Origin of the sequence: Alteromonas sp. McT4-15, assembly GCF_020515205.1 — a bacterium.
GTDB lineage: Bacteria > Pseudomonadota > Gammaproteobacteria > Enterobacterales > Alteromonadaceae > Alteromonas.
Genome location: NZ_JAJALG010000030.1, coordinates 1 through 53,453 on the forward strand (window position 1 = coordinate 1; position 53,453 = coordinate 53,453).

Consider the following 53,453-nt stretch of genomic DNA (forward strand, 5'->3'; position numbering starts at 1 on the left):
CTAAAGTTATAACTTTAGTTCAGTAAAAGTATGGAGAAAGTCATGAATCGTAGTTATCTGAATGAACTTGGAAGGTTTGAATGCGAAGGCGTTCAATTTACTAGTGGTGATGTGGTTGAAGTATTTGACGATGGTGAATGGAAGGTAACCAGAATCGAATATAGCGACAGCCAAGGCGGTTATTATTCTGTTGATGGATATGAATTACTTGGACGGCCTTTAAGGGCTGCTTAGGCTTGTTTATTCAATAAGGAGATCTAAGTGGCACAGATAGGGTATGCAAGGGTTAGCACTCAAGAGCAAGATCTTGAAGCTCAAGTTGAAGCGTTAGAACGTCATGGTTGCGAGAAGATATTTTCTGGTAAGCAAAGCGGTAACTCTTTGGATAATGTAAAAAAACTTGACGATCTTCTGGATTACATCCGTGAAGGTGATGTTGTATGCGTTACAAAACTTGATCGTTTGGGAAGAAGCCTAAAGGGGATCATGACTGCAATTGATGGTATTCATTCAAAAGGCGCTGCTCTTACAACACTTGATGGAGTTATTAACAGTGCGGACGATTCGCCATTTGGGAAAGCTGTTCTTCATGTTATTGCTGTTTTTGCTGAGCTGAACAAAAGCCTGATCATCAAAAATACCACCGAAGGTCGTGAACGGGCTATTGCTCAAGGAAAGCATATGGGCAGGCCAAAGACTATTCCTGATTCTGACAGGGAAAAGATCCGCAAATTAGTTCTGTCAAAGCAGAAATCCAAGAACCAGCTCTCAAAGGAGTATGGCGTAAGCAGAACTACGATAAGACGCATCGTGGAGGGCGGTTAAGATGAGTAAAGAAAGAGGTCAACGTAACAGAGATCTATTCCTAGGTTGGGTAGCTGAAATGAAATCGAAAGAGTCGCCTAATTGGTTGGATTATTGGCATGGTGATACCTTAAGCCCGAAGAAAATTGCCGATGAGCTTGGATTTGATTCCTCTGCATTTAAGGAAAAAAGAAACAAAAAGCTTTTTGACTTGTTGCAAGACCTTAAACAAGAACTTGCAACCTCAGGAGTCTACCAACAGCGCAAGGCTAATTTGCCTCTCGATAAAGAGGTAATAGATGTATCCAAAGGTACTGAAGAAGACATAAAGGACAGCGCCAAAGTTCGTGATCTCAAAAGGACAAATCGCAGGCTTCAAAATGAAAATGCCAAACTAGCTGCTGAGGTTGCCAAGCTATCAGAGTTTAAAGAAGTGTTGATTGAAATGGGCTTGTGGAAATGAAGAGTAGCGCTTATCTGGTAAGGATCACCAGAATATACCAATACCGCCCAGATAACGTGCGATTGGGGGCTGTTTTTGTTAATCACAACTTAGGGGCGCATCGCATTGAGATTCTGACTACCCAAGAAAAGCTGAATATTGACCCGAAAGTTGGACAGCAATGGAAAATCCTCAAAGAGCAAAACTTCAGTATCAGACAGCAGCAAGTCAGCACGGGGGGTTATGTTGATGTGTGGCGCTTTATGGAGCCGACACTAAAATGTGTTATGCCAGATAATGGCGTTGGATTTGTAACCTTTTTAAGTACAGAGAAAGGGTTTGAAGGCATAGGTAAGGTAAGCGCTCAATTCCTTTGGGAAAAGTTTAGAAGCGAAATATTTAACGTACTAGAACGTGATAAATATGCGCCTTACGAAAAAGACCAATCAAAAACAAATTTTCAAGCAGTTAGGGAAGTTTTGCTTAGTGACAAAGCGGCACATGGGCTTTGGCATGGCTACAAAGAGTATTCAAATCTAAAACATTCAGCGCAGTTGGTTGAATGGGAAATAGAAGCCCCTATTCAGCGACAATTATTCAGATTTGCCGATCAGGATGCTATCAATTTTCTTACCCAGAACCCATATCGGTTGTTTTCATTGGGGATGCGATTTCACAAGGTAGACGATATTGCACAAAAGCATTTCGGTATAAAACAGGATGATGAAATTAGACTGGTAGCAATCGTAGAACAAGCATTGAGATTATGGAGTGAACAGGGCAATACGGTTGCAGACTGGCAAGACATTAAACCGTCAGTTTCTAAGCTGTTGAACAAAGACCTGCGCTTAGTTACAAGGGCAAGCGAGCTAGATGGCGGTATCGTTGGGTTTGTTAAACAAAACAATCAATATTTCGTTTCAGGCAATTATATATTTGAGAAGACTATAGCCAAACGTTTTGGTAACCTCAGAAAATCAAACAACCGTTGGTCGAGCGAGTTGGAAGAAGCATTCAGAACCTCGTTCCCTGCCGATTGGCCCATTGAAAAAGCACAAGAACGTGCCGTAAGGACAGCATTAGTCAGTCACGTCTTTGCGCTAACTGGAGGAGCTGGAACAGGTAAAACAACAACTACTAAGCTGATTGTAAATGCTTATCAAAAATTAGGTTATACGATATACCCCGTTGCGTTATCAGGGAAGGCAGCTCGTAGGCTTCAACAATCAATCGGTTTTGAAACGAAGACAATAGCAAAACTGTTACGAGAAACTGATCTTGATACGGATAAAGCTGTACTGCTTGTGGATGAAGCCTCTATGTTGGATGCGTATACCATGTGGCGTTTGGTTACTTTGTTTTCTGATATGGTTCGAATCTTGTTAGTTGGTGATCCTTATCAGCTTCCACCGATTAATGCGGGTTTCATTTTAAATGATGTAATTAAAAGCGGTGTAATAAACCATGTGGAACTTGATGTCGTGAAACGACAGGGAGCAGATAGTAGTGTACCTGCATATTCCAATGCCATACGGCACGGCATAATGCCAGAGTCATTAACTACTACTGACATTACGTTCCAAGAATCAACGGGCGATATTCTGCAAGACGCAGTAACTGTGTATTCTGAGTATGACAACGCCATGATAGTCGCTCCTACCAACGATACGGTAAGAAAAGCAAACATCATACTGCAAGGTGTTGTGAACCCTAATAGCAAGCTTCTTGACCTTACGGATATGCCGATTACCAAAGGAAGCTATGACTTCAGAGAAGGTGACCCGATTGTTATTACCTTAACCAGTTATAAACACGATGTTCAGAATGGTACATTGGGGATCATAAAGAGTGCAGAACCTACTGATGAGTATGCTTGCTTAATTGAACTTGAAGACCTTGATGAAAAAGGTAACAAACGTTTGTTAGAAGTCGATTGGCAATTATTTGAATATATCGATCTCGCATACTGCTTAACCTTGCATAAATTGCAGGGGTCACAAGCTCCTAATGTGATTGTTTTGCTTGAACGAGGAAGGTTGCTTGATCGTAGTTGGTTGTATACGGCTGTGACAAGAGCAGAAGATAAAGTACATATTATTGGCAAGGAAACGGATTTTCGTTATGGTGTTAACAAACAAGGCGCAGTTGATACTCGTAAAACCGCCTTGGCAGAAATGTTGAAAAATGTTTAAATTTAACCGTAATTGGTAGAAAATAGCGCAGTTTATCTACATTGTTATTTTTTAATGTTTAAAAGTAAATTAGGGTCACTTGGCGAAAGCTATTGCTAGTAAAGGATGTTGCTACTGTACTGACCCTGAATTTATGTATTTTGTCTTAGATAACCGTTCTAAACTCGAACAGTTCAACGCAGTTTAAAAAGCCCTTCTTTGAAGGGCTTTTTTCGTTTAACGACTTATGTGTGAGACGCATGTCCTGTAATCATGAGGTGATTACTCTAGAATTTGCGCTCTTTTTTTGATCGTTTTTTAGGCATGTATATTGTTGAAAATAGTTTCAATGCTTTTATTTAAAAGTGTAATGCTGGTTGTGTTGGCATTTTGTATGCCCCAACACGTCCAAGGCCATCAGATAGAAAATACTGAAAACGACAAACCTACGGCTGTTTGGTTGCGACCACCTGAAGTAGGCATGCGAGTTGACGGCGTAGAGATTAACGATGGCCCCTTATTCAAGAATATGTCTTACTTGGCGTCATATTTGCCGCAATATACGCACCGCTTTGAAACCTATCCGATAAAACGCGCATGGGCAATGATTGGCTCAAACAGTGACCCCAGTATGGTGTATTGCTTTTTTGGTGCATCTTATCGAGAAGACCGCTTAGCGTGGGGGTATTTTTCCGAACCCACATCCATTAATTTGCCCCTATTAATGGTCACGTCATCTGAACTCAATCAAGCCATAAAAAGCAAAGAAGCAAGCCAGGTGAGCGATGATGAAAAATTGTATGAAAAGGTTTCTCTGCAAAGGTTGCTAGAAAAGCGCTATAAAACGGTACTCTATAACGATGTAAAAAACGCCTATAGCAACGCTGTAAAGCAGTGGGGGAAACCCTTTAACATTGTTACATTGAATGGGTTAGGTAAAGATTTAGGGCTCCACACTATCGAACTTATAGAGACTGGACGCATAGATTTTGGTTACGTTGGTCATAAAGAACTTAATAGCCTGACACCGGAACAATATTCTTCAATGGGCGTTTATCAAATCTCTGAATTATCGAATGAAATACGCGGTACAAAACGGCTGTTTTGCGCTAAAACAGAACTGGGTAAACAGGTGACTGAGTCGCTAAATAAAGCACTTCTAGACATTAAGGAAAGCCAGATTGCAAACCGAGAACTTCGCGAAATTAACTTCGTTGCTGATGGCTATCCACAGATGCTAAAGCCAATATTTAATAAACGTTGGGAAGATGCGGAAGATACATTCGATATTGCTGACTAATCTATGTATCCGAAGGGGATACGTTTACCTTAATGACGCAGTACTGTATTAGCACGCCTTATTGCCAAAAATAAGCAATAACAATGTTGTCAGTCTTGTTAACCGCCATAAGCAGGGTAATATTACTTATTGCCTACAAATTACCCGTAAAGTTAATAATTATGAAAACGTTATCCCTTTTTTTTGGTGCGAGCCTGCTAGCGTCGACCGCCGCTACAATGCCTGCTTTTGCCGCTCAAAATCTCTACAAGCCCTTTCCTGCTGATGTTATGCCTGAGCTCAGTGCAGATGGTGCGTACAACGTTGGGGTTAAAACGATTGAAGCTACCTACCCTCAGTTAGTGCCAGACTTTGTAAAAGGACAGGCAGAACGAAGCCTTATGCTTGAGGTGTGGTACCCAACCAAAGAAGAAACTGCGCTTACACAATACAGTGACGAAACACGCAGTGGCATAACGTTTGAGGTGCAAGCTAACGCTTATCGCGATGTTGCTATTGCAAAGACAGAAACCAAATATCCAGTCATCGTTATCTCACATGGATATACAGGTTATCGCACGTTAATGCACTACCTTGGCGAACACTTAGCGTCACATGGCTATGTGGTAGCTGCCATCGACCACACTGACTCAACTAACAAAGATGTTAACTTTGCTGAAAGCCCATATTCTGGTTTTCCAAGCACACTCCTTAACCGTGCTAAAGACCAAGTATTTACCTTAAATGCAATAACGGAACACCCATTTTTTAAAGACAGTGTGGATAGTGAAAAAGCGGGGGTGATCGGCTATTCCATGGGAGGATACGGGGCAGTAAGCACTGTTGGTGGGTGTTATGCATTTAATGATACCACCGCCGCTACTTTTACTGGCACACAAGACCCGGCCGCTGTCCAATTAGTGAAGCAGGCCTTAAATACGTGTGCTGGTGGAAAAGAGAGTAGTGATGCGGTACTACCGTCGTGGAAGGCGGCCTTAGCACTGGCTCCGTGGGGTGGTCAGCATCAGTTATTTGATGTTCAGTCACTTAACGATATTAAGGTACCTGTTTTATACGTAGCAGGTGACAACGATGATATTTCGGGTTATGACGGTATCCGTTGGTTGTTTGACAATACGGGGAACTCTCACACTAAACTCCTTACCGTTAAGAACGCGCGCCATAACGTAGCTCCGCATCCAGCACCTAAAGAAGCCTATGGTAGCGAATTTGATTTAGGCAGTTACATCGAGCCCGCTTGGGAAGTGCAGAAGCTCAATGCCATTAATGAACACTTTGCATTGGCACTTATGAACTGCCACGTAAAGCAAATGCCAGATTTCTGTGAATTCTTAAACGTGTCGGGCAGCAGTGACCAAGTGCCTGTTGGTGGCGAAACACCTGCACCATGGAAAGGGTTTGACAATCGTTGGGCGCTCGGATTGAAGATGGAAAGCAAGCCGTAAATCACTCAGCAACTTTTAACTAAAAAAACGGGCTCACCAATTGAGCCCGTTTTTCTTAAACATGCTTTTTGTTACAAATAATCGATGGAAATTTGTTCAGGCTAGGTTAATTTAGCGTTATCTATCTTAATACAAACGCATTCAATGCCACTAGACATTGCATCTACCACTAACATTGCACCTATTACAAAGGGACTTGGAATGAACGTCAAAAAAGTATCTTCACGTTTGTTATGTGCGGCAGCCGTATCGATTGCACTTACCAGCGCAGGCGCGTTCGCGCTAAATAATGACAGCATAAAAAATACAGATAGCACGAGTATTGAGATGCTTGATGCACGTTTTAAGCAAGGTGATTATGAGTTCGTCATAGAAGCGCTTGAAGATGTGAAGGCGAAAACGCCCAAGCAATACAATATCCTTATTTCTGCGCTAATGAATATAGACCTAGATGACGCAGAAGAAGTGGCTGATGAATTTGTGAAAAATTACAACAGCGATTACCGTGCTTATCACACTCACGCGAATGTGATGGGAGCGCAAGCATCCAACAGTATTTTCTCTGCACTTGGCTATGCTGAAAAGGCCAAGCAGAGCTTGGAAACTGCCGTTACGTTAGCACCTGATGAAGTCGGTGTATATCAAGCTCTCATGCAGTTTCACCTAATGGCCCCCTCTATTGCTGGGGGAGACATGGATGAAGCTGAAAAGCTTGCTGATAAAATAGCCACCCTCGATGCCCTTGAAGGGCAATTCGCCAAAGCGAAGTTTTACCTTCAAGACGATCAGGTGGACAAGGCCGTCGAAATATATGCCACCCTTGCTCAGCAAAATGAGGCAAAGATCCGCGCCAACCTTGAACTAGGTACACACTATTTAACTGATGAGCGTTTTCAAAATGCCTTCGAAACCTTATCAGTCTTGTTGAACGAATCTGTAGAGACTGTGACAGATAAAGAATCTGAGCAATGGGAAGCTTACGCTGAAAACAAAAGCAATTTGCTTTATGGCAAGTACCGCATGGGACTCCTTGCAGTGCAAAGCGGTGAATATACAGATAGCGGCATAGCTGCACTTGAGCAATATATTGAAGAGTACAATTCCACAAGTATTGAAACTGCCCACTTGCCAAGTATGAATTGGGCTAACTTGCGTTTGGCCGAGCTTCGGTTAAATGCCAATGATGTTCAGCAAGCGAAAGCGACCTTGTCACAAATCAACGGTGAAGAAGACAAGCGGTTTGCCAAAATATTGAAAGGACTTAAAAAGCAAATAAAAAAGCGAGCTTAGGGCACACATCCTAAACCCGCTTTTTGTCGGGACAACAAAAATGTTTGGCTTGCTACATTACACCGCTTTGACCGTGTAAATCAGCGCGGTTTGAGGGAAAAGTACGGGGAGTTGCATACCGTATTTCATCAATATTTCACCCGAGAATACCTGTCCGTCGATTTGTTGCAGAATCGACGGCGTATATTCTTTTAGCTTCTCTGGCCACACGCGCTCGACAATGTATTGCTTGCTGGCATCAAGACCGGCAAAGTAAAAACGAGTTGGTGTAGTTCGAAGGGTTTCTTTCACGCTGTTATAGGCAAATATGCCTTCACTTTTATCTTTTGACATATACCCAAACTTCACGTTCAAGCCGTCGTCATCCAGACGATATAAGTCACCACTATGGGTAATGTGGCGATACTGCTTGTACAGTGAAATGGCGTCTGTTAGTACTTTTTGCTCGTGCTCGGTAAGCTCTCGCGGATCCATTTCAATGCCCATATGGCCAAATAAAGCGACAGCACTTCGGATTTCAATAGGCAAGTTGCGCCCTGTAATATGACAGTCGCGCGGGCCTACGTGAGCGCCCATTACTTCTGAAGGGAAAAAGTATGAGAAACCGCGCTGGATATATAAGCGGTCTAGTGCGTCGTTGGAATCTGATGTCCAGAAACGGTCAGTATGGGGCAGAATTCCTAGATCTACGCGTCCGCCACCTGAACAACAACTTTCTATTTCAATGCCTGGGTGAGCTGCTTTAACACGGTCTATAAGCGAGTATAACGCGGCCATTTGACCGTGCATTGCAGGTTTACCTTGAAGGTTGCCCGGGTGATTTACGTCGCGATTCATGTCCCATTTGATATAGCTGATTTTCGGATATGCTGTGAGCACATCGGTAATCACTTTATAGAGATACTCAACGACTTCTGGGTTAGTTAAGTCTAGGACATACTGATTTCTAAATGGAACCTGAGGGTTGTTCTCGGTATGTAATGCCCACTCGGGATGGGCGCGGTACAAGTCGCTATCTGGGTTAACCATTTCAGGTTCGAACCAAATACCAAACTCCATGCCTAAGTCGGTAACGTGATCAATAAGCCCATCTAGACCTTGCGGATAGATTGCTTCATCGACAAACCAATCACCTAAGCCTGCTTTGTCGTGTCGTCTTCCTTTAAACCACCCATCGTCTAACACGAATCGCTCTATGCCTAATGGTGCAACTTTGTCTGCCAGTGCTTTTAACGTGTCTTCGTTGTGGTCAAAGTAAATACCCTCCCAAGTGTTGTAGTGAACCGGGCGAGGTTTAGAGTCAGCACTGTGGTTGAGTATGTTGGTGCGAACAAAACGATGAAACTGTTGTGAAAGTGACGAAAAGCCAGCATCACCAAAACCGGTGTAAAGTACTGGGGTGGTATAGCTTTCTCCCGCAGCCAAAGTCACTTCACCAGGAAACAACAATTCGCCAAACTGCACATAACTTCTTCCGTCAGCCATTAATTCTGCACGCAGTTTATGATTTGCCGATGCACCTAAGTGGTAACCGTAACAATCGCCTTGCAGTTCACCCGTGCCAGGCGCAAAGGCGATCAAACCAGGAAAGGTATCATGTGATGTCTTACCACGACGGTTTTCGCGAACATAACTACCAAAAAATAGGTCGTGATCGGTAGTCTGAAACTCTGCCGACCAACGTCCTTCAAAAGTCTTAATTTTAGATACCGTGGTAGGTAGAGGAAGGCTAGCTGCGTTAAGGTAATGTAGATTTAACGTGTTATCCCCGATATTTTCTAGTCTCGTTACATACTTTACGACCGATGTGTTGTCATCAAGCCCAACGGTTGTTGTTAATCTCATACCGCGTGCTTCGTCGGTTGCAATAAATGCTACCGCGTTGTCTGTGCGATTAATTTTCTGAAGACTGAAGCCAGCTGCCCATTGATCGGTGTTGCCCGACACTTCTAAGCCGGGTTGTCCTGTCCAACCTTCGCCATGTGTTGGCACGAGTGTAATTGGCGGCTCAATCACAGGAGCGCACTTTGCTTCTTGGCGCGTGTTTAACACACTTAGCATTTCAGACGTTGTCGCGCTACTTAAGGGGGCACCATAATAAATAACTTTTGGCATTCGTCCCTGACAGTCAAAGATAAGTGTGGTTTTATCGTTCGAGAGACGAACGAATGAAGAAAGTGACGACATAAAAACCTCTTTAAACACCACTTTGAACAATGCGGTGTGAGTAGTGAAAGTAAATCGGTTAAAACTGCTTAGTAATGAGTACGGCTTCTACTATTGAGAAAGCTTAATGCCAACTTTCTCAGCAGGATTGTCGAAGCGTTGAGTTAATTGTACCAACCGATTGTATTGACGAAGGGAAAGCAACATAGCATTGATTGCCATTGCTATACCTTGCTGATGAAAGCGCACAATTGTTGCTTCATCAAGCTTAGCAAACTTTTCCTCATTGATTGACAATAGGTCGGTCGATGTGACGGTTTGGCCATCTTTAAGCGTTAACGTAACTGACAGTGGTGACAATAAATCGTGTTGCTTCAAAATGGTGATAAATGTGTGAGCCTGCTGCTGGCCTTCAATTAAATTGCTCAAGCATGCTTGATAGTGTTTAAGCGTATGCGTTGGTTCACCGTCAGATGAAAACAATGCGCATTCTTTATCGGCTTTGTCTTGTACTCTATCTGATGAATCGTCAATTAATACGGTGACTTTGTTGTTATCAATAGCAAAGTTAAATGGATACGTTTGGACACTCAGTGGAACAGCGTGGCCTTGCCATTGGTTTTTTGAACAAAAAAGATTTCCATAGGTTTCAAAGCCAACTACACCCGCCAGTGATTGCTTGTCTGTCGCTTCGTCGTTAACAACCACAATAGGCAAGCATCCGCTCAGCGACGCCAATTCATTAAACCCAATATTGACCAGATTAAAGTTTTTAGCGTGAGCAAAGCTGTTGTCTGGTTGTACCGAAATCTCGCGATGTACCTTGGTATCAAGAGGAATAAAATTATAGGTATTCATAGAAGGTCCGATTCCTTAAAAAAAGCGTTCTATTAACCCGCGATGAGAAGGGAGACGTCCTTTCAACTGATCAACTAGCGAGTGGTTTAATTGGAATTGCTTGGTCGCGAATGTTTGCTGGTTCATTGTCCGCATATAGCCGCGAAGTGAATGTGAAGAGTACTGAGTGTCAGACATTCCATAGAGGATATAGCGATAGCTTTGTGCACTAAACACATCATGAGTAGAGGGAAAGTCACTATCCAAAATGGGGCGATGACGCCACTCTTCTAGTAGGCAAGCAAGTTGTTCAGGTATGCTCTGGTCACTGCGATTGTCTTGCCAAAAAGGGGTTTGGTTATTGCTTAGCACATAATGGAGCTTCAAGAATTCAATAGTCCGCTCCCACATATACGTCAATGAGCTATTGAAGCGACGTTGAGCGAAGTGCATAACCGAAGTGTCGGTAGGCAGTTGCTCAGCCAGCATGGCAGCGCTTTGCTCTATTAACATCAATGCAGAGGCTTCAAGGGGTTCCAAAAAACCACTCGACAGGCCAATTGCCACACAGTTTTTTACCCAAAATTGTTTTCTATAACCAGTCTTAAATGAAATAGTTCTAAACGAACCTTCATCAACAGGCGCGCTAGTCAACGGACGAAGATAATTAGCAAACGTTTCGCTGGCTGCATCGGTAGACTGGTAGTCACTCGAAAATACATAACCGGTGCCTCTTCGATGTTGAAGACCAATATCCCAAATCCAGCCGGCTTCTTGTGCGGTGGACAGTGTATGACATGCTATTGGCGCGTTGGGATTGTCATAAGGTAGTTGACAAACAAGAGCGGTATCAGCGAACAACTGATGCGAGGCATCTTGTATCCCAACGCCTAGTGCTTTTTCAATCAATAGCCCTTCAAAACCTGTGCAGTCAACGAAGAAATCACCCTGAAGTAGACCACTCTTCTTTGTTTGAAGCGCTGCAATACCGCTGTTATGTTGCTCAACCGACACCACATCATCTACGATGTGCTCAACCCCTAAAACCTGCGTGCAGTGTTCCCGTAAAAGCGTGATAAATTCGCCAGCGTCGAGGTGGTAGCCATAATTAGCGACGAAAGACTGATTGCCATTGGCGCTAACTTTCGGCGCTAATCCCGCTTCGCACAGCGCAGGCTGAAAGCAAACATCATGGGCATATTGCCCTTTATCCGCGTCTTTCAGCAACCAATAAGGTGATATGTCTAATCGTGCTGAGCCCTGCGGTGCACTAAAAGGGTGATAGTAAGCATTTGATGCCTCTCCCTTATGCCAGTTAACAAATTTACTGGCTTGCTTAAAGGATGCACTGGCCTGCTTGATGAGTTGTGATTCACTTAAGCCAATTGAAGATAAGGTGTTGCGCATGGTAGGCCATGTGCCTTCTCCAACGCCAATTGGGTGCACAGTGCTTGATTCAATCAACGAAATAGATAGGCGCTGACCACGATCATCGCTAGCGCCATATTTAGCCGCCAATATGCCGGCTGTCAGCCAGCCAGCAGTTCCACCGCCCACAATAACAACACGATTTACTTGTGACATAAGCGAGTTTCTCAGCACCCTTAAATGATTACTGTATTAGTCAATCAATCTACCACGCCACTGTGCCTTTTGCTTAAACAGTGCTTTATTTAAGAATAGAGCTAGGGCGATACAGCACGCCAATGTGATAGGCATTAAGTGTATATAATGTAGGCCAAACGGGGCGTGTACAAAGCTAAAGTAAGAATAAAGACCCACGCCGAAGACGACAGATATTATTCCCGCATACGCGTTGACATTGTTAAAGAGTAAGCCCACAACAAAAATTGATAAGACAGGCATACTGATCAGACCCCATAATTCCTGCAACAAGTTAATAATACTCTCCGCTTGTGCGTAGACAGGTACCATTAATAGCGAAACTATAGTTAATAGCGCGGTAACAATCCCACTTAAGCGCGCAACATTCGGTTCTTTTTGAAAGTAAGCTTCGTGAATATCACACACATAAAGGGCAGTAGCTGAATTCAAATTACTGTTGTAGGTAGTTAGCACTGCCGCAGCCAATGCCGCTGCGAATACACCTGATAGCCAACTGGGTAGTACGTCACCTACAATTGTGCCATAGGCTGCATCGTTGATGTCGCCGTACAGTTTGAATGAAATAATACCCGGTATAACAATGATTGAGGGTACTATAATGAATCTGATTATTGCTGCTGCATATACCCCTTTCTGCGCTTCCTTTAAATTAGGGGCTGCCATTGCTCGTTGAGTGATAACTTGGTTCGTTCCCCAGTAAAACGCCTGAATAAATATCATGCCTGTTAGCAACGTATGCCACGGAAGCGGAGAGTCGTTATCACCGATCAAAGTGAGGCGCTCTTTCGGAATACCTGAAAAGTCAAAGTCGATGGCGAATAGGGCAAGCACCACAACAACAATTGCCATTGTAAGCAGTAATACGCCTGAATAAGTGTCTGATACTGCAACCGCGCGCAAGCCGCCGAAAATAGCATAAAGTGCACCGATTAAAGCAAAAGCAGTTGCTACGTACATGAGCGGTAAGTCTACGTTGAACATATTAATCATGAACAGCGAGCCCGAGTAGATCACTGCAGGCATGAAAATAAGGCTACTTCCTAAGAAAAATAGTAACCCAATAAGCGCGCGTATATGTTTGTTGTTATAGCGCATTTCGAGCAGTTCAGTTGTGGTGGTGCAATTGTAGTGGTAATAAACTGGCAGAAACACTTTTGCCAGAATGATGAGGCCGATTACTGCAGCGAATTCCCACCATGCAAGTAATGCCATTTGATTACCGTTCATGCCCACAAGCTGATCGGTGCTTAAGTTTGTTAATGTAATTGAGCCCGCGACGAAAACCCATGTGAGTCCACCACCAGCTAGAAAATATTCTTTGTTTTCGTTGGCTTTACTATGCCCATGACCGCGACACTTTAAATAGGTAAGAAGGCCAATAAGCGCGGTAATAAAGATAAAAACGATAAGTTGGGTTAGGCTGCCTGACACGAAAAACTCCTCAGCAGTATAAAGGTAAAAAGGGGGCGCAATGCCCCCTTAACAGTCTAATGATAATTAGAAGCTAGCACGTACACCTACTGCGTAACGTGCACCATCTGCAACTTGTTGTACAAATTGCTCAGAGAAACGTCCGCGACGTGTAAGCTCTTCGTCGGTAATATTGATACCTTCGAAGAATACCGTTAGAGACTCGTTAATGTCATAGCTTACACTCATATCAACCTGAGTATAAGTTTCTGTGAAACGAGGCTCTGTTCCGCCTAGTGAGCTTACTGCTTCTTGCATGAAGGTTTCACGGTTGTTTAGTGCAACACGTGCCTGGAATGCATCTTTTTCGTAGAACAGGGTAATGTTCTGCGAGTTACCTAGACCTGGAAGGCTAAACTCTGCGTCAGAATTCACGATAGTAGCGTTAGCTTGAATACCAAAGCCACTTTCTAACGTGTGCAACCACGCTAATTCTAGACCTTCTACTTCAAGTGTTTCGCCGTTACGCGGACGAAGTACGCTAAATACATATTCACCACTTTCTAGGAACAGTGACTCATCTTCTACGTCGCCAGCAATGAAGTCTTCAACTTCTTTGTTGAATGCCGCCGCTGAGAAGTAACTTGTATCATCGTAGTAGTACTCTAGTGATACGTCCCAGCTCGTTGCGCTGTATGGCTGTAGTGCTGTGTTACCCGCTTGCGCTTGTAAGTTTCCTGGACGTGAAACAGTAACGTTAAATACTGGTACTAGGTCGTCCATCATCGGGCGAGTTAACGTTTCTGAGTATGCATAGCGTAAGTACAGATCGTCAGTTAACTGAAGCTTCACGTTAACGTTCGGTAACAATGAAGAGTAGCTGTTGGTTTCATTGATTGCAGTACCGAAATCTGTTTCATAAACGATGTTCAAATCTGAAGGATCGTTTGGAATTGGCTCTAGATCTCTAACAATCTGACTTGTGCCATCAACAGAGGTATCTGTTTCGCTGTAACGGAAGCCAAAGTTAATGTCTAAAGGCATGTCAGAAACTTCTGTAGAGAAGTAGAACTGAACATAAGCACTTAGTACTTCTTCAGTAACCGCGAACGAGTCATTGCTAGGCTGTGGGTTGGCGATATTGGTAGCGTCAATGGTCGCACGAACATCGTCAAATGATAGGCCTGTTGCGTCAGAGATTTGCTGAACCGCTGCATCTGAAGTCGCGTAGTTGAAGAACGCCTCAGGATCGTAAGTTAACCACTGATTTGGTACACCGCTGAAGTAGTTCTTTGCAGTAAATAGCGTTAACAATTCATCAGGTAGGTCAAAGTTGTAACCACAGTATACGTTACATGCAGAGGCGAATAGGCGAGTATTCGTTTTCTCACGATCTTGATAATAAACACCGAAGTCTGCTTTGTAGAACGCATTGTTTGAATCTGGAACCCAAGTGAAATCTGCGCGGTACTCAGAGATAGTATCTTCTACGTCGAAACCATTGCGCTCATTGTAGTGCATACGGCCTAATGAAGGTGTTTGTAATGCTGCATCACCGCCGGCTACTGAAAGCGTTGGTGTTGAGCCTGAATAATCCACACTGTATTCGTTGTTGTAACCTACAACAGTAAAGAAGTTCGCACCACCACTAGAATCTTCAGCCGTTGAGGTTGAAATATCGATGTTTGCGGTAAGGTTGTCGTTAACAATCCACTCGAAGTTGGCGCCAAATGCCTGAATGTCTACGTCTCTACCGTAACGGCGACGGATAAAGTCAGTCGCACCACCCACACCGTCTACAACAGTACTGGTTACACCAGAAAGACTACCATTGTCTGTGAAAGACATATTGTCCAAGTTGCTATCAGAGAACCAGTGACCAACACTGTGTGCATCCGAATCAACCTCAAACTTTGAATACAAGCCGTCTAATGTTAGCGTCATGTCATCATTTGGCGCATATTGAACAACAAGTGTACCTGAGGTTCTTTCACGATCGACAAGGTCAACAATCTGGTCAAAGTTTTGCGGGATATACACACCGTTAAATTGCGCACTGTCGGCATAAGCTGGGTTATCAAGCTCAGAACGGTTAGTAATACTTACACCTGGACGCCAGTAGCGCGTTTCAAGCATGTTTGTTTGTAGTTCACGCTGCTGGAATGAAGCCGCGGCTAGAATACCTAGCTTGCCATCCATAAAGGTATTGGTGATTAGGCCAGACATTTGTGGTGATGTTTCTTCAGAAATGTCTTCGTACATGCCTTTCACACTGGCTACAGCTTTAAAGCCATCAAACGCGAAAGGACGTGCAGTAGTGATTTCAACAGTAGAACCAATACCACCTTCTTGCATTGATGCTAGCGGGCTTTTGTAAACTTTAGCGCCACTGATAAGTTCAGCTGGCAAAGTGTCAAAACTAAACGCGCGGCCTTGGTTTTCCGTAGCAATTTGACGTCCATTTACTAACACAGTATTGAAGTCTGGACCGAAACCACGAACAGTAATAAATTGACCTTCACCACCAGAGCGGTCAATTGCCACACCGGTGATTCTTTGCAGTGATTCAGCAACGTTTTGGTCAGGGAACTTACCCAAATCTTCAGCAGTAATACCATCGTAAACAACGTCTGATGCTTTCTTATCAAGCATTGACGCCTTCAGTGAGCTGGTAAAACCTTTTACTTCGATAACTTCCATTTGCTCTTTTTGAGAATTATTTTCTTCTTGAGCGAATGTAATTGGAGCGTGTAGGGCAGAGGCGATAGCAACACCTAAAAGTGAGCGTCTCGCAATTGGGCCTAATTGTGATGTGTTAATTTTATGTGTCACTGTGTTTTCTCCGTGAGTAGGCTACGTTTTAACGTATTTAGCACTAAAACTACGTTTTTAGTATGTGCGGATCAAGCTTATTAACATTACTTTTACACATTTAACGTTATATTTTCGTGATTATTATTTGTAACTTTATGAAAAATATAGCGTTTCTGTTTTAAGGTAAAAGGTGAAACGTTTACCTTGTTTCCAATACTAGCACAAAATGACAATGTAATTACAATGTTATAAAAAATTTTTTTTGTATAAAAAAAGTGCGGGCTATAACCGCACTTTATTAACAATCAGAAAAATAAGCAGAAATTAGCTACAGCGAATGCGCTCTACAGCAGCTTTCCAGCCGTCATAGGCCTGATCTCGCTCTGCTTTAGAAAGTCTTGGTGTGAAAACGCTATCACTTCGCCAACATTGAGTGAGATCATCAACACTGTTGAAGACGCCAGCTTGCAACCCTGCAAGGAACGCGGCGCCTAATGCTGTGGTCTCAGTGACTTCTGGGCGTTCGACTTCCGCACCTAAAATATCTGACAAAAAGCCCATTACCCAATCGTTTCGCGACATTCCACCGTCTACACGTATATTGGTTGGTCTAGCGCCATCACTTTCCATGGCCTTTTGTAAGTCTTTAGTTTGATAGCACACCGATTGAAGGCCTGCGGCCACGATTTCACTAATTCCTGTGTCTCGGGTTAATCCCAGAATGGCTCCTCGCGCATCAGGGTCCCAGTAAGGCGCTCCAAGGCCAGTAAAAGCGGGGACTAGGAATACGCCATTGTCGCGTCTTGCTCGCTGAGCAAGCGCTTCAGTTTCTGCGGCATCATCAATGAGCTTAAGGCCATCGCGTAACCATTGCACCGTAGCGCCGGCCATGAAAATACTGCCTTCAAGTGCATAAGTAGTTTTACCATCAAGTCGATAACCTACTGTGGTAAGCAATCTATTCTTTGATTTAAGTGGGGCATCGCCAGTGTTAAGTATCATAAAGCAACCTGTGCCATAGGTACTCTTTGCCATGCCTTTTTCAAAGCACGCTTGCCCCACTAATGCGGCTTGTTGATCGCCTGCAACACCTTGAATAGGCGTCGCGCTACCAATAATACTCTCTTCAATCACGCCAAAATCTGCGGCGCAATCCATAACTTCAGGTAGCATTGATTTTGGAATGTTGAATGTAGAAAGCAGTTTGTCGTCCCAACATTGCTTGTTGATATCAAACAGCATAGTGCGCGATGCATTAGTCGCGTCTGTCTTGTGAGACTTTCCATCGGTTAATCGCCAAATAAGGAAGGTATCAACAGTACCGAAGAGTAGCTCGCCATTCTCAGCCTGTGTTCTAGCGCCCTCTACATTATCTAGAATCCAGGCGACTTTAGTTGCTGAGAAATACGGGTCGAGCAACAATCCTGTAGTCTGTGTAATATAATCGACAAGCCCTTCATCATTACTTAACTCACGGCAAAGTTGCGACGTGCGACGGTCTTGCCAAACAATAGCTGGATACACCGGCTTACCGGTTTCTTTGTGCCAAACCAGCGTGGTTTCTCGTTGGTTAGTGATACCAACCGACGCGATATCTGCAGGTGTTACACCACACTTGTTGAACACTTCTTTCAAAGTGGTGACAACGCTTTCCCAAATTTCTTCAGGGTCGTGTTCAACCCAACCATCATTGGGGTACTTTTGTGAAAACTCTTGTTGAGCAATACCCTCTATTTTTCCATTTGGAGAAAAAATAATACTACGTGAGCTTGTTGTGCCTTGGTCAATGGCAAGAATATGTTGTCCCATGACGTCACTCCTGAAGATAGTTTTCATAGAGTTTGCATCATTTACACGGGATTAACAACGCTATATTTTCGAAAACGAACATTTGATTTTCGAATTGGCATGGGAAGTTGAAACAGAAGGAAGTATACTGACAACTCCATTTTTACTCATAACGGTATGCTTGATGAACCAAACGCAAAGGCACGAAAAAATTGTTGGATTAATTAAACAACATGGCTTTATGTCTATTGATGATTTGGTCACCGCGTGCGACGTTACACCTCAGACTATCCGCAGAGACTTAAACCAGTTAGCCGAAAATGGTGTACTCAGCCGTTATCACGGTGGTGCTGGCCTTAATCGCAGCTGGGAAAATACGCCTTATCAGGAAAGAAAAACGCAAAATAGTCAGGTTAAAGAGAAAATTGCAGAAGCCGTTGCCGCAATGATCCCAGACGGTGCCTCACTGTTTATCAATATCGGTACGACAACCGAAATGATTGCCACAAAGTTGCTTAATCACAAAAATTTGCATGTTGTGACAAACAACATTCATGTAGCCACTATTCTTTCAGCAAAAGAAGACTTTTCGGTGATTATTGCTGCAGGCGAGGTGCGCTATCGCGATGGCGGCATAATTGGTGAAGCAACCTGTGATTTTATCAGTCAGTTTAGAATGGACTACGGCATTATTGGAATCAGTGGGATTAGCGCAGATGGCGCACTTCTCGATTTCGATTTTCGTGAAGTAAAGGTGTCTCAAGCGATATTGGAACATACGCAGCACGTGATTTTGGCTGCTGACTATAGCAAGTTTGAGCGTCGCGCTATGGTTGAGCAAGGCCACATATCACAGGTAGATTGTTTGGTTTGCGATAAAACGCCGCCGCCAAGTATCAGCAAAATCATAGAAGAAAACAAAATCACCTTTGTAAAGGCATAATCATTTTCTTGTCATAAACCTCACTCACACTCATTTTACCTTCTTTATTTTAAGTAGATTGCTGCGGTTTATACGCGGTGCTAATCGCGGCCCAATTCTAGCTATTCATTCATCAACCAGTATAACAGCTGGGTTTGGTTTTTAATTTTCTTTAATGTTCGAAAATGTTCGTTTTGTGTTGACATGTTTTCTTTTTGGTTGTCAAATAGCCAAATAAAAGAATGGCCGTAAAGGGGCATAACATGAATCAAAGTAAGCAAGCAGACAAAACCGTAGACGTACTCGTCGTCGGTGGTGGTGTTAATGGCGTTGGTGTTGCACTTGATGCAGCAGGTAGAGGGTTGTCTGTTGCGCTGTGCGAAAAAGGCGATCTTGCTGGTGCGACTTCATCATCAAGTAGCAAATTGATTCATGGCGGTCTTCGCTATTTAGAACACTATGAGTTTAGGCTTGTAAAAGAAGCCCTGGCAGAGCGTGAAGTTCTGCTTCAAAAAGCGCCACACATCGTGTGGCCATTGCGTTTCAGGCTTCCTCATCAAAAGCACTTGCGTCCGGCTTGGATGATTCGAATTGGCTTATTTTTGTATGACTCACTGGCTAAACGAAACATGCTCCCGCGCTCAAGAAAGGTGTCTACAACGCCCCAAGGTCCGCTAGTCAATGAGATTTCGACCTGTTTCGAATATTCAGATGGTTGGGTAGATGACGCACGCCTAGTGGTGCTAAATGCACTCGCGGCTAAGGATCAAGGGGCAGACATTTACACTCGCACAGAGTGCGTGAGCGCAAAAAAGGATGGCGCACTATGGAATGTGGAATTAAAGACGCATTTAGGGAAAACGTTTACAGTTAAGGCGAAGTCAATTGTTAACGCTGCCGGTCCTTGGGCTGTTTCGTTTTTAGATAGATTGGTTGATGTTGCAAACCCCAACGCAATGCGCATGGTTAAAGGCAGCCACTTTATTGTGCCGAAACTCTACGATAGTGAAGAAGCCTATATTTTGCAGAATAAAGACGGGCGCATAGTGTTTGTGATCCCCTACGAAGGTGATTTCTCCTTAGTGGGCACTACGGATGAAGACTATAAAGGTAACCCTTCACAGGCGTCTATCTCTGCCGAGGAAACTGACTACTTAATTGATGTAGTAAATAACTACTTTAAAACCAAGATAAGTCATGGCGATATTGTTCACAGTTACAGCGGTGTGCGTCCTTTACTTGAAGAAAAGAATGCCTCTGCACAAGAGTTGACGCGTGACTACAAAGTTGAGCTTAAAGGTGAGAAAGGTGCGCCAATTTTACTCAATATTTTTGGTGGAAAGATTACGACCTACCGGAAATTAGCTGAGCATGCGGTTGATAAACTTGTCACCTGCTTCCCAAAAGCAAAGAAAGCGTGGACCAAAGAAGTGCCGCTACCCGGCGGCGCATTTGAAAGCCAAGCATCGCTGGTGGCTGAGTTAACTCAAACCTATCCATGGTTGCCGATTACTCAGGCGCAGCGCTATGCAAGACAGTACGGCTTATTGTGTAACAAATTCTTGAAAAATGCCTCGTCACTCGATGAATTAGGCCCAGACTTTGGGGCTGGGTTATACCAAGCAGAAGTTGATTACCTAATTAATCATGAATGGGCCATGTCACTGGAAGACATTATTTGGCGCAGAACAAAGCATGGGCTGCGTTTAACTGAAGCACAAAAAGCAGAGCTGGCTACTTATATTAGTACCAACGTAGACGGCGAAACGCACAATGTCGAATTAGCTAGCGCCTAATTCACAACGCTTAATTGTACTTACACGCTAACAGGGACGTTATGGCACATTATCATCCAAAGGAAATCGTTTTAATTCGTCATGGCAAACCCTTGTCTGCACACAATGACAAAGTAACTGCATCGCAATACGCAAAGTGGATAAAAGCGTACAATAAATCCGAACTCGACCCTCAAAGTAAACCCGAGACTACGACTCACCTTGATAACAGCTATATCATGGTGAGCCCGCTTGTACGCGCCCAACTTACAGCAACACATTATGGCGTGAAAAAAGCCGACGAAGTGTGCGACGACCTAAGAGAAATGGACATACCTTACTACAAACTACCCGTGCAACTGCGTACATGGCATTGGGTTGTTGTAAGTAGAGCGTTATGGTTTTTGGGGAAGAAAGGTCGTTTTGAAAGTTTTGAAGCAGCGAAATCTCGAGTAGATAATCTGGTTGCTCGCATTGAAGATTTATCATTAGAACATGAACGTTTGGTGCTGTTTGGCCATGGTATGACTAACTACTTCACCCGCAAGGCGCTAATGGCAAAAGGGTGGCAACTAAAGCAGAAAAATAGTGATTTTTGGGGAATAACGGTGCTTTCCCAATAAACATCTGCTTTATATTTTGTTCTCTATGCCGATAAAATAGCGATATCGCCCGTTAGTACAGTGTATTGATGTCGGCATTAGGAAGAGAACAATGAAAAATACAACAAATGACACTTCTCCATATCTCAATATAATGAAGGCATCCATTGCCGCAATTTTTGCTATTGCGCTTGGGGTGTTAATCAATGTTTTTAATACTGATGAAAGCAACACAACCGAAAATGCTTTTTTAAGTAGCGCCTCAACGTTCAGAGATCATGTTATCTCGTCACACTGGCAATGGCGCGTACAGCAGCCTACCACGATGATCATGTTGATTCATTATGATAAAGCAGGAAAAGAAATTAATCGTAAACCAGTAAGAATGAATCACAATGGATGGCCCACCGCAGAGCTTACTGACGAAGGTTGTGAGAAAGTATGGACGGGCTTAGTGGCATCGCCGTTGAACGTTGATGGCTTTAAGGTACACGCTCGCTACTATTCCGACACGGACGATAGCGAAGACAACTATTGGTGTCGTTATAGTTTAAGCAGTGGTGCCTATTTTGACTACTACCCTGCTTCAGGTAAAACAACTGATGTAGAGTTCTAATCGTTGCACGACAATGGGAACCTTTTAGCCCTTGCGTAGTCTTTTATCATGTAAAATGGTAAACCTCTTTGAATAGGGGAAAACGATGCACACTACATCTCTGCAAGACCAAAATTGAGAACTTGCAGTGCTAAATGAATATAATTTAACAACAAATAAAGGCATTACTTGCCCAAATTTGCCCCCATTGTTAAAGTGTGACAATAAATATCGACTTCATGTTAAAGCGTCGCCATCTCACCTTTGCATATACGCGTTAACACAAAAACAGGAATACACTCTTCATGTTTAAAAAGCTTCGAGGCATGTTCTCTAACGATCTGTCCATAGACCTCGGAACAGCTAACACGCTGATTTACGTAAAAGACCAAGGTATTGTACTTAACGAGCCATCTGTTGTAGCTATTCGTCAAGAGCGTGCAGCCGGGCCGAAAAGCGTAGCAGCTGTCGGTGCAGAAGCGAAGCGCATGTTAGGTAGAACGCCAGGAAACATCCGTGCGATTCGCCCTATGAAAGACGGCGTGATTGCCGACTTCTATGTAACAGAAAAAATGCTTCAGCACTTTATCAAGCAAGTACACGACAATAACTTCTTGCGCCCAAGCCCTCGCGTGCTGGTATGTGTACCTTGTGGTTCAACACAGGTTGAGCGCCGTGCTATCAAAGAGTCTGCGCTAGGCGCAGGGGCGCGTGAAGTCTACCTTATCGACGAGCCAATGGCGGCAGCAATAGGTGCAGGCTTACCCGTATCTGAAGCTACGGGCTCAATGGTTGTTGATATCGGTGGTGGTACAACAGAAGTTGCCATTATTTCATTAAACGGTGTGGTGTACTCATCGTCAGTGCGCATCGGTGGTGACAAATTTGATGAAGCCATTATTAACTACATTCGTCGAAACTTCGGTTCACTTATAGGTGAAGCCACTGCTGAGCGTATCAAACACGAAATCGGCGCAGCTTACCCTGGTGAAGAAGTGCGTGAAATCGAAGTGCGCGGCCGCAACCTTGCTGAAGGTGTACCACGAGGCTTTACGCTAAACTCAAACGAGATCCTAGAAGCGCTGCAAGAGCCGCTTACGGGTATTGTATCTGCGGTAATGGTTGCTCTTGAGCAGTCTCCTCCTGAGCTAGCGTCAGATATTTCTGAACGCGGTATGGTACTAACCGGTGGTGGTGCACTACTTAAAGACCTAGACAGATTGCTTATGGAAGAAACGGGCATTCCTGTGGTTATTGCGGATGATCCGCTAACTTGTGTAGCGCGCGGTGGCGGTAAGGCATTCGATATGATTGACCTTCACGGTGGCGACCTGTTTAGTTACGAGTAAGCAGGAAAGGCAACCTTAAGGTTGCCTTATTTGTATCATGGATACTATTTTTACGCGCGGCCCATCGCTGAATAATCGACTCGCACTGGCATTGGTTTTGTCGGTGCTATTGATATTTGTCGATCACAAACTCGACGGCTTTAAATCTACGCGCGTTTACCTCAATTCTATCATGAGTCCGTTGCAATACATTGCGAATTTGCCCGGTCTTATGCTTAATGAAAGTGCTCAGCGCCTCACTTCTCAAGAGCAGTTACTTGCCGAAAATCAGAAGCTCAATAATCAACTGTTGTTAATGAGTGAAAAACTGCAGCAATTTGACGTTATTCAAAAAGAAAACCGACAACTGAGAGAGCTACTTCAAGCGCCTCTACGCATAGATTCTCGAAAGATGGTTGCTGAGTTAATGGCGGTGGATAAAAACCCATACAGCCAGCAAGTGGTTATTAATAAGGGGGCAATAGACGGCGTCTATCTGTCACAGCCCGTTATTGATGACAAAGGCATTGTGGGACAAGTCACGGAAGTAGGCACAACGAATAGTCGGGTTCTGCTGATTGCCGATGTTACTCACGCTATTCCAGTGCGCTCACTACGCAACGATATCCGCTTTATTGCGAATGGCAGCGGTAGCTTAAATGAACTGTATCTTGAGCACGTGCCACATAGCGTAGACATCAAGGTAGGGGATATCTTGGTGTCGTCGGGTTTAGGAAAAGTCTTCCCTGAAGGTTATCCAGTGGCGCAGGTTACTCAGGTTGTACGTGACGAAAGCCGTCCTTTTGCACAGGTGGTGGTAGCGCCGGTCGCTAAGCTAGATAGGTTGCGACACTTGTTGTTACTTTGGTACACGAAAAAAACAAATGCAGAAGAAAATAACGAGGCAGTAGAAGAGTCAACCGATGCGTAAACGTAACCTCGTAATTTGGATAAGTATAGCGATTTCGTTGGTACTACAAATAGTGCCATTGCCTATTCAGGTTGATGTTTATCGTCCTGACTGGGTGCTGGTTGTTTTGGCTTATTGGAGTATGGCGCTACCGCAACGTGTTAATGTGGGTGTCGCTTTTGTTACGGGTATCGCCATGGATATTCTTGTTGGTACAACCCTAGGTATACACAGTCTTGGTTTGAGTATTTGTGTTTATGTGCTCGCTGCAAATTACCAGCGACTTCGCAATTACTCAGTATGGCAACAAGCTATTATTATCGGCCTGCTTTCTTCACTTTATCACTTGCTCACGTTTTGGGTGCAGCACCTTCTTACCGATATTTATTTCCAGGTTGATTACTTGTGGCCTGTTATTACGTCAATGATGGTGTGGCCTTGGATTTTCTGGTTACTTCGTCGAACTCGTCGACAGTTTTCAATATCCTAAGCAGCAAGTACATACTTTCAATTAAGGCAGACACATGACTAAATCGGTTGTACTCGCGTCAGCATCGCCAAGGCGCACTGCGTTGCTCAAGCAGATGAACATTGCGCATCGCATTTTGCCAGCAGACATTGATGAAACACCTAAAGACGGTGAATCTCCCGATACCTTAGTTAAACGATTAGCTGCAGAAAAAGCGCTTGCTGTTAAGGCGAAATTAACGCAGCAGGGCGAAATGACTAACGAAACGGTTATTTTGGCCAGTGATACCCTCATTGCGTTTAATGGTAATAGTGTAGGTAAGCCAGAAAACAAGGCCGATGCACAGCGCATTCTTCGCATGTTATCAGGCAATAAACACGAAGTACTTACTGCTATCAGCGCGGTAAGTAATGCAAAACAGTGTACCGAAGTAATTAATACCTATGTTGAATTTGCATCATTGACGGATGCCCAAATTGAAGCATACTGGGAAACAGGTGAACCTGCCGATAAAGCAGGAAGTTATGCAATTCAAGGGATCGGCGGTGAATTCGTCGTTTCAATTAACGGCAGTGCAAGTGCTGTAGTGGGCTTGCCCCTTTATGAAACCCGTCAACTGCTCAATGCATTTGGAGTGTAGTGGTGAGTGCTGAACTACTAATTAACGTTACGCCATCAGAGTCACGTGTGGCGCTGATTGAGAATGGAATTTTGCAAGAAATTCACGTTGAACGACATACAAAGCGTGGATTAGTGGGCAACATTTATCGTGGTAAAGTAAGCCGTGTTTTGCCTGGTATGCAAGCAGCATTTGTGGATATTGGGTTAGAAAAGGCGGCGTTTTTGCACGCCTCAGACATTGTTATTCATAATGAAATTGCAGAAGAAGTGTCTGCTAGTCATATTCAAAAACAAGACATTCGCGAGCTTGTGCGCGACGGACAAGATATTGTTGTTCAGGTGGTAAAGGATCCTATTGGCACAAAAGGCGCTCGCTTAACCACAGATATTACCATTCCAAGCCGCTATTTAGTGTTCATGCCGTCGGTTACCCACGTAGGTGTTTCGCAGCGCATTGAAGAAGAAGCGGAGCGCGAGCGTTTAAAAGGGTTGGTTCAAGAATTTTGTGACGAAAATGGCGGTTTTATTCTTCGCACCGCTGCAGAAGGCGTGGGTAAAACTGAACTGCAATCTGATGCCGCATTTTTGCGTCGCTTGTGGGATAAAATTCAATCGCGCATGAAAAAGCGCAAGTCCAATGTACTATACGAAGACTTGCCACTTGCGCGTCGTGTATTGCGAGACTTCGTTGGCACAGAACTCGACCGTATTCGCATTGACTCGAAACTGTCTTTTCAAGAGCTTCATCAGTTTACCAAAGAATACGTGCCTGAAATGAATGGCAAGCTTGAGTACTACACTGGAGACAGACCTATTTTCGACTTGTACGATGTCGAAAATGAAGCGCAACGAGCGTTGGAAAGACGGGTGGATTTAAAATCCGGTGGTTATCTCATTATCGACCAAACCGAAGCGATGACCACGATTGATATTAATACGGGGGCATTTGTTGGCCACCGTAATTTAGAAGAAACCATATTTAACACCAATATTGAGGCGACGCAGGCGATTGCGCGCCAGTTAAGACTGCGCAACTTGGGCGGTATGATCCTAATCGACTTTATCGATATGATTGAACCAGACCATAAAAGAAGGGTCTTACATTCATTAGAGGTGGCGACAAACAAGGACAGAGCTAAGATAAACATTCACGGTTTTACGGCGTTGGGGCTTATTGAAATGACCCGCAAGCGCACCCGTGAAAGCATAGAGCATATACTGTGTGGTGAATGCCCCGTATGTAAAGGGCGTGGCACAGTGAAGACCATTGAAACTATTTGCTTTGAAATTATGCGTGAGATTGTACGGGTGAACCGTGCTTATGACGCCGATAAGTTTGTGGTTTACGCGTCGCCTAAAGTGGCTGAAGCGTTAATGGGCGAAGAGTCTCACATGCTAGCTGAGTTGGAAGTGTTTGTATCTAAACAAATTAAGGTACAAACCGAAACTTTGTACAACCAGGATAAGTACGACGTCGTCATGATGTAACGCATTAACTTATACAAAGGCAAAGTGTGACAAATTTTTCGTCGGTAGCCGCTTATTTGCTAAAGAAGTTCTGGCTGCTACTCGCCGTATTACTTGTAGTGTTTGCACTGGTGTTAAGTGCTGCCCGTTATGCCCTGCCGCATATCGAGCACAATAAACACCTGTTAGAGAACTATATTAACGAGCAGTACGGGGTCAATCTTACAATTGATAGTGTACACGCGGTGTGGCAACGCAATGGGCCAAGCATCGTCCTTAATTCGGTATCGCTTGCTAAAGACGATGCCTCTCCTGTGGCACTTGATATCCGTCAAATCTATGTTGAATTAGATTTTTGGCAGTCGTTACGCCTGCAACTTGTCTCTTCCACACGATTCGAATTGCGCGGCCTACATCTTGATATCGATGCTGACAGGCTATCTGGCGACAGCAAAAACAACTTTCCAGTAGTAAATGCGCTAGAACGCTTATTCCTAGAGCAATTGCAGAGCTTTTCCCTTGAAGATGGTGTCGTATCAGTATCGCGACAAAATGAAGTCAGTACTTTCGATATTGAAAGCTTGTCGTGGAACAATTTTGAAGAACGTCACCAAGGGTTAGGACGCATGAAGGTGGCAGATTTAGCCGCCAACTCAGCGTCGTTTATCATAGATATCAACGGGACGAGAGAGAAGTTTGACGGCGTCTTTTATGCTAAGGCAGAGGATTTAGATATATCCCCGTGGGTGAGCGACCTTATTAATACCAAGCGTCCTTTGGCGCAAAGTCGCGCTAATTTTGAAGTGTGGGTGAGCCTTGATGACACCCAAATTAACAGCGTACAGGCAGAGCTCAACAACAGCCTTCTGCAATGGGGCGATGAGACGGTTAAAACAGTAACGGGTATCACGGGCGGGAGCTTGCAAGCGTTGCCCACCGATACGGGCTGGAATGTGCGTGTCGACCAGCTTGTTTTGAATTCAAGCAACGAAACATTAACCACAGACCTAATTGGCAGTATTAATCACAATGGTGACGTGTTAGTTAATACCGTAAAGCCGGTGCAAGTAAATCCTTTCTTGTTGTTACTGCCGTTGTTCATGGATGACACTAGCGAAGATGAAATTCGCGCGTTGGATCCAAAAGGTGAATTGGCAACACTGCAATTTCAATTGCACAATGGAAAACCAGAGCTGGCTGCAAAAGTCGTTGATCTTCAGTGGTCAAAGAGCGACAACGTACCTGGGCTTTCGTCTCTTGATGTTGATTTTTATTGGTATAAAAACAACGGTGCTGTTTACCTAAATAGTACTAACAGCGTGTTGAGTTCTAAGGGCGTAATCAAAAAAGATTTAAACATAAATGCGTTGCAAGCCGATTTCTTCATTTACCCGCACACGCCTTACCAAGAAGAAACTAAGCAACAAGTAGCAGCGTCCCCGCAGTGGATCATTAGAGGGGATAACATGCTATTTGATAGTGACAGCGTGACCCTCAAACCACAATTTAAGATAAACACCTCAACAGGGTTGATGTCGATTTATGCGGATATCAGTCCAATGTCGCTTAGTGGGGTGAGTGACTTGTTCCCTACAATAGGCATGGGTAAAAACACTGATAGCTATCTTACTCGTGCTTTCAATGGCAAAGGGGCAATCGAAAGTGCTCGCGTGCTGTGGCATGGAAAACCCTCTGCATTTCCATTTGACGATAATTCGGGCATTTTTCAGGCCTATGTGGATATAAAGCAAGGTGACTTTTTATTCGCTCCTGATTGGCCTGCACTAACAAAGCTCGATTTGTCCTTATATTTTGTCAATAACGCCCTTGTAATGGAAAGCCCTTCGGCGCAACTAGGCGAAATGCAAATTAGCAAGATGTCTGCAACTATACCTAGCTTTAAGCCGGGCGAACGGTTACTTATTTATGCCAACGGAGCGGGCTCAGGCCAGGCGCTAACCGACCTTATGATGTCGTCATCTATCAAAAATTCTCTGGGCAAAGTACTTAATGATGAAGTGCAAGTTTCAGGGCCGTTATCTGCCGATATTAAGCTTGATATCCCACTTAAAGGAAAAGACGTCGTTGCGTCGGGGACTGCCCATTTGTCTAGCAACCCTGTTTATATTGCCAGCACAGGAATGTTGTTTGATAACGCAACCGGCGAAATTACGTTTACGAACGGGGACATTGATGCTGATGGTCTAGCCGCTAGTTTCTTAAATCAGCCGGTAGAAATGGCGTTTAGTGGCAGACAAGGCGACAACTATGATCTTCACGTTGAGTTAGGTGGGCGTTGGCATGTTCATCCGTTGGCAAATTACGTCAATACGCAATTAACGGACTACATCGATGGCGAGGCCAAATGGCAAACAGACGTAGATTTAGTACTGGGCAAAGCAGACTTTTCTTACAAGGCAACGTTAAATGCAGACTTAGGCGCTATGCAAAGCGTGTTACCGTCACCATTTAACACCGCAATTGGTAGCGATCTTCCGCTTTATATCGAAAGTGAAGGTGATGGCAAAGCGTCGAATATTAACGCGAAATTAGGAAGTGAAATTCGCTTTACAGGGGTATTACCTCATCAAGAAATGCAGTTCTCTCGTGCCCATTTAGCGATTGGAGAGAGCGATATCACTAACATAGGTACCGGGTTTAGCATAGCGGCAAATCTACCCGATGCTGATGTGCAAGAGTGGTTTAAGACTATTGATATGTTGGTATCAGGTAGGGGATCGCTTCATCAAGAATCTAAACGTAGAGAATCCGAGCTTCACGCAAATGCAACTAGCGCAGAGAAAACGCAAAAACGAGATAGCTTGTTTAGTACGCCATCGCGTATTTTCGCCAAAACAGACAAACTACACTTTTCTGGCCATGCCATTAAAAACGTTGAGTTAAATGCGACCGAGCGCGACAAAGACTGGATTTTGGACATTGGTTCGCCGCAGGCAAGGGCAACTGTGCGCATAAACAGCGATTTGGATACTCAAGGGATAGAGATTAACGCCGACTATTTGTCCTTGGAAAAACCTGAAGAGATAGTGCTAGCAAACGTTGGTGAAGCCGATGCAGTGGACGCTGAAGTGTCGCCGTACGATATAGACCCCAGTACGTTGCCACCCATTTACTTCTATTGCCAAAGCTGTGGCGTGCACGGTATTGATTTTGGGGAAGTCACCTTAGATGTGGCAAAAGAAGAGACGGGACTCAAAATACGTCAGCTACTGGTGCGTTCTAGAGATACCAACATTACGGCAAGTGGTCATTGGAAAAATACGTCTAAAGGTGTCGAAACGTCACTAGACGGAACGCTCACTTCGCCTGATGTGGGTCAAATGCTTAAAAGCTTTGGCGTCGAGTCGGGCATCAAAGACTCAAGCGCAGATGTGAAATTTGATATCCATTGGCCTGAATCACCAATGAACTTTGCATTGGCGAACTTAAATGGTGATGTAAACTGGTCGTTGTCCGATGGCTACCTGACAGAGTTAAGTGACAAAGGCTCGCGTATATTTACGTTATTCAGTTTGAATTCTTTGGTCAGAAAACTCAGTCTCGATTTTAGAGACGTATTTGCAAAAGGCTTTTTCTACGATGATATGGGCGGTACGCTGAGTATTGTCGATGGTAAAGCCTACACCGATGATACCGAAATTGATGGTGGTGCAGGGGACATCGAAATAGTTGGTTTTACCGACTTAAACTCAGGTGCGCTCAACTACAATGTTTCTTTTGCGCCAAATGTGACCGGTAACCTGCCTTTCCTCGTATACTTTTTAGCAACACCGCCTACCGCATTGGCAGCATTGGCGATAGATCAAGTGCTTACTTCTGCAAAGGTAATATCAAACGTCAACTATCGTGTTACAGGCACAATAAAAGAGCCTAAATTTGACGAAGTAGAGCGCAATAGCAAAGACATTAGTTTGCCGACACAAAATACACCGCCGCCAGCAAACCCACAGGACAGACCGTTGACCGAAGACGATGTTCGCAGGCTAAACATGGAGGTAATCGATGGCTAATCTTATTGCACTTCAAATGACCTCTACCCCTAATGTAGATGACAACTTAGAGACTGTTGCCAATGCAATGGCTGCTGCCAACATTGAAAATGATAGCTTGGTAGTACTGCCAGAGTGTTTTGCCTATTTTGGTGGAAAAGACAAAGGCCAGTTAAGTGTGGCGGAAAAAAAGGGCAACGGGCCCATTCAATCCCGTTTATCACAACTGGCGAAGCAACATCACTGTTACCTTGTATCGGGCACATTTCCGCTTACTACCGACGATCCCAACAAATTTTCGGCCGCTTGTATGTTGTTTGGACCCGACGGAGAATGTCTCGCAGACTATCGTAAAATCCACATGTTTGATGTGTCAGTAAATGACAATACGGGAAGTTACAAAGAGTCGGCAACTACGCTTGCGGGTAATGAAGTGGTCACGGTACAAACCCCAATTGGCAACATTGGACTTGCGGTGTGCTATGATATACGTTTTCCAGGATTATTTACTGCAATGGGTGATATCGATATTTTGGTGTTGCCAGCGGCTTTTACGCAGCGCACTGGAGAAGCTCACTGGCATGCGTTGTTGCAGGCACGAGCTATAGAAAAGCAGTGCTTTGTAGTGGCTGCAAATCAAGTGGGTGTTCACCAAAATGGCCGCGAAACCTATGGTCACAGCGTCGTACTGTCACCGTGGGGCGATACCCTTGCCGAGCTAACAACCGAGCGCGGTGTTGCATCTGCGCGCGTTGATATTGCAGAAAGAGAAACCATTAAACAGAATATGCCGGTTGCCGAACATAACCGATTCAGGAGTCACTTTGTCTAAATCTGTTGAGCGTCATTTACTATCTGACTCAGGGCTAGATATCACTAAGCTTGAGCAAGCCCTAGCGACAATTCATCGCCACGATACCGATTATGCCGATTTATATTTTCAGTCAAGCCAGCACGAAAGCTGGGTATTGGAAGACGGTATTATCAAAGAAGGTAGCTATAACATAGAGCGCGGTGTAGGCGTTCGAGCAATCAGTGGTGAAAAAACCGGGTTTGCTTATTCAGATGAAATCAGCGAAGACGCATTAGGTAAAGCGTGTAAAGCAGCGAGAGGTATTGCTCCAAGCGGTGGAACTCAGCGCGTAGCGGCACTAGGTCAAAAGCCCAGTGAAGCGCGTTATAGTGAAAATAACCCAATTCTTGCCATGCAAGACGCTGAAAAAATTTCGCTGCTTAAAGCTGTAGATGCTTACATTCGACAAAAAGAACCTTCGGCCAACCAAGTGGTAGTGAGCTTAAGTGGTGTTTACGAAGAAATTTTAGTAGCAGGTAGCGACGGTACCTTGGCAACGGACATTCGCCCGCTTGTGCGTTTGAACTGTTCAGTACTGCTAGAGCAAGGTGAACGACGTGAACGCGGTTCTGCAGGTGCAGGCGGCCGTTATGCATACTCTTTTTTCACCCGTGACGAAGAGGGTAAACCGTTTTATGAAGGTTTAGCAGATGATGCGCTTCATATGGCGCGGGTTAACATGCAAGCGGTAGCATCACCAGCAGGTGCTATGCCTGTTGTGCTTGGAAACGGTTGGCCGGGCGTATTACTACACGAAGCAGTAGGACATGGCTTAGAAGGCGATTTTAACCGTAAAGGTGCCTCGACATTCTCAGGGCGTATCGGTCAACGTGTTGCCGCAAAAGGGGTAACGGTTGTTGATGACGGTACGTTACATGACAGACGTGGCTCTCTCTCGGTAGACGATGAAGGCACACCCACAGCGCACAATGTGCTTATTGAAGACGGTATCCTCAAGGGCTATATGCAAGATAAGCACAACGCCAAGTTGATGGGGGTAGCGCCAACAGGAAATGGTCGTCGGGAGTCATATGCACACTTACCCATGCCGCGAATGACCAATACGTATATGTTAGATGGGCAATACGACCCACAAGAAATTATAGCGTCTATCGACAAAGGCATTTACGCGCCTAATTTCGCAGGTGGACAGGTTGATATCACCTCTGGCAAATTTGTGTTCTCAAGTGCAGAAGCCTATTTGATTGAAAACGGGAAGATTACCGCACCAGTGAAAGGGGCAACCCTTATCGGTAATGGTCCTGAAGTAATGCAGAAAATATCGATGATCGGAAACGATACTGCCCTTGATAAAGGGGTAGGTGTTTGTGGTAAAGATGGTCAGAGCGTGCCAGTTGGCGTTGGTCAGCCCACATTAAAAATCGACGAACTGACCGTAGGTGGTACAGCTTAATCAGGGCCTTTTGCCTTGCTCAGTGAATCAAACGCCCCTGATGGTACAACACTATCAGGGGCTTTTTTTATGTGTATTTGAGTGCGCATAGCTTCTAATTTGGCAATGAGTAAATCAACAGAAAGCTCTTCTTTACTTACCAGCTCTTTTATCGGTGCTGAAAAGCGTGCATCCAAGTTATGCTCTAACCATAACGACGCAAGTGGTGTGATTTTCTTACTGTCTATTAAGCTGTGAAGTTGCGTGCCACCGTAGGCAAGCAGTACGTCAATTTCTAACCCTTCGCCCTTGAGATAATTAAGTATGCGAAGTTTGTGAGACTCTAGAGACTGGGAAGATACTCGCACTTTAATTCGAGGGTGCTGTGCTTCAAAGCGCTGCGCGAGCAGGTGATAAACCTCTTGTTGCTTGGCAGAGGAGGGGTTTACGGCAAAGGTAATGACCTCTTGATTGGCTATACTCGGTGCGCAGTAAACAAAAGTGAGTAAGAGAAATAATCCTGCTTTTCTCATGTGCTTGCGCACAAAAGATAAAATGAACAGTATAGTAAGGCTCTGCGTATTTAAGACGATTTGAAGCCTCGCTCTGCCAGCCAGACCATAGCGTCATCTTCATCACAAAACACACCAAGCTCAACACCAGCCCGCTGGTATATGCGGCTAAATTGCGCCTCAACCATAGACTGTATAGTGGTTTCGCCAATGACGAGCGCGCCAAGTGCCATGCCTTTACTCACGCGCCATTCTATTGATTTTTGCAGTTCCAGCTCGCCACCTTTGGTAAGTAGGGCTGAGCCATGTAGAAACCCTAAAAATGCCCACCGCTCACCGCCAAACTGGTTGATAACATCCATCATATCCCGCCCATAACGAGCAATAGCCTCGGTATCTGCTATGCCTTCAGCTGATACGCCTACAATGTTTCCCAACGCAGCAATATGATATTGACCATATTTACTTTTGAGTTTGGCGTTTGGGTTTGAGAATATCTTCATAATGCTCTCGCTTAAACCGCGACTACTTAACACTGGTTTTTGCGCTAAAGCGTGCTGATAATGCTCGTTTCAACGTAATACCGTACTTTGGGCTTACTCTCATTGTAATGCCAAACGCTCACTTAGCAAGTTCACTTAATACAAGGTGTAAATACTTTAAGTTAATGGGCTTGCCGATATGCCCTGTAAAGCCAAGTTTAGTGTAGTATTCGACTTCTTCTTTCATGACGTTGGCAGTGAGTGCCCAAATAGGCACGTTGGGGTTAATCTCTTTTATCAACGAAAATGCTTCAATACCATCCATTACGGGCATTTGAATATCCATGAGAACTGCGTCAAACGAGTACTTTTTAAAGGCTTCGACAGCGATTTCGCCATTTTTCGCAAAAATCAATTTTGCGTTTGTTTCTTCCAGCATAGAGGCGATGATGGTTTGATTTATATCGTTGTCCTCTGCAACCAAAATTCGTTTACCAGACAGGTTTAACGTTTCATCGTGCACGGGGTGCTGTAGGCTTTCACTTAGCGAAACTTGTTCAAGGGGCAAGCTGACAGTAACAGTAGTGCCTTTGTTTTCAATACTATTTACTTCAATAGTGCCGTCCATTAGGGCAATTAAGCTTACGGTTATGGCCATGCCAAGGCCTGTACCGCCGTATTTTCTTGTCGTTGAAGTATCAGCTTGCGTAAAGCGGTCAAATATCCGCTGCTGAGCTTCTGTGCTCATGCCAATGCCTGAGTCGGAAACAGTTATAATAACGACCGTTTTTTCGTCTACATGAAACATATCAAGCGCTATTCTAACACCACCTGTTTCAGTGAACTTAACAGCATTTGATGCTAGGTTGAGCAAAATTTGGCGTACACGTACATAGTCACCTTGCCAACCATCCTCGAAATCTGCGTTTATATCAACGCTAAGGCTGATGCCTTTTTTTTCAACATTAAGGCTTAAGTCTGACACCACATTGTCAACAACTTCACGCATAGAAAAAGGGCGACTTTCTAAGGTGAGTTTATTGGCTTCAATTTTTGAAAAATCGAGAATATCGTTGATGATGACAAGTAAGGCGTCTGCTGAATAGGTGGCTTTGTACACTAATTCGCGAGACGCTTGGGGCAGGTCACTCTTTTCTAGAATCTGTAGTATGCCTAGTACGCCATTCATTGGTGTGCGAATTTCGTGACTCATGTTAGACAAAAACTCTGACTTGGCATTGTTGGCTTGCTCTGCATCCACTCTGGCCTTCTGTAACGCAGTATTCGACATCCTCAGCGATTTGAATTGCTCAGCGATAGTGTCTGTCATCATATCAATGTGTGTTGCCAAGTTTTGTATGACATCAGTACCAACCTTTCCAGCTTTTACACTGAAATCCCCGTTATCTATGGCATTTACTACGCTGTTTAGATGATTCAGAGGGCGCGCCACCTGCATATTAAGCACTAATGCGGTAATGGCCACAAAGAACAGGAGAATGACGATGGATACGGCGGTTGCCGCGACTAATGCAAAGTCTCCGTCAGTACCCGATAGCGAATAAAGGCTGACGGCATACCATTCTACTTGCTCAATATATTTAAAGGCTGCCAAATATTCATGGCCATTAATGGTGAGAGTGAAAAGGTGAGTGCGCGTATCTTTATTTTTCGCGAAGTGCTTGAGCGAGGCGATTACCTCATTTGAAAATACGCCAGACCAGTTTTCATTGGCAAATTGATTGACTGGATCTTCACCGTTGTGAGAAGCACTGACTCTTACAACATTTCTGTCATCTACTATCAGGTTTGTTGTGGTTTGCTCTTGCTGTGAAAGCAGGTAATCATAAACGTCGGCAGCTTTGGCATAAGTACCGACCAGCCCAAGTAACGTTTCATCTTCTCTAACGACATAGTCTAAAAATACGCCGTTCACTTGCGTTTTCGCTTCAAAGCTAGAGTCGATAATGAAGTTTTTGCCGGAATCTATAATTGGGCGGTACCATATTTCGTCTTCTGGAAGTAGTTGATCAGCAATATAATGTCCATCTTGTTGGTTAAACGAGAAACCACTTCTGAAGTCGTCAGACACTAAGAACCAACCAAAGCAATCTACAAGACGGCATACCACTCTAAGCTCATTTATAGCCTGCTCACTCAACGCCTCATCATTCGCATTTCGCATCCATTGCTGATACACCCCTTTTTCCAAACCAATTTCTATGAGCTTTTGGTCTCTATCAAAATACGACAAGGTGCGCTCACTAATTATTTGTACTTGCTGACTGAGGTTTTGTTCTGAGAGGTTCAATCGAGTTGTGTAAACGTAGTCACTGGCAAAGTAATAGGCAATGACATAGACCGTAGTGAAAATGACAAAAATAAGTGAAACAATTCGGGCTGTAAGCGAATTGGAAGGCGGCAGCAACTACGTATTCCTTAAAGTATATCTCTTTGTTTTAAGCGTAGCAGTTATCTGCAAATGTGCGGTGCGCAACTGATTAAAAATTTGAATTTTTGCGGCTATAGACAAGGTTCAGTTGGGGTGAGAAACGGCATACGCTGCAGGATAGCGCATGCCTTATTGATAATTACTCTTCGTGTATTACGTCTTTTAGGTACTGAAATAATTCTCTAAACGCTTTTGGCGGCGCATTTTTTTCACGCTCTTTTTTAATCTGGCGGTGGAATTGACGCAGCTTTTGCCTATCTAGCTCAGGGTGAGCTTCAATCAGCTTCTGAATTGCTGGGTCGCCTTGTTCGATAACCGCTTCTCGCGCTTTCTCTAGCGCGTGAAATGCTGCGTTAGCTGCTTGATGCTGATGGGTTATTTTCGCAAGTGCTTCTTCAATTGGCGCGGTATCGCGCTGGCGCAATACTTTACCAATGAACTGCAACTGTCTGCGATAGCCATCTTTTTTCTTGTTAACCTTGCGCGCAATAGCAACCGCATCAGCTAATTCCTCATCCATGGGAATGGTTGCGATGTGCGCATCGGTTAGGTTTACTAGGGTTTCACCTAGCTTGTGCAGTTCTTTAGCCTGACGTTTTAACTCTGATTTACTGACAAAGTCTTCTTCCTCGAACTCATCTGCTTGCGCATCTTCGAAGTAAGGATCTTCAGGCGAATTGTATTTCTGATCACTCATTTCAAACTCATTAGTGTTACACTTTAGCTAAATTGTAACTATCACAGTCGAATTAAGACAGCGAAACTTACTATGCAAATTGAGCAGCAGTTAGCCGACATTCAAAATGTCGTAGATGATGTACTGAAATTAGCCCTTTCAAAAGGGGCAACACAAGCCGAAGCCAGTATGTCTAAAGTACAAGGCATTGCGGTGTCTTCACGTATGCAAGAGGTTGAAAATGTTGAGTTTACCAATGATGGTGGCTTGGGCATTAGCGTGTATGTGGGTAAGCGGAAGGGCAGTGCATCAACAGCGGATTTAAGCAAAGCAGCATTAACATTAGCTGTAGAAAAAGCCGTAGATATTGCGCGCTATACCAGTGAAGATCCTTGCACTGGTTTGGCGGATGCCGAACTTATTGCCACAGAGTTTCCTGATTTAGACCTTTATCACCCTCAGGAATTAGACACGCAAAAGGCCATTGAATTGGCCATTGAGGCCGAAACGGCGGCAATGAACTACGATCCGCGTATCACGAACTCTGATGGCGCCTCGTATAACGCCAACCTTGGTATGCGAGTTTACGGTAATACCCACGGTATTAATGCTGGGTATCCAAGTTCACGCTACTCGCTAAGTTGCATGGTCATTGGTTCGCAAGACAACGATATGCAGCGCGACTACGCCTACACCGTTAATCGTCAGGCATCTTTGCTCAAATCGGCCGCATTGGTTGGTGAAGAAGCCGCAAAAGCAACGGTAGAGCGTTTAGGGGCAAGAAAAATAAACACGGCTAACGTGCCTGTTATTTTACATCGCGATGTTGCCTCAAGTTTGTTTGGGCATTACGTTGGTGCAATAAGTGGTGGTAGCCTTTATCGTCGCTCTAGCTTCTTATTAGATAGTTTAGGCAAGCAAATCTTCCCACAATGGCTCAATATTGAAGAGCGCCCGTTTATTAAGTCTGGTCTTGCAAGCTCAAGCTTCGACAACGAAGGTGTGGCATGCTCTGATATGACTATTGTTGATGCGGGGCAACTTGCTACGTATTTGTACACCACGTATTCGTCGCGAAAACTCAATACTAAATCGAATGGTCACGCTGGTGGTATCCACAATTGGCTTGTAGGAGACACCGGTCATTCTGATCAAGACCTATTAAAAGAAATGGGTACAGGGCTGCTAGTAACCGAATTGATGGGGCAAGGCGTAAATGGGGTAACCGGTGACTACTCACGTGGCGCTGCAGGTTTCTGGGTAGAAAACGGCGTTATTCAATACCCTGTACACGAAGTAACAATAGCGGGCAACTTAAAAGAGATGTTCAGCGGTATTGTGGCTATTGGTGCGGAAAAAGATGTGCGTGGTAGCGTGCAAACGGGTTCTGTACTCATTAATCAGATGAAGATAGCTGGAAGTTAATCCACCTTTGTTCTGTATTGTGTAGGAGACATGCCAACTGATTTCTTGAAGCGTTTTGAAAACACAAAGACGTTGGCATAACCCACATAATTCGCAATATAAGACACCGGCCACTGGGTGTTTTTAAGTAAGTTCTTAGCCCTTTGCATGCGCAAAAATATCACGTGCTGCATCGGGCTTCTGCCATAAGCTTCTGCACACAGCCTATGAAGGTGTGGCGCAGAATAATGTGCTTTTTCACTCAGGCTCTCAACGCTCCATTCAAACTGCAATTGTTTATCAACATTAGCAAAAAGCGCATTCAGTCGGTTAGTGTGTACCTCTTTTTTCCCCAGAGCGTGAGCGCGAGTATTTCTTTCACTGAATATTTCTGTTTCTATTGTTTTTCTAAGATAGCGCGAAACAATTGCCATTGCCGCTTGCCTGTTGGTTTTATCGCGCTCTAAATACAGCAATTCCATAGCGAAATGTAGGCCGTCTAAATTGGCATGTTTCACTACCTTTGCTTGTCTTCTTGGCAGTGCTTTCCACATCGGTGAATCTGCCAAATTAAGCCAAATAATATCCCAGCTATCACTCACAATACTCACTTCAAAGCTTTGCTTAGCAGGCAATACAACCAACTCTCCCGCGTGTAGTTCGAATATGCCTGATGGAGTTCGAAAAACACCACTGCCCTTAAGCGAGTAAAAAAGTGTGTGATTGGGCGGCGCAACACGGCCTACTACATAGTCGCCTGATAAATTTGAGCAACCTGCTAGCTCAATGTGTAAATCGCTAATTTCAGGCGCATTGCTGTTATCTATGAAGCGCTCTATGCAATATGGGCCTATGTTTACTACATCTGAAAACGAAGGTTGCATAATTGTAAAATGATAGTTTTGGATAAACAGTTGAAAGAATAGAGCATAATGGAATCAATAGAATTTAGCTATATTTCACACTATTGAATTGCAAAAGGACACACTATGACTACCGTCGCGCAAATCGTCTCACAAAACGATTGGCAAAATCCTGTGGTTTTCCAACGTAACCGAGTAAACGCCCATAGCCCCCATAATGGATTTACGTCATTGGAAGATGCGCTTCACAACGTCAACGCACAAAAACGAAGCTTAAACGGTGAATGGGACTTTCGCCTTTTCGATGCTCCACAATGCGTGACAGAAAGCTTAATTGAAAAGGCGATACCCAACACGGAGTCTGCGTTGTGGCAACGCATCCAAGTGCCGTCAAATTGGCAGCTGCAGGGCTACGACAAGCCCATATACTGCAATGTGAAATATCCTTTTGCGGTAAATCCACCTATGGTGCCCAGAGAAAACCCTACTGGGTGTTATCGCACAACTTTCAGCATGACCAAAGCAGGTTTAGCAAAGCGCAATCATATTGTGTTTGAAGGCGTGAATAGTGCATTTCATTTATGGTGCAACGGCAGCTATGTGGGGTATTCGCAAGACAGTAGGTTGCCAGCGGAATTCGACTTATCTGATTTATTAGTTGAAGGAGAAAACCGTATTGCGGTTATGGTGATACGTTGGTCAGATGGTAGTTACCTTGAAGATCAGGATATGTGGTGGCTAAGCGGTATTTTTCGCGATGTAAACTTGGTCGCTAAACCACATCATCATATTCAAGATGTGTTTGCAACGCCTTCCCTTGATGCATGCTATCGCGATGGTTCGGTTTCAGTTCGTACCGCCATTAATGCACCTAGTAATTACAAAGTGGGCATTCAACTATTTGATGCGGGCAAGCCGGTAACAGAACAAGTGATAACCGGTACGAATAACAAGCGTATTGACGAGAAAGGCGGGTGGGATGACGTGGTGTTCCAGAACCTAACGGTTAGTGAACCCAAGCATTGGACGGCAGAAACACCGTATCTTTATCGCATTGTGGTATCGTTATTTGATGATAGCGACAAGATTGTCGACCTTGAAGCGTACAACATTGGCTTTAGAAATGTACAAATGAAGGATGGTCAGCTCTTAGTCAATGGCAAAGCTATTCTTATTCGCGGTGTGAACCGCCATGAACATCATCAAACCAAAGGGCATGCCATCAACGAAGAGGACATGCTACAAGACATCAAGCTGCTGAAACAGAACAACTTTAACGCAGTACGCACCGCGCATTACCCTAATCATCCTCGCTGGTATGAGTTATGTGACGAATACGGTTTATATGTTGTAGATGAAGCCAATATTGAAACCCACGGTATGTTTCCTATGGGACGTATATCACGTGATCCACTTTGGGCTGGCGCTTATATGGCGCGATTCACACAAATGGTGGAGCGCGATAAAAACCATGCGAGTATCATCATTTGGTCATTGGGTAACGAATGCGGCCACGGCCCTACCCATGATGCTATGTATGGGTGGGCAAAGTCTTTCGATAAGTCACGCGTAGTACAATACGAAGGTGGTGGTGCCGACACCACAGCCACAGATATTATCGCCCCCATGTACGCACGTGTTAATACTGACGTAAAAGACGATGCTGTACCTAAATGGTCTATTAAAAAGTGGTTGTCGATGCCCGGTGAGCACCGCCCAGTCATATTATGTGAATACGCCCATGCGATGGGTAACAGTTTAGGTAGCTTTGACGAGTACTGGAAAGCCTTTAAAGACTATCCGCGTCTTCAAGGTGGGTTTATCTGGGATTGGGTAGATCAAGGCCTGACAAAGCATACAGACGACGGAAAAGCGTATTGGGCGTACGGTGGTGACTTTGGTGATACAGAAAATGACAGGCAGTTTTGTATCAATGGTTTGCTATTTCCTGATAGAACACCACATCCCCATTTGTATGAGGCGAAGTTCTGCCAGCAGCACTTAAGTGTTGAATTGCTAAACCAAAGTGACACGATAGATCTAAAAGTTAGCAGTGACTATTTGTTTAGACAAACTGACAACGAACTAGCGCGTTGGCAAATATTGGAAAACGGCAAAGTAATACAAGAGGGTGAGTCTGCGCTTGTTATTACGCCGCAGTCCAGTACTCGTTTATCCATTACGCCAAACTTTGTTTATGTTGCTGGTGCAATTTATCACCTCAATATTGATGTGGTACTGGCAAACGACTGTGCCTGGGCACAGACCAATCATGTTATGGATACCGCTCAAGTGCCATTGGCTAATCGGGCTGGAATAGTGGCATTCAAGCGTGGAAATGCAGCCGAAACCACAAACGACTTCGCGATTAATACAAACGATGCTGTTGTCAGCATAGAAACACAGGGCAACAGTTTTAGCTTTAACTGCAAAAGCGGTTTACTAACGTCGTGGTTAAACAACGGCATTGAAACGCTTAGCGCTCCCTTTGAAGATAGTTTCTTTCGTGCGCCATTAGACAATGATATCGGCGTGAGTGAGGTGGATAATCCTGATCTAAACGCATGGGAGTCGCGCTGGCGCCGTGCAGGTATCGGTCAATGGAACCGCATCTGTACCAGTGTTGATGTTCAGCAAGGCGCGGAAGATGTGCGTATAACGTCGTTATTCGAATACCGCTTTGATGAAAAGGTAATGGCAGCAACCAAGTGGATATATACCATCAACTCAGCGGCACAGCTTACTATTTCAGTTGAGGTTCTACTTGATGATAGTGTTCCGCCTATGCCTCGAATTGGCATGCAAGCCGCAGTACCAGCTGTCTTCGCATGTTCAGATAACGGTGTTATTGACGGTGAAAGCGAACACATGCAGGTAAGGTGGCAAGGATTAGGGCCTCATGAAAACTACCCAGATAGACTTGCCAGTGCGCGTTTTGGTGAGTACAAACTAGCGCTTAACGATATGCAAACCCATTATATCTTTCCTTCTGATAATGGGCTACGTTGTGACTGTCGAGCGCTTTCAGTTGGCCGCTTAAATGTAACGGGTGACTTTCATTTTAGTGTCAGCGAATATGGCCAAGCCCAGTTAGACAATGCGAAACATACCAGTGATTTGGTTAAGCAAGACTGTGTATTTGTGTATATCGACCATGCACATATGGGCGTGGGCGGCGATGACTCATGGAGCCCAAGTACGCATAAAGCCTTCTTGCTAGAACGGAAGCGTTATACTTATGCCTTAACGTTCAACGCAAAATCTTAAATACGCGCTGCAACAACGCAAAAAAAAGCCGCTACACAGTAGCGGCTTTTCTATTTAATCGGAACGTTATTGGTAATTAACCGTCAACTTGTCCACAGAAACGGTAACCTTCACCGTGAATAGTAACAATCAACTCTTCATCAGTAGGATCTGATTCGAAGTGCTTACGGATACGACGGATAGTTACGTCTACAGTACGGTCATTCGGGCGAAGCTCACGGCCCGTCATTTCCATAATAAGTTGTTCACGCGTTAAAATCTTGCCTGGATTACTTAAGAACAAGTGTAGCGCTCTAAACTCACTACGTGGCAAACGGAACTCTTTACCATTTGGTGAGATTAACGAGCGGCTATCGCCGTCTAGTGTCCAGCCATTAAAGCTCACGCGGCTTGGTAAATCGTCATCTTCTGAAGAGTTAGTTGTACGAGACAATAGGTTACGTGCACGGATCGTAAGTTCGCGAGGGTTAAACGGCTTGGTTAAATAGTCGTCAGCACCAATCTCTAGGCCTAAGATACGGTCTACATCATTGTCGCGGCCCGTTAAGAAAATCAAACCTACATTTTTGCGGTCACGTACTTCACGTGCCAAAATTAGGCCATTCTTACCTGGCAAGTTGATGTCCATGATTACCAAATTGATAGCGTGATTTTCGAAGAAATCATGCATCTGATCACCATTTTCAGCTTCAAATACATTGTACCCTTCCGCTTCAAACAAACTTTTAAGCGTGGTACGGGTGACCACTTCATCTTCTACGATTAACACATTTGGCGTCTGCATGGTGTTCTACACTCTTTCTAAAATACGATTTAAGCAACTAACTGGTTAAATTCTAATATTCATGTACTTGATTGCAAGCAACTTGTGAATATTCTTATTGTTAAGGTATTGGGGTTAGCCAATAAATTTCAAGAAAAGTTCATACTTTATACAACTAATCAGATGTCTTGGCATTAGCGACAGGGAAAATAATAACAAATTCCACGCCTTTGCCTTCTTCACTGGTGATAGAGATAGACCCATTTAAAGCCTGTGTCACCAAGTTGTATACCAAATGCATTCCTAAACCTGAGCCACCTTGTCCACGCTTAGTGGTGACAAAGGGGTCAAAGATCCGCTTGCGAATTTCCGGTGAAATACCTTTTCCGTTATCGGTATAAACTAGTTTTAATTTATTACTGCTAACCATTTCGGCGCGAATATCAATCGCACCTTCTTCTATGTTTTCAAAACCGTGAATAACCGAATTCATAATAAGGTTAATCAGGATCTGATTTATCGGGCCAGCCTTCGTTTCAACGCTAAGGGTAGGGTCGCAATCTACGTTGATGTTGTGTTTTAATTTTTTTAGTCGAGGCTGTAATGACAATAGTATCTCATTAACTAGCTGTGCAACGCAAAAACTTCGACTCGACTCCGAGGTTTGATCTACCGCTACTTGCTTAAAGCTAGATATTAATTCGGCTGCGCGGTTTAAGTTTCGATAAATAATATTGAGATTTTCGTTACTCTCATCTAAAAAGCGCTTCATCGCACTGGCTTTCAGCGTTTTATTTTCAAAGTCTTTTTGAATAACAGCTAAGCGGTCGAGCATCATAGTCGATGCGGTAACACCCAAACCAATCGGTGTATTTACCTCGTGGGCAACGCCTGCCACCATGTCACCAAGCGACGCCATTTTCTCGTTTTGCACAATTTGACGTTGGAATTGATGTAGCTTTTCGAGAGTCTGAATGAGCTCTTGGTTCGCGTCTTTCAGTGCCGTAGTTCTATGGTTTACCATATCTTCCAAGCTTGCATTGAGCTTTCTATGCTGCTCTTCGGCTTGCCGTTGCTTTTGCATATATTCTTGCATTCGCAGTAGCATGACATTAACAGCATCGGCGAGTATGTCGAGCTCGTGAATGGCTGAGCCTTCTGCCCTTGCAGAGTAATCTCTCTGGCGTGAAGTGCGTTGAAGAAAACTGGCAATCTCTTCAACTGGCCCCGTTACCACGCGCTGCATACGCACTGCTGAATAGAAGCTTACTCCAAGAAGAACTAATGCCACTATCAGGTTTAACCATATTGACTTGCCAACCAGCTGATTAAAATTGTCTGATGATACTCGTAAGTAAACCCACCCTAATTGGATATTGGTCTCTTCGTCGAATACTTTGGTACTAAGCTCTAGGTAATGGCCAGAGTCTGCCAAGCTAGGGTTTAAAAATAGCGCAGGTAGCTGGTTTTCCTTGCCGCCTAGTAATAACTGACCTTCGCGGTTATAAGAAGAAAAAATTTCTGGCGCAGCGCCCGAATTGTCTACGCGATAAACATGTGCATTCAATACGTGCTCGGTTGCGCTGAGATTTTTAAGGGCAAGTTCTATACGTTCTGGGGTTTCATCATATAAGTAGCTGGCCGAACTGCGAGCAACAAGTTTGGCTAGCATGATAGCGTTAGATTCTAATTCATGACGGTATGTTTTGATTTGTGTATAGATAGACAAGCCAGAAAGCACGGTAAGCGAGAACGCGGCGATCGACATTACCACCCACAAAAATAGGCTACGAATTGAAAACTTAACTGCCTTTCCCGTCATATTTGTTTTGCGTGTTATCCATTCGCATCTTTATTAAATTAATAGTGGCGCATAATTGCGCAAAAAGAAAGATGCGTATAAACAATAATTAATGTTTCGGCTTATCTAAATTAAGTTGATAAACAAGCGCGGATCCTCGCTACCAAAAAGCGCCAGTGTAACTATACGGCCGACTTGTACAATGCTTGGTAGCTCTGTGCTGCTGATTCCCAAGTGAATCGGGTATTCATTCCCCGTATTTGCATGGCTCTAAAAGCCGCAGGGTCTTCGTAAAAGGCTAGCAGGGCACGGCGAATACATGATAACAGCGCACAAGGTGTAGGGTCATCAAACACAAAACCCGTACCATCGGTATGTGAGTGATCAACAACCGTATCTTTGAGGCCACCTACTGAACGTACAATAGGAACCGTACCGTAGGCTAAACTATACATTTGATTCAGCCCGCAAGGCTCAAATTGTGAAGGCATTAAGAAAAAGTCAGCGCCTGCTTCAACTAAATGCGCGTGTTCTGAACTAAAGCCATTAATAAAGGCAAACTGAGTAGGATGTTGTTGTGCAAATTCACCTAAATCCATACACACTTTAGGGTCGCCCGTACCTACAATAACCATTTGTAAGTTGTGTTTTACCAACTCATCTAAAATAGGCAAAATATAACCAAAGCCCTTTTGTTCAGTAAGTCGACAAACCATGCCAATAAGCGGCACTGAAGGTTGCTGTGGTAAGTTAGACTTTTCTTGAAGCACGCGCTTACAGGTTGATTTTGGGTGCAAATTTTCAGCGCTATAGTGCTCAGGTAAGTATTTGTCCGTTTGCGGGTTCCACTGCGTATAATCACAGCCGTTCAAGATGCCACTTAAGTCATTCGTGCGACTGACTAATCGTTCATGTAAGCCATGGCTACCCAAGTCGGTCAATAGTTCTCTCGCATAGTTAGGGCTTACTGTTGTTACCTTACTCGCAAATTCAATCCCACTTTGTAGCATATTGATATAGCCGCCATGCACCTGAGCAAGAATATTAGGGTGATGACGCAAGAAGGGGATCTCGTCTAGTCTGTGAACCCCTTGAAATGCAGCGTTGTGAATTGTAAAGACCGTTTTAGTATTAGCGTAAAAACCAGATTTATCATGCGCTAACAAGAAAGGCAGCATCGCGGTATGCCAGTCGTGACAATGGATAATATCCGGCTTTTTATCAATCGCTTGTAATGTTTGTAATACCGCGCCACTGAAAAAGCTAAAGCGTTCACCATTGTCATCATAGGCATCGTAGGCATTTGAGTACAAGCCATCTCGCATAAAGTGCTCTGGTGAATCTACAAAGTACACAGGGATGTCGTGCCATTGCATGTAGCGAATATCAAACTGATAAACCTGACCTTCGGTAAACAGTGTTTGTTTCTCAGTCACACACGCAAGGTCAAATTGATCAGCTAGCACTTTATAATAGGGCATAACAATACTAACGCTTTCGCCCAATGCGTGAAGTGCCAAAGGAAGTGCCTTGCCTACATCAGCAAGGCCACCTGTTTTAACTAACTCTTCTACTTCTGAAATCGCAAATACAATATTCACAGGTAATCCCCTTAGTGCAATAAGTGCAGAGCACTAGCAAAACCGTGTTAAATCAATCGAAAAGATGCTGGGACGCCACACATGTGAAGCAAAGATGGTGGCGCAATCGCTGTATGCAGATAAGCTAAATTAGCACAAGCATAACCGTTTTTTAACGGCTATGCTGCTTGATATACAGAAAATTGTGAGGTTTGTGCCGTGGTATAAACAGTTTGAAAGTGCTCCGACAATAACCCTGGGTAAGGTAAAAAACGATTAGCGACCATTTGTAATGTGCCTTGTGATGACAAAATTGCTTTAGCATCCGCAATAAAACGCTTTGTAATAGTGTAATCTGTCTTAATACCCGTGTGGAATGGTGGGTTGGTTACAATGTGTTGAACTTTCTGAGTAAACCCATGTAGCCCATCAGCACCATACAAGGTTGCTGCTAATCCGTTTTCTTTGAGCGTTAGCGCGCTACAGTATATAGCAAGGGCACTGACATCGGTTAAATGCAGTTTTAGGTGAGGATATTTCAACATTAAGTAGCTTGCTATTACACCAGCACCACACGCAAAATCTAATACATTACCACTTAGACTATGCGTTAACTTCTCTAGCAACAACTCAGTACCTGCATCTAACTCTTTGTAGCTAAATACGCCTGGCATCGCGGCCACTTCCCAGTTGGTACCTTCAACGTGATAGTCGTTAAAATGGGTCCAGTCTTTTGGATCAAAAGCTAAATGCGCTTGCTCAACAATAAGTGTGATAAGACTACAATGACGCGCCGAGTCTACTTTCTGTGTCGCTCCGTATTGCTGCATTAATTTAGCAGCACTCTTAATTCCACCTTTATTTTCACCTACAACATGGATACGCCCGTTTTGGCCAACCATTCCTGCTGCCATTCGCAACAACATTTGAAAGTGAGTTTTTGCTTTGGGTAAGAAAAGCATGACATCGGTGTGGGAATTTTCTTGTTTTACAAAAGGCGTAAAAATATGAGTGTGACTGCCAACTTTCTGCACTACCTCAAAACCGTCTTCGGCAATATCTCTGCTGTCGAATGACACCGAAGGAATAACTCTTACGCATTCCGAGAATATATCAAAATATTGATGAATAACGGTTACCGTTTTCGACTTCAATCCATCTAGAAAATAAGCATCTGAGGGATTGATAAAGGCCCACTGACCCTCGTCAAACAAAGTGATATTACGCTCGAGTAGCTGGCTTTGAGGAGATAGAATCATTACTTAGTGCGCTCGTAAATTAGATCCCATACACCGTGCCCGAGCTTTTGACCACGCGTTTCGAATTTAGTGATAGGGCGGTACTCAGGTCGCGGAACATAATCGCCTTCTTCAGCTGTATTGGTGTAGCCAGGTGCGTTGTTCATAACTTCGGCCATGTGTTCAGCGTACGCTTCCCAATCAGTGGCCATGTGAAAACAGCCGCCAATAGCAAGCTTGGTGCGAACAAGTTCAGCAAATTCAGATTGTACTATACGGCGCTTGTGGTGGCGTTTTTTATGCCAAGGGTCTGGAAAAAAGAGCTGTAAGCGAGACAAGCTACCATCTGGGATCATGTTCTTAAGCACTTCTACAGCATCGTGCTCCATTACACGCAAGTTTTCCACGCCTTGATCACCTGCGTCAGATAAACACGCACCAACACCTGGGCGATGAACTTCAATACCGATAAAATCTTTATCCGGTGAAGCGGCTGCCATTTCGACTAATGACTTGCCCATGCCGAAGCCAATTTCAACAACGACAGGTGCAGTGCGACCAAACACATCAGACAAAGACAGAGGCGCGTCAGCATAGTCGATACCCATCGTTGGCCAATAGTCAGCCAGCGCTTTTTCTTGTCCTTTAGTAAGTCGGCCTTCACGCTTTACATAGCTTTTTACCTTACTTACATATACACCAGCGGCTTCTGCTTCCGCCTGACTTTTGAATTGCCTCATTTGCAATGCCTTTCTTACCAAATTTTCTGGTGGCGCATTATCCACTTACCCGCGGCTTATGCAACGGCATAATGGCAAAAATGCTGTATTTTTAATCGCTAATTTGCTTTGCAATAATAGCGGCTAACGCTTCAGTTTGCTCAAGGGGTATCATATGACCTGTATTTTCAAGCAGATGTAATGATGCCCCAGAGATTTGTTGGCAAACGCGTGCAATGGCTTCAGCAGGCGCGATATTGTCTTGCTGGGCAGTGATAAATGCCAAAGGTGCATTAATCTTAGCGAGAATTTCAGTCGTACTCTCTCTAGGTGTAGTGGCATTTGTATGGTTGAGTAAGGTTGTTTTTCCCAAATCTTGGGCCATAGACTTTACAACACCCGCAACATTTTCATCATCGATGCGTGACGGATGAATAAAGCGCGCAAGATAAGCATCGTTGTCGGCTTTAAACTGCCCTTTTTTAAGCATAGTGGTAAGTTGTTGGCGTTTAGCTATTTCTTCTTTGGATAGCCCGTTGGGGTTATAACCAATCAGCGTAAGAGAGGCGACCGATTCTGGACGTTGTTGGGCAATGAGCGCTGCAATATAGCCACCCATGGAATACCCAATAAGGTGAACCTTTTCGCCTTCTAGTATTCTGTCTTTGCTTAAGGCTAGCATGTCGTCTTTTGATGCTGCCCACTGAAGAGGAACATATCGACGTTGATGAGCAGGCAGTGCATGCCACAATGGCATAAATATGCGTTCATCGCACAAGGTGCCAGGAAAATACAAAATGGGCTTTGATACCGACACGCCGGCTCCTTAACAAAATAGTATTCGCGTACATGCTAACATAGCGCGTTTTTTTATAAATCACTGAGTAGATAAATAGGTAATGGCAGTGCCTATTACTGGCAGTAAATATGAGTGAACAGACTTCTAAATATAGTGGCAGTTTTGCCCAACGTGTTCTCACTTGGTTCGATGAGCACGGACGCAAGCACTTGCCTTGGCAACAGAGTGTCACACCGTACAAGGTGTGGATTTCAGAAATTATGTTGCAGCAGACCCAAGTGGCAACAGTTATTCCCTATTTCGAACGTTTTATGCAGTCGTTCCCTACCGTATTTGAATTGGCTAATGCATCTCAAGACGACGTGCTGCATCATTGGACCGGCTTAGGGTATTACGCCCGTGCACGTAACTTACACAAAGCAGCAAAGGTGCTTGTTGACCAGTACAATGGCGAGTTCCCCAATGACATTGAAAACGTTATTGCTTTACCCGGCATAGGGCGCTCTACCGCGGGCGCAATTTTGTCGCTATCGCGAAATCAACGACACCCTATTTTAGACGGCAACGTAAAACGTGTTTTGGCACGGTATTATGCTATTGCGGGTTGGCCCGGACAAAAACCGGTAGAAAATGCGCTGTGGGAAGTTGCTGAAGCAAACACGCCAGAAACGCGGTGCGCGAACTACACCCAGGTAATGATGGACTTAGGCGCTATGGTGTGCACACGTAGCAAACCAAAGTGCGACGAGTGTCCATTACAGGCAGACTGTATTGCTTATGCGCAAGGCGAACAAACTAGTTATCCGGGTAAAAAGCCTAAAAAAGTACTGCCAGTGAAAGAAACCTTTATGATGGTGGCGCAGTTCAATCAACAGGTTTACTTAGAACAGCGACCGTCGTCTGGTTTGTGGGGCGGGCTGTATGGCTTTTTAGAAACCACAACCATCGAGGAAGGAACAAAGGCGCTATCGTTACGCGGCATAGAGGTTGTTCAAACGCAGCCACTAGAAACTTTCAGGCACACTTTTAGCCACTTTCATTTAGATATAACCCCGGTAGTTGCCGTGGTAAACTCTCCACCAACAAAGCAGGGGGCAGAAATGTCTTCAAAATGGTTTATGCTTAATGAACCTATTGAAGTAGGGCTAGCTGCCCCCACTACCAAAATTATTAAACAGCTAGTCTAGCTGCAACCATTATAAGAACTTCAAGGATAACCCATGGCAAGAACCGTATTTTGTCAAAAGCTTCAAAAAGAAGCCGATGGCCTAGACTTTCAACTTTACCCGGGTGAACTGGGTAAACGTATTTTTGATAATATTTCGAAAGAAGCGTGGGCAGAATGGCAAAAAAAGCAAACCATGCTTATTAACGAGCACAAATTAAATATGATGGACCCAAATGCGCGTTCGTTTTTGGAAGAAAAAATGTCGGCTTACCTTTTTGAAGGTATAGAACCTACAATTGAAGGCTATGTTCCGCCTGAAAAATAAGCAAAAAAGCACATTTTGCTTAAACAATGTGCAAACGGTAATAAAACCGAAAAAAAAGCGAGAAAAACGGTTGACTTGTTAGAGGGAAAACCGTTTAATACGCACCCACAGCAGGACAGGTACTAAACACCTAGAACGCTAACCAGTTTCGCCCAGATAGCTCAGTTGGTAGAGCAGCGGATTGAAAAGTGCAAGCTTTATCGGTCGAATTTACCAAGCTAAGCTGTTAGGATAAGAGATATAAAGTTAGTAAGCACTTCGATTTGGCTTGCAAAGTTTTGCAAAGAAAAATTAAAGCTTACATTGCACAGTTTTATGTGCCTCGATAGCTCAGTTGGTAGAGCAGCGGATTGAAAATCCGCGTGTCCCTGGTTCGATCCCGGGTCGAGGCACCATCATTCAAGCCCTTGCAGAAATGCGAGGGCTTTTTTGATCCCGGTGGTTGAAAACACAGGCACACGCTAACGTGCCCCTGCGGCTGCGCCGCGCGTTGCAATCCCGGAGCGAGGCACCATTATTCAGAAAGCCCTGCATGAAAATGCGGGGCTTTTTGTTTTAGCAGTCTAACTTTATTTTACTGTGAGTAAGTTTGAAGTTTCGGTAATTGAATATGTGTATAAAATCTTCAGAGAATTTATACAAAGTAGATTTAGGGTCTTTGATATTGTTATTAGGATAATATCCTTTCCCAAAGAATTTGCTTAATATAATTTTGACAGTCTTATGTAGGCGGCCGAGAATGGAAAGGATGATCTGCGTGGACTATTCCAATGTTGTCAAAGTTCGTTTCAATAGATATCGAAAGAGGTAACTTGTTAGCTAAGTTAAAATATTTATTCTTAAGCTCATTGTCTAAGTATTGCCACCATTTACCTTCATTCTGATACCAAAGCTCAGATTGGTATAGCTTGCTCAAATTGATTTCTAATATTAGTTTTTCATGATTCCCTAATACAGAAAAGAATCATTTCTCATCTAATAAATTCAAACACCTCTCAGAATTTAGGTTTCTGTCAATAAGGTCGCCGACATCAAAAACTCTATCTGTCAGAGCGCGAGTTCCTCAAGCATTTATTTGTCAGCCTCCTCAATTTTTTGTGTAAGTCCGGGTACCTCCTGTTATAACGTTAATGGAACTGGACAAAGAGAAAGCATTGTGGCAACTACTTAGAGCGTTCAAGTTCTATCGCAGTATCTGAATTACGGATTTAGTGGCGCGGCTAAAAATTTGCATTGTTGTAGGCTATTTCTCTCATCATGACTATTTCTAAAATTCTGCCGATGAATGGGCTATTCTGATTACAAATTAGTCTCGACTGTTTACCAATTCGAAAAAATCCATTATTCTCCGTATAGGTTATGTTCAATGCTTAAAAAATGTCTAAATCCCTATCAAAATTAATACTAGTATTTACAGTGCTATCTGCCCTCGTTGGGCAAGCTATGGCTATAGATACTATGAGTTTTGAAATGGCTATTGACAACAAACACTACAATAGCAATTCTGAATCGAATTGCTCTATGAACATGAGCCATGGTATGAGAGTAGATTCTAGCAGTTCCGAGAACGCTAGTATTAAAGATTGTTGCAACACGTCGGAATGCACATGCCCACCAGGTGGTTGTACTCATGCTCCCGTCCTTATAGCTTTCATGATGATTGTTCAACGCCCAGTGGTGCCGGACGCTTCATTTGGCTTATTCTTCCAACAACCAGTTACAGTAACTTCCTCACTTTTTCGCCCCCCGATATTTGCCTAACACAGGGTTAGTGCGTCCAAATTTCACGCACAATTTGTTTCAGTTCCTGTTTATTATCTAGGTGCTAATGTACCTATATGTGCCAGCTTTGTCTGGAGGCAAAAATGTTAAAAAAAATCACCTATCAAGCTGCGGTATTACTGCTAATTCTACCTGGCGTTGCCATGGCAAATATCCACCATGGCGCAAACGATGTCTTCGAATTATTAGTTTATAAATCACCATCGTGTGGATGCTGTAAAAAGTGGATAACCCATCTAGAAAGCCAAGGGTTTCACCTACGTACAAAGGACTTTCATAACTTGAGCAACATCAAGAACGAATACGGAATTTCGCCAAGTCTTCGCTCTTGCCATACCGCTGTTACAGAAAGTGGCTTTGTATTTGAAGGCCATGTCCCTTCTAAGTTTATAAAACGATTTTTGTTAGAAGAACATCCAAAGGCTATCGGGTTATCTGTTCCGGCTATGCCAGTAGGTTCACCCGGAATGGAAGTAGCAGAGCAATTTATGCCTTATACCGTTTTCATTATATATCAAGATGGGAGCTACGAACCTTACGCGAAAGTAGAAAGCTACGACAGTCAATTCGATTGAAGTCAAAGT

42 protein-coding genes and 1 tRNA gene are annotated in these 53,453 nt (G+C 44.0%); 26 read left to right on the forward strand and 17 right to left on the reverse strand.

The window, feature by feature from the left end:
* Positions 1-42 precede the first annotated feature (42 nt).
* The 7 genes from LHL20_RS16550 to LHL20_RS16580 all read left to right on the forward strand — a co-directional run bounded on the left by LHL20_RS16550 (position 43) and on the right by LHL20_RS16580 (position 7,452).
* Positions 43-234 (forward strand): DUF5348 domain-containing protein, encoded by a 192-nt coding sequence (locus LHL20_RS16550; RefSeq protein ID WP_150141098.1) that lies wholly within the window; start codon positions 43-45, stop codon positions 232-234.
* 27 nt (positions 235-261) lie between these two features.
* Complete coding sequence (locus LHL20_RS16555; RefSeq protein WP_150141100.1) at positions 262-825, forward strand: recombinase family protein; 564 nt, start codon at positions 262-264, stop codon at positions 823-825.
* A 1-nt stretch (position 826) separates the two neighbouring features.
* A complete protein-coding gene (locus LHL20_RS16560) occupies positions 827-1,267 on the forward strand; it encodes a hypothetical protein (RefSeq protein ID WP_150141102.1) in 441 nt (146 codons plus the stop codon).
* A complete protein-coding gene (locus LHL20_RS16565) occupies positions 1,264-3,438 on the forward strand; it encodes an AAA family ATPase (protein ID WP_226434090.1) in 2,175 nt (724 codons plus the stop codon). Before LHL20_RS16560 ends, LHL20_RS16565 begins: the two co-directional genes overlap by 4 nt.
* Before the next feature lie 373 nt (positions 3,439-3,811).
* Entirely contained in the window at positions 3,812-4,717 is a 906-nt protein-coding gene (locus tag LHL20_RS16570; RefSeq protein ID WP_226434091.1) for a hypothetical protein, read from the forward strand.
* Positions 4,718-4,878: 161 nt separating this feature from the next.
* The gene (locus LHL20_RS16575) at positions 4,879-6,162 is read left to right on the forward strand and encodes an alpha/beta hydrolase family protein (protein ID WP_226434092.1); all 1,284 of its coding nucleotides are present in this window, start codon (positions 4,879-4,881) and stop codon (positions 6,160-6,162) included.
* Between the two features lie 201 nt (positions 6,163-6,363).
* Entirely contained in the window at positions 6,364-7,452 is a 1,089-nt protein-coding gene (locus LHL20_RS16580; protein WP_226434093.1) for a tetratricopeptide repeat protein, read from the forward strand.
* A gap of 57 nt (positions 7,453-7,509) precedes the next feature.
* Here LHL20_RS16580 and LHL20_RS16585 read toward each other — a convergent pair whose 3' ends face one another.
* The 6 genes from LHL20_RS16585 to glpK all read right to left on the reverse strand — a co-directional run bounded on the left by LHL20_RS16585 (position 7,510) and on the right by glpK (position 18,114).
* Positions 7,510-9,639, reverse strand: a complete 2,130-nt coding sequence (locus LHL20_RS16585) for an alpha-galactosidase (protein ID WP_226434094.1) — start codon at positions 9,637-9,639, stop codon at positions 7,510-7,512.
* A gap of 90 nt (positions 9,640-9,729) precedes the next feature.
* The gene (locus tag LHL20_RS16590; RefSeq protein ID WP_226434095.1) at positions 9,730-10,476 is read right to left on the reverse strand and encodes a SapC family protein; all 747 of its coding nucleotides are present in this window, start codon (positions 10,474-10,476) and stop codon (positions 9,730-9,732) included.
* Between the two features lie 15 nt (positions 10,477-10,491).
* Positions 10,492-12,039, reverse strand: a complete 1,548-nt coding sequence (locus LHL20_RS16595) for a tryptophan halogenase family protein (RefSeq protein ID WP_226434096.1) — start codon at positions 12,037-12,039, stop codon at positions 10,492-10,494.
* 36 nt (positions 12,040-12,075) lie between these two features.
* The gene (locus tag LHL20_RS16600; RefSeq protein ID WP_226434097.1) at positions 12,076-13,512 is read right to left on the reverse strand and encodes an SLC5 family protein; all 1,437 of its coding nucleotides are present in this window, start codon (positions 13,510-13,512) and stop codon (positions 12,076-12,078) included.
* A 66-nt stretch (positions 13,513-13,578) separates the two neighbouring features.
* The gene (locus LHL20_RS16605) at positions 13,579-16,323 is read right to left on the reverse strand and encodes a TonB-dependent receptor (RefSeq protein WP_226434098.1); all 2,745 of its coding nucleotides are present in this window, start codon (positions 16,321-16,323) and stop codon (positions 13,579-13,581) included.
* Positions 16,324-16,629: 306 nt separating this feature from the next.
* Entirely contained in the window at positions 16,630-18,114 is a 1,485-nt protein-coding gene (gene glpK / locus LHL20_RS16610) for a glycerol kinase GlpK (RefSeq protein ID WP_226434099.1), read from the reverse strand.
* 163 nt (positions 18,115-18,277) lie between these two features.
* Here glpK and LHL20_RS16615 point away from each other — a divergent pair, with 163 nt between their 5' ends.
* The 12 genes from LHL20_RS16615 to tldD all read left to right on the forward strand — a co-directional run bounded on the left by LHL20_RS16615 (position 18,278) and on the right by tldD (position 33,059).
* Entirely contained in the window at positions 18,278-19,036 is a 759-nt protein-coding gene (locus LHL20_RS16615; RefSeq protein ID WP_159627194.1) for a DeoR/GlpR family transcriptional regulator, read from the forward strand.
* 242 nt (positions 19,037-19,278) lie between these two features.
* Positions 19,279-20,811 carry a glycerol-3-phosphate dehydrogenase gene (gene glpD, locus LHL20_RS16620; protein ID WP_226434100.1) on the forward strand — a complete coding sequence of 511 codons (1,533 nt, stop codon included), beginning with the start codon at positions 19,279-19,281 and terminating at the stop codon, positions 20,809-20,811.
* Positions 20,812-20,852: 41 nt separating this feature from the next.
* The gene (locus LHL20_RS16625; RefSeq protein ID WP_226434101.1) at positions 20,853-21,413 is read left to right on the forward strand and encodes a histidine phosphatase family protein; all 561 of its coding nucleotides are present in this window, start codon (positions 20,853-20,855) and stop codon (positions 21,411-21,413) included.
* Positions 21,414-21,504: 91 nt separating this feature from the next.
* A complete protein-coding gene (locus tag LHL20_RS16630) occupies positions 21,505-22,008 on the forward strand; it encodes a hypothetical protein (RefSeq protein WP_226434102.1) in 504 nt (167 codons plus the stop codon).
* 284 nt (positions 22,009-22,292) lie between these two features.
* Positions 22,293-23,336 (forward strand): rod shape-determining protein, encoded by a 1,044-nt coding sequence (locus LHL20_RS16635; RefSeq protein WP_014947909.1) that lies wholly within the window; start codon positions 22,293-22,295, stop codon positions 23,334-23,336.
* Between the two features lie 37 nt (positions 23,337-23,373).
* Entirely contained in the window at positions 23,374-24,246 is an 873-nt protein-coding gene (mreC, locus tag LHL20_RS16640) for a rod shape-determining protein MreC (RefSeq protein ID WP_226434103.1), read from the forward strand.
* Entirely contained in the window at positions 24,239-24,715 is a 477-nt protein-coding gene (gene mreD / locus LHL20_RS16645; protein WP_159627189.1) for a rod shape-determining protein MreD, read from the forward strand. Before mreC ends, mreD begins: the two co-directional genes overlap by 8 nt.
* A gap of 34 nt (positions 24,716-24,749) precedes the next feature.
* Entirely contained in the window at positions 24,750-25,334 is a 585-nt protein-coding gene (locus tag LHL20_RS16650) for a Maf family protein (RefSeq protein WP_226434104.1), read from the forward strand.
* Between the two features lie 2 nt (positions 25,335-25,336).
* Complete coding sequence (gene rng / locus LHL20_RS16655; protein WP_159627187.1) at positions 25,337-26,803, forward strand: ribonuclease G; 1,467 nt, start codon at positions 25,337-25,339, stop codon at positions 26,801-26,803.
* Positions 26,804-26,829: 26 nt separating this feature from the next.
* The gene (locus LHL20_RS16660) at positions 26,830-30,813 is read left to right on the forward strand and encodes a YhdP family protein (RefSeq protein ID WP_226434105.1); all 3,984 of its coding nucleotides are present in this window, start codon (positions 26,830-26,832) and stop codon (positions 30,811-30,813) included.
* The gene (locus LHL20_RS16665; RefSeq protein ID WP_226434106.1) at positions 30,806-31,624 is read left to right on the forward strand and encodes a carbon-nitrogen hydrolase family protein; all 819 of its coding nucleotides are present in this window, start codon (positions 30,806-30,808) and stop codon (positions 31,622-31,624) included. Before LHL20_RS16660 ends, LHL20_RS16665 begins: the two co-directional genes overlap by 8 nt.
* Positions 31,617-33,059, forward strand: coding sequence for a metalloprotease TldD (tldD, locus tag LHL20_RS16670; protein ID WP_202263234.1), 1,443 nt, complete (start codon positions 31,617-31,619; stop codon positions 33,057-33,059). The genes LHL20_RS16665 and tldD overlap by 8 nt, the downstream gene beginning before the upstream one ends.
* Here the strand turns inward: tldD and LHL20_RS16675 are convergent.
* The 4 genes from LHL20_RS16675 to yjgA form a co-directional block, all read right to left on the reverse strand.
* Positions 33,056-33,571 carry a hypothetical protein gene (locus LHL20_RS16675; RefSeq protein ID WP_226434107.1) on the reverse strand — a complete coding sequence of 172 codons (516 nt, stop codon included), beginning with the start codon at positions 33,569-33,571 and terminating at the stop codon, positions 33,056-33,058. The genes tldD and LHL20_RS16675 overlap by 4 nt on opposite strands.
* A 50-nt stretch (positions 33,572-33,621) precedes the next feature.
* Positions 33,622-34,053: a hypothetical protein gene (locus LHL20_RS16680; RefSeq protein ID WP_226434108.1), complete on the reverse strand. Its 432-nt coding sequence runs from the start codon at positions 34,051-34,053 to the stop codon at positions 33,622-33,624.
* A gap of 118 nt (positions 34,054-34,171) precedes the next feature.
* Positions 34,172-36,460, reverse strand: a complete 2,289-nt coding sequence (locus LHL20_RS16685; RefSeq protein ID WP_226434109.1) for an ATP-binding protein — start codon at positions 36,458-36,460, stop codon at positions 34,172-34,174.
* A 163-nt stretch (positions 36,461-36,623) separates the two neighbouring features.
* Positions 36,624-37,181: a ribosome biogenesis factor YjgA gene (gene yjgA, locus LHL20_RS16690; protein ID WP_226434110.1), complete on the reverse strand. Its 558-nt coding sequence runs from the start codon at positions 37,179-37,181 to the stop codon at positions 36,624-36,626.
* Positions 37,182-37,253: 72 nt separating this feature from the next.
* On the opposite strand from yjgA, the gene pmbA reads away from it, so the two are divergent.
* Positions 37,254-38,585 carry a metalloprotease PmbA gene (gene pmbA / locus LHL20_RS16695; protein WP_226434111.1) on the forward strand — a complete coding sequence of 444 codons (1,332 nt, stop codon included), beginning with the start codon at positions 37,254-37,256 and terminating at the stop codon, positions 38,583-38,585.
* On the opposite strand, the gene LHL20_RS16700 is transcribed toward pmbA, so the two are convergent.
* Positions 38,582-39,448, reverse strand: a complete 867-nt coding sequence (locus tag LHL20_RS16700; protein ID WP_226434112.1) for an AraC family transcriptional regulator — start codon at positions 39,446-39,448, stop codon at positions 38,582-38,584. The two genes, pmbA and LHL20_RS16700, sit on opposite strands and share 4 nt — an antisense overlap.
* 105 nt (positions 39,449-39,553) lie before the next feature.
* On the opposite strand from LHL20_RS16700, the gene LHL20_RS16705 reads away from it, so the two are divergent.
* A complete protein-coding gene (locus LHL20_RS16705; RefSeq protein ID WP_226434113.1) occupies positions 39,554-42,694 on the forward strand; it encodes a beta-galactosidase in 3,141 nt (1,046 codons plus the stop codon).
* A 76-nt stretch (positions 42,695-42,770) separates the two neighbouring features.
* On the opposite strand, the gene arcA is transcribed toward LHL20_RS16705, so the two are convergent.
* The 6 genes from arcA to LHL20_RS16735 all read right to left on the reverse strand — a co-directional run bounded on the left by arcA (position 42,771) and on the right by LHL20_RS16735 (position 49,612).
* Positions 42,771-43,478 (reverse strand): two-component system response regulator ArcA, encoded by a 708-nt coding sequence (arcA, locus tag LHL20_RS16710; RefSeq protein WP_014996957.1) that lies wholly within the window; start codon positions 43,476-43,478, stop codon positions 42,771-42,773.
* A gap of 154 nt (positions 43,479-43,632) precedes the next feature.
* Positions 43,633-45,279 (reverse strand): sensor histidine kinase, encoded by a 1,647-nt coding sequence (locus LHL20_RS16715; RefSeq protein ID WP_202263242.1) that lies wholly within the window; start codon positions 45,277-45,279, stop codon positions 43,633-43,635.
* A gap of 161 nt (positions 45,280-45,440) precedes the next feature.
* Entirely contained in the window at positions 45,441-46,859 is a 1,419-nt protein-coding gene (gene glgA / locus LHL20_RS16720) for a glycogen synthase GlgA (RefSeq protein WP_226434114.1), read from the reverse strand.
* 158 nt (positions 46,860-47,017) lie between these two features.
* Positions 47,018-48,097, reverse strand: coding sequence for a methyltransferase (locus LHL20_RS16725; RefSeq protein WP_226434115.1), 1,080 nt, complete (start codon positions 48,095-48,097; stop codon positions 47,018-47,020).
* Complete coding sequence (gene trmB / locus LHL20_RS16730; protein WP_202263244.1) at positions 48,097-48,816, reverse strand: tRNA (guanosine(46)-N7)-methyltransferase TrmB; 720 nt, start codon at positions 48,814-48,816, stop codon at positions 48,097-48,099. Before trmB ends, LHL20_RS16725 begins: the two co-directional genes overlap by 1 nt.
* Before the next feature lie 91 nt (positions 48,817-48,907).
* Positions 48,908-49,612, reverse strand: coding sequence for an alpha/beta fold hydrolase (locus LHL20_RS16735; RefSeq protein ID WP_226434116.1), 705 nt, complete (start codon positions 49,610-49,612; stop codon positions 48,908-48,910).
* 110 nt (positions 49,613-49,722) lie between these two features.
* Here LHL20_RS16735 and mutY point away from each other — a divergent pair, with 110 nt between their 5' ends.
* The 5 genes from mutY to LHL20_RS16760 all read left to right on the forward strand — a co-directional run bounded on the left by mutY (position 49,723) and on the right by LHL20_RS16760 (position 53,444).
* Positions 49,723-50,781, forward strand: a complete 1,059-nt coding sequence (gene mutY / locus LHL20_RS16740; protein WP_226434117.1) for an A/G-specific adenine glycosylase — start codon at positions 49,723-49,725, stop codon at positions 50,779-50,781.
* Positions 50,782-50,814: 33 nt separating this feature from the next.
* Positions 50,815-51,087: an oxidative damage protection protein gene (locus tag LHL20_RS16745; RefSeq protein WP_159627170.1), complete on the forward strand. Its 273-nt coding sequence runs from the start codon at positions 50,815-50,817 to the stop codon at positions 51,085-51,087.
* A gap of 319 nt (positions 51,088-51,406) precedes the next feature.
* Positions 51,407-51,482: transfer RNA gene (locus LHL20_RS16750), tRNA-Phe, on the forward strand.
* A 982-nt stretch (positions 51,483-52,464) separates the two neighbouring features.
* Positions 52,465-52,848 carry a CopL family metal-binding regulatory protein gene (locus LHL20_RS21275; protein ID WP_148288986.1) on the forward strand — a complete coding sequence of 128 codons (384 nt, stop codon included), beginning with the start codon at positions 52,465-52,467 and terminating at the stop codon, positions 52,846-52,848.
* Between the two features lie 104 nt (positions 52,849-52,952).
* Complete coding sequence (locus LHL20_RS16760) at positions 52,953-53,444, forward strand: DUF411 domain-containing protein (protein WP_226434118.1); 492 nt, start codon at positions 52,953-52,955, stop codon at positions 53,442-53,444.
* Positions 53,445-53,453: the final 9 nt, after the last annotated feature.

Excerpts from the sequence above, each read along its gene's own strand:
- LHL20_RS16550 (WP_150141098.1), top strand. The coding sequence starts at position 43 with ATGAATCGTAGTTATCTGAATGAACTTGGAAGGTTTGAATGCGAAGGC.
- LHL20_RS16560 (WP_150141102.1), top strand. The coding sequence starts at position 827 with ATGAGTAAAGAAAGAGGTCAACGTAACAGAGATCTATTCCTAGGTTGG.
- LHL20_RS16565 (WP_226434090.1), top strand. The coding sequence starts at position 1,264 with ATGAAGAGTAGCGCTTATCTGGTAAGGATCACCAGAATATACCAATAC.
- LHL20_RS16570 (WP_226434091.1), top strand. The coding sequence starts at position 3,812 with ATGCCCCAACACGTCCAAGGCCATCAGATAGAAAATACTGAAAACGAC.
- LHL20_RS16575 (WP_226434092.1), top strand. The coding sequence starts at position 4,879 with ATGAAAACGTTATCCCTTTTTTTTGGTGCGAGCCTGCTAGCGTCGACC.
- LHL20_RS16580 (WP_226434093.1), top strand. The coding sequence starts at position 6,364 with ATGAACGTCAAAAAAGTATCTTCACGTTTGTTATGTGCGGCAGCCGTA.
- LHL20_RS16585 (WP_226434094.1), bottom strand. The coding sequence starts at position 9,639 with ATGTCGTCACTTTCTTCATTCGTTCGTCTCTCGAACGATAAAACCACA.
- LHL20_RS16590 (WP_226434095.1), bottom strand. The coding sequence starts at position 10,476 with ATGAATACCTATAATTTTATTCCTCTTGATACCAAGGTACATCGCGAG.
- LHL20_RS16595 (WP_226434096.1), bottom strand. The coding sequence starts at position 12,039 with ATGTCACAAGTAAATCGTGTTGTTATTGTGGGCGGTGGAACTGCTGGC.
- glpK (WP_226434099.1), bottom strand. The coding sequence starts at position 18,114 with ATGGGACAACATATTCTTGCCATTGACCAAGGCACAACAAGCTCACGT.
- LHL20_RS16615 (WP_159627194.1), top strand. The coding sequence starts at position 18,278 with ATGAACCAAACGCAAAGGCACGAAAAAATTGTTGGATTAATTAAACAA.
- glpD (WP_226434100.1), top strand. The coding sequence starts at position 19,279 with ATGAATCAAAGTAAGCAAGCAGACAAAACCGTAGACGTACTCGTCGTC.
- LHL20_RS16625 (WP_226434101.1), top strand. The coding sequence starts at position 20,853 with ATGGCACATTATCATCCAAAGGAAATCGTTTTAATTCGTCATGGCAAA.
- LHL20_RS16630 (WP_226434102.1), top strand. The coding sequence starts at position 21,505 with ATGAAAAATACAACAAATGACACTTCTCCATATCTCAATATAATGAAG.
- LHL20_RS16635 (WP_014947909.1), top strand. The coding sequence starts at position 22,293 with ATGTTTAAAAAGCTTCGAGGCATGTTCTCTAACGATCTGTCCATAGAC.
- mreC (WP_226434103.1), top strand. The coding sequence starts at position 23,374 with ATGGATACTATTTTTACGCGCGGCCCATCGCTGAATAATCGACTCGCA.
- mreD (WP_159627189.1), top strand. The coding sequence starts at position 24,239 with ATGCGTAAACGTAACCTCGTAATTTGGATAAGTATAGCGATTTCGTTG.
- LHL20_RS16650 (WP_226434104.1), top strand. The coding sequence starts at position 24,750 with ATGACTAAATCGGTTGTACTCGCGTCAGCATCGCCAAGGCGCACTGCG.
- LHL20_RS16665 (WP_226434106.1), top strand. The coding sequence starts at position 30,806 with ATGGCTAATCTTATTGCACTTCAAATGACCTCTACCCCTAATGTAGAT.
- LHL20_RS16675 (WP_226434107.1), bottom strand. The coding sequence starts at position 33,571 with ATGAGAAAAGCAGGATTATTTCTCTTACTCACTTTTGTTTACTGCGCA.
- LHL20_RS16680 (WP_226434108.1), bottom strand. The coding sequence starts at position 34,053 with ATGAAGATATTCTCAAACCCAAACGCCAAACTCAAAAGTAAATATGGT.
- yjgA (WP_226434110.1), bottom strand. The coding sequence starts at position 37,181 with ATGAGTGATCAGAAATACAATTCGCCTGAAGATCCTTACTTCGAAGAT.
- pmbA (WP_226434111.1), top strand. The coding sequence starts at position 37,254 with ATGCAAATTGAGCAGCAGTTAGCCGACATTCAAAATGTCGTAGATGAT.
- LHL20_RS16700 (WP_226434112.1), bottom strand. The coding sequence starts at position 39,448 with ATGCAACCTTCGTTTTCAGATGTAGTAAACATAGGCCCATATTGCATA.
- LHL20_RS16705 (WP_226434113.1), top strand. The coding sequence starts at position 39,554 with ATGACTACCGTCGCGCAAATCGTCTCACAAAACGATTGGCAAAATCCT.
- arcA (WP_014996957.1), bottom strand. The coding sequence starts at position 43,478 with ATGCAGACGCCAAATGTGTTAATCGTAGAAGATGAAGTGGTCACCCGT.
- LHL20_RS16715 (WP_202263242.1), bottom strand. The coding sequence starts at position 45,279 with ATGACGGGAAAGGCAGTTAAGTTTTCAATTCGTAGCCTATTTTTGTGG.
- LHL20_RS16725 (WP_226434115.1), bottom strand. The coding sequence starts at position 48,097 with ATGATTCTATCTCCTCAAAGCCAGCTACTCGAGCGTAATATCACTTTG.
- trmB (WP_202263244.1), bottom strand. The coding sequence starts at position 48,816 with ATGAGGCAATTCAAAAGTCAGGCGGAAGCAGAAGCCGCTGGTGTATAT.
- mutY (WP_226434117.1), top strand. The coding sequence starts at position 49,723 with ATGAGTGAACAGACTTCTAAATATAGTGGCAGTTTTGCCCAACGTGTT.
- LHL20_RS16745 (WP_159627170.1), top strand. The coding sequence starts at position 50,815 with ATGGCAAGAACCGTATTTTGTCAAAAGCTTCAAAAAGAAGCCGATGGC.
- LHL20_RS21275 (WP_148288986.1), top strand. The coding sequence starts at position 52,465 with ATGTCTAAATCCCTATCAAAATTAATACTAGTATTTACAGTGCTATCT.
- LHL20_RS16760 (WP_226434118.1), top strand. The coding sequence starts at position 52,953 with ATGTTAAAAAAAATCACCTATCAAGCTGCGGTATTACTGCTAATTCTA.